The organism is Streptomyces sp. NRRL F-6492 (assembly GCF_001280125.1).
Classification (GTDB): Bacteria; Actinomycetota; Actinomycetes; order Streptomycetales; family Streptomycetaceae; genus Streptomyces.
Genome location: NZ_LGEG01000149.1, coordinates 1 through 57671, shown reverse-complemented (window position 1 = coordinate 57671; position 57671 = coordinate 1). Strand labels below are relative to the sequence as shown.

Here is a 57671-nt window from a genome sequence, read left to right as displayed (position 1 = left end):
CCGGCCAGGAGGGCCTGCGAGAGGACGGGGTAGCGGGCGCGCACGACCGGATGGGCCGCGACGTCGCTGTTGCGCGCGGTCGCGCCGATGTGCAGACCGCCCGCCGGGGTCTCCTCGACGGCGTCGAGCGGCAGGCCGTTGATGTCGATGAGCAGCGGCGGTCCGGCGACCCCCAGCTTCATCAGGTCCACGAGGTTGGTCCCGCCCGCGAGGAACCGGGCGCCGGGCTGGGCGGCGAACCGGTCGATCGCCTCCTCGGTGCGCTCCGGCCTGACGTATGCGAAGGGCTTCACCGCGCGGCCTCCGCGATCGCGTCGACGATGTTCGGATAGGCGCCGCAGCGGCAGATGTTCCCGCTCATGCGTTCGCGGATCTCCTCCGGGGTGAGGGACACCGGGCCGTCCGGCGGCGTCACGTACGAGGGCCGCCCGTCGGCCGCCTCGTCGAGGAGGGCGACGGCCGAGCAGATCTGGCCGGGGGTGCAGTAGCCGCACTGCAGGGCGTCCCGGGCGACGAACGCCTCCTGGACGGGATGGAGCCGGTCGCCGTCGGCGAGGCCCTCGACCGTGGTGACGGACGCGCCCGCGCAGGCGACGGCGAACAGCAGGCAGCCGTTCACGCGCCGCCCGTCGAGGAGGACGGTGCAGGCCCCGCACTGCCCGTGGTCGCAGCCCTTCTTCGAACCGGTGAGGTCGAGGTGGTCGCGCAGCGCGTCCAGAAGGGTGGTGCGGTTGTCGACGGTGAGCTCGTGGGCCGTGCCGTTGACCCGCAGGGTGAGGGTGGAAGCGGCCTCGGGGGTGACGTCCGGGGCCTTGCCCGGCGGTGTGGTCCGGTCCACGGGTTCCACGGGTTCTCCTCCTCGTCTTCGCCTTCGTCGACGGTATGCGAGGGGCGTCTGCCCCGCCTGTCGTGGGGCATGCGGCTGATCTCCCCGGCGGCCTCCGGATGCGGCTTTCGGATCCGGCCTCCGGCTCCGGCGGGTGGCTCCGGCGGGTGGCTCCGGCACACGAAGGTGACACATCCGGGGGCGGCCGACGCGGGCCGCCGCCCTGATTTCCCCCGGACTTTCACCCGGACTCTCCCCCGGAACCGCCGGTGCGCCGCATGTCTCGCGCCGGGAAGGGAAGTTCGGGGAGGGAAGCCACGGAGGCCTGAATGTTTCCGTGAGCCCGAGTCACGGCGATACAGTCCGGCCAGAGTCGGACGGGCGACCAGGGGGAGGGGCCGGCGTGCTGGAGGTCGTGGCGCTCAGTGCGCTCACCACGTTCCTGTTGGGAGTGGGAAACGGGGCGGCGGGGGAGGTCGGCAAGAACCTGGCCCTGTCGGCGGGCGCTCTGGTGAGGAGGACGCTGGGACGGGAGACCCCGCTCCCGGCCGGTGCCGAGGACCGCCGGGAACTGGCGGGGCGGCTGTACGCGAGGCTGGCCCACGACCCCCGGCAGGCCGACGAGTGGGCGCTGCTCGTGGAAAGCGGACAGGAAGGGGTCCACGCCCCGTCCGGCAGCGGCATGCCCCCTGCTCCCTGGGCGTTCACCAACCGCCAGAAAGTGCTGAAGCAGCTCCTCGGGGAGGCGACCCGCCCCTGGGAGGGACGGCCCAGGGTCGCGCTCCTCTCCGGCCCTCCCGGCAGCGGCACGACGTCCGTGGCCCTCCGTCTCGGCGCCGAGAACCGCGACCGTTTTCCCGACGGGCAGTTCTACGTCGACCTGCGCGGATCGGCCGGGGAGGGCGGACCGGAACCGGCCGCCGTGCTGCTGCGGCTGCTGCGCGAGATGGGCGTGGATCCCGACCGGACGCCGACCGCCGAAGCGGAGCGGGAGCGGCTCTACCGGCAGCTCACCGTGGACCGCAGAGCGCTGGTGGTGATCGACCACGCCACCTCCCCGGCCCAGGTCCGCGGCCTCGTACCGGCCACCCCCGACGTCCTCCTGCTCGTCGTCGTGTCCGGACCGCCCCTCCTCCTGGAGGCCGAGCGCGTCGCCGTACCGCCGCTGAGCGACCGGTACGCGAAGCGGATGGTGCGGAAGGTCGCCGGGCCGGAGAACGCCGCGCGCGTCAAGGCGGAGCTGCCCGGCCTGCTCGACCGCTGCCGGGGCAATCCGTTCGCCCTCCACGCCGAGGCGCGGCTGCTCGCCGCGGGTGCGGCCGCCCCGGACCAGAGCGCCGAGGGGTGGCGGCACCACCCGGTGCGGGCCACGGCCCGGCACGCCTCGCTCCTGCTCGATCCGCGGACGGTACGGCTCTGCCGACTCACGGCCCTGGGCGGCTGGCCGTCCGTCAGCGCCGGGATCGCGGCCGCCGCCGCGGGCCTCGACGAGGAGCGGGCTGCCCGGATGCTCGCCGAGGCGGCGGAAGCCGACCTCCTCGAACGCCTCCCCGACCTGCGCTACCGCTTCCGGCCCGAGGTCAGGCGCCAACTGGCCGACGCCGCGTCGGAGTACGGCGCCCAGGAGTGCTCGGACGCCGTGGCCCGGGTGCTCGACGCGCTCCTGGACCGCGCCCTGCACGCGGCGCACGCCGCCCTGCCGACGAGCTGGCGGACCGAGCCCGCGCCGGAGCAGGCGGCGGCGCCCGGCGGGGAGACCGACGGCATCGCGGTGCTCGCGGCCGAGGCGGCCAACGTGGTCCACGCCGTGTCCGTCGCCGAGGAGCACCGGCGGATCACCACCGCCCTGCGGCTCGCCCGCGCCCTGTGGCCGCTGCAACTGAAGGCCGGGCACTGGGACGAGGTGCTTCCGGCGCTCCGCGTCGCGGCCCGGTGCGCCGAGGAGAACGAAGCGGACGCGCGGATGGCGGGAGCGCTGCACTTCCAGCTCGCGCACTGCCTGGGCGAGCTGGGCCGATGGGAGCAGGCGAACCGCGCGGCGCGCGCCGCCGTCACGTACGAGCGGGCGGCACGGCACCTGCGGGGCGAGGCGTCGTCCGTGGAGCTCCTCGGACTGCTGTGCCTGAACCGGTGGCTGTACGAGGAGGCGTACGAGCGGTTCGTCGAGGCCGAGAACGTCTACCGGAGGATCACTTCCGGCCAGGAACGCCAGGAAGGCGCGGCGGACCTGCCCCGGGCCCTCGCCCTGGTGGAGCGCCACCAGGGGCGGGCCCTGCGCGGCATGGGCCGCCTCGACGACTCCCGCCGTCTGCTGGAGCGCGCCGTGGAGTTCTTCGCGGGGACGGCGGAGAGGCCGGCGGAGCCGTACAACCGGGCCCGCGCCCTCACGGACCTCGCGGAGACGCTGCACGACAGCGGTGACGACGGGGAGGCGCTGAAGAGGATCGCCGACGCGGAGGCCCTGCTCACCCCGGCCGCGGCCCCGCACCTGCGGTACCTGGCCGGCCTGCGGCGGCGCTGCGAGGCCGCGGCCGGCTAGCCGCCGGTCACGGAGCCCCGGCGGCGGTCCCGCCGGTCTCTCCGCTCGCCCCGGTCTCCACGAGGAAGGGGTGCGCGCCGCCCGCCGTGTGCGTCCGGAGCGTGACGCCGTCCGGGGGGACCGTCCCGCCGTGCGCCAGCCAGGCGTGCAGCGACGACGCGTACGCCGCCGGGTCCGCGTCCGCCCCGGCGCCGGCGGTCAGCCGGAACACGCCGTGGTCCCGGGTGCGCACGGTGCAGGCGTCCGGCCCGGTCACGTACACCGCCGCCGCGCAGCGCGGATGCTCCCGCAGCACTTCGGCGGTCCACAGCTCCGCGCCGCCCAGGCGCGGATCGTCCGGCCGCCCGTCGCGCGTGATCACGTCCGCCACCTCCAGGTCCCCGGGGTGGCGGGTGTCCTCGTGCACGGCGAGGTGGGCGTCGCCGACCGCGTCGTACGGGTGCTCCGTGGAGCGCTCGACCGTGATGCCGTCCCCGCGGACACGCGTCCGCACGTACAAGGGGGCGGTCGGCCTCGGGGGATCGTACGGAGGGAGGGGCAGGGGCTCCAGGGACGCGGGAGTGGCGGGCTCGGGGAGGTCCATCAGCGCGTAGAAGTGCCGGCGCAGCAGGACGGCCGACCGGCCCGGGTCGGAGGTGACGAACCCGGCGGGGGCCGGGTCCGGTCGGTGCCCGTCCAGCACCCGCTCCACCTGCGGGCGCAGGGGAGCGTACGGATCGAGGCGGGGCGCGCGCCGCACGAACTCCGCGAGCGGCGCCTCGGGATCGAGTCTCTCCCGCCCGTCCGCCGCCAGGAGCACGGCGGTGCCGAGGGCCGCGGAATAGTAGGTGACCGCCCCGAAGTCCCCGAGGACCAGGTCCGCGGCGAGGAGGGCCTGCCGCCACCCGTGGACGGGGTCGATCAGGGTCAGCCCGCCGCGCCGGGCCCGGTCCAGCCACGCCCGGATCTGGCCGGGGCCGTGACCGTGCCAGATGTTCGGGTGGAGGACGGCGGCCAACCGGTAGTCGTCGGCGGGCAGTTCGGCGGCGAGCCGGGGCAGCAGGCCGGGCAGGACGTCCTGCCCGCCGCTGCCGAAGAAGCCCTCCGGGTTCCAGGTGGAGTTCAGGACGACGAGCCGCTGCCCGCGGCGCACCCCCAGGGCGCGCCGGAACCTCTCCCGGTACGGGCGGGCCGCGAGCATGCGGTCGAAGCAGGGGTCACCGGCGAGTACGGCGGAGGGCACCGCCTCGGCACACGTGCGGGCCAGTCGCTCCAACTGCTCAGGGTGGGACAGGACGAAGCCGTCGACGAACGGCCGCCCGTCGTCCAGAAGCCACTCCGGCGACAGCCCGAACGTCGGCTCCCGGCTCCCGGCTCCCGGCTCCCGGCTCCCGGCTCCCGGCTCCCGGCTCCCGGCTCCCGGCTCCCGGCTCCCGGCTCCCGGCTCCCGCTCCCGGCTCCCGGCTCCCGGCTCCCGGCTCCCGGCTCCCGGCTCCCGGCTCCCGGCTCCCGGCTCCCGGCTCCCGGCTCCCGGCTCCCGGCTCCCGGCGTGCCCAGTCTTTTAGTATATCCGACACCATGTGAAATGATCGACAAACTGCCCTGGATGTCGGCGAGTTCACCCCCGAAACTCGCCGAGATCGCCAGATCCACCCGCGTCGCCAACGCCTGTTCCCACGGCAGCACCGGAAGTTCCAGCTCGGCGAAGATCTCCCGGATGCCGCTCTGGAACGCGGAGGAGCCCGTGGAGGTGACCAGGAGCTGGACGCGGAAGTCGTCGTGGAACAGCGGCAGGAGGTCGAGCAGGCGGCCCGCCGAGGTGGCGTTGTGGACCACCAGCAGGACCCGCCGCCGGACGGTGCGGCTTGTCCACCGAGGGGATCCCTCCCCGACCGGCACGCGTAGCGGCGGGGGTTCGGCTGGCCCCACTCATGACCTCCTGGGCGAGCGGCGGGCGTGGTGTCGTCGCGGACACACCTTAGCCGCGCCGGACGGCACCGGGGACGGCGGAGATCGTTTCCGGGCCGGCAAGGGCCTCAGCAGGGTTTCCGCCACACGTCCAGCTCCGGGTTCTTCAGCATCGACGACAGGCGCAGGGAGCGGGACCGGGGGCAGAAGCGGGACGGGGACTCCTCGTACTCCACGTGGAAGACCGCCTTGCCCGCCGCGACGAAGGGTTCGAGCAGACCGCACTCGTCGAACTGGGCGCACTCCTCGTTGACCGCGAAGTCGAAGTGGTCCACCAGGAGCGGGATCTGGTGGAGGTCGTTCTTGAGGCCCACCGCGAGGCCGCGTTCGTGGGCGATGTCCGCGATCATGCGGTTGTAGCGGAGCTGGTCGTCCGCCGTCAGGGGGAATCCGGTGTCGTTGCCGTAGCCCTCCACCAGGTCCGGTTCCACCGCGTCGAAGCCCTTGTCGCGGCACATGTCGAACCGGCGTTCCATCAGGGGGCGCACGACGTCGAGGCGGCGGATGTCCAGCCAGCGTTCGCCGTGCCAGCCGTTGGGCCCGCCCAGGACGGAGTCGGGGAAGGCGTCCCGGTCGGGGCGGTAGTCCTCCCATGCGCCGACGTTGACGTAGCAGATCACCTTGCGCCCGTCCCGGTGCAGCCGGGCCACGTCGGCGGCGCTGTTCTCGAAGCCGTCGATGTCGTACACCGGCACGTCGACGGACGGGTCCACCCTGCCGTTGAGCTGCCACTGCCAGGACACGCCGGGGCGCGGCTGCCAGCGCGCGCCGGGCACGGGCCGGCGGGTGGGCGTGCGGTCCGGTGCGGGGCGGGTGGTCGTGGGCCGGCCGGTCGTGGGCGCGGGCGTGGGGCCGGTGGTGGGCCGGGACGTCGTCGGGCCGCCCGCCGTGGGGGCGGGTGCGGCGCTCGTGGGCCGGGTGGTCCCGGGACTCGCGCCCGGCCCGCTCGTACCCGCGCCCTCGGCCGGTCCCTCCGCACTCCCCGAGCAGCCCGCCAGGACGGCCAGGGCCAGGAGCGCGGCCGCCAGGGCCGCGCCCGGTCGCCGCCTCACCGGTCGGCCTCCGCCAGCGCCGGGGTCAGCCCCGACCAGGGGTTCGGCGGCTCGCCCGTCACCGGGCCGCAGACCCCCGCGCCCCGCTCGCGCGCGGTGCGCACGGCCAGCGGGACGAGCGGGGCGGGCACACCGTACACCAGGTGGCAGAGGCGCTCGGACGGCAGCCGGGCCGTCCACGACGGGCGGCTGAACGTCGAGACGTACGTCGACCAGTGGCCCTCGAAGGTGACCGTCAGGTCCGCGAGCCGCACGTAGCCGGGGGCGGGGTGGACCCCCGGGTTGATGACCACGGGGGAGATGCCCTCCCTGCGCAGCGAACGCACCGTGCGCCGGCAGGCCGGCAGGCCGTCGCGCCCCGCCGTCGTCTGGTCCAGGAAGCAGCCGTCGACCCCGTACCACTCCCGGTGCCGGAGCGCCTCCTCGGTGATGACCTCCGTGTCGCGCATGCCGTAGTCCGTGTCCACGTAGCCGAGCAGCCGGGCCCCCGCCGACCGCAGCGCGCGGGCCGCGGCGGCGAACGCCGGGTCCGGCGCGTCCCCGGGGCCGCTCGCCGGGTTGAGCACGACGGCGTACGTGTGCGCGGCGCCGGTGATCAGCCGGTGCCAGGCGTCCGGGTCCTCGGCGGGGTGGACGTACAACGGGATCAGCAGACTCACGACGCGGCCACCCCGTCGGGCACGAAGGAGCGGGACCGGGCCTCCCACAGCGCCGTGAGCGACGCGTCCAGGGAGTGGGCCGGGGCCCAGCCCAGGGCTGCGCCGGCCGCGGTGATGTCCGAGCACTGCCAGGACACCCGCGCGGACCGCTCCGAACCGCTCCCGTCCCCGACCGCCTCCACGATCCGGCCGCGGAACCCGGCCGCGTCCGCGAGCCGCCGCACCAACTCCCGTACGGGCAGGGCCTCGCCGCCGCCGACGTTCAGGACGGACGGCAGCGGACCGGGCGCGGTCGCCGCCAGCTCCACCGCCCGCGCCACGTCCCGTACGTCCACGAAGTCGCGGTACGCGGAGAGGTCGCCGAGCCGCAGCTCCCCCTCCGGCCCGTTCCAGGACGCGGACTCGGCCTCGGCGAGCAGCCCGGCCACCCGGCCCGGCAGGCCCGTGGCCGGCGCCCCGGCGCCCACGGGATTGCCCACCCGCAGCACCACCGCGTCCAGGCCCGAGGCCGCCACCGCCACCGTGCCCGCCAGCTTGGTCGCGCCGTACGGCCCCGCCGGGGCGCACGGCTCCGACTCCGCCACCCGCAGACCGGGCGTCCCCGGCCCGTACTCGGCGGCCGACCCCAGGTGGACGAGCCGGGCCCCGGGGGCGGCCTCGCGCAGGGCCGCGCACAGGGCGGCGGGCCCGCGCGCGTTCACCTCCGCGAGGGTGACGGCGTCGCCGCCGGTCGCGCCCGCGCAGTTCACCACGGCGTCGGGCGCGGCCTTCGCCAGCGCCCCCGCCAGGAGGTACGGGGGATCGGAGGCGAGGTCGACGGCGACGTCGGCCCCCGGGGAACGGCCGCCGACGAGCACCCGCGCGCCCGGGAGGGCGCGCAGCCGCTCGGTGACGTGGCCGCCCAGGTATCCGCCGGCGCCGAGGACGAGGATCCGCATCGCTGTTCAGGCTCCCTTGAGCAGGAGGGACTTGCGGCTGGTGAACTCCGCGTTGGCCCGGTCGTAGTCGTCGGGACGTCCGATGTCCAGCCAGTAGCCCTCGAAGTCGTAGGCGTGCGGCGGGGTCTCGGCGGCGAGCAGGTCGAGCACCAGCTCGTCGAAGCCGAGGGGGAGCCCCGGCGTGTAGGCGTCGAGGGTCTTGCGCGAGACGCCGTAGACGCCCATGGACACCCGGTAGTCGATGCTGGGCTTCTCGGTGAAGGCCACCACCCGGCTGTCGTCGGTGGTCAGCACCCCGAAGTCGATGTGCACCTTGCGGGCGTACGTGGCGATGGTCAGCGGCGCGTCCGACACCTCGTGCCGGCGCAGCACGTCGGCGTAGTCGAGGTCGGTGAGCACGTCGCCGTTCATGACGAGGAAGTGCTCGGGCAGCCGGTCGCGCAGGTTGAGCAGCGGGCCCATGGTGCCGAGCGGGTTCTCCTCGGTGGCGTAGTCGATGCTGAGGCCCCACTGCGAACCGTCGCCCACGTAGGCGCGGATGATCTCGCCGAGGTGCCCTATGGCGAGGGTGCAGTGGGTGAAGCCGGCCTGGGACAGCTGGCGCAGCACGATCTCCAGGATCGCGTGCTCGTCGCCGATGGGGACGAGCGGTTTGGGCAGCGCGGTGGTGTACGGCCGCAGCCGGACGCCCTTTCCACCGGCCAGGATCACAGCGTGCATGGCATACCTCCTGCGGGACGTGCCGGACGGGTCAGATGTTGTAGATGCCGGTCTTGTAGCGGGCCAGGTTCGCGGGGTCGGTGAACCACTCGGCGGTCCGCGCGAGGCCCTCCTCCAGGGAGTGGCCCGGCTCCCAGCCGGTCGCCGCGGTCAGCCGGGAGGCGTCCGCGACCAGCCGCATCACCTCGGAGTCGGCCGGACGCAGCCGCGCCGGGTCCTCGCGGACGTCGAGCGGGGTGTCCATGACCTTGCCGATCAGCGCGACCAGGTCGCCGACGGAGATCTCCCCGCCCGTGCCCGCGTTGAAGGTGCGGCCCACGACCCGCTCCGCCGGGGCCGTGCCCACCGCGAGGAACGCCCGCGCGGTGTCCTTCACGTAGGTGAAGTCCCTGGTGGGGCGCAGGTCCCCGAGGGTCAGGGTGCGCTCCCCGGCCGCCACCTGGCCGATGACGGTGGGGATCACGGCCCGCATCGACTGCCGGGGGCCGAAGGTGTTGAACGGCCGCAGCGTCACCACGGGGGTGCCGAAGCTGGCGTGGTAGCTGTCCGCGAGCCGGTCGCCGCCCGCCTTCGAAGCGGCGTACGGCGACTGGGTGTTGATCGGGTGGTCCTCGGTGATCGGGACCGTCTGCGCCGTGCCGTACGTCTCGCTGGTCGAGGTGTGCACCAGCCGGGGCGTCCCCAGGGCGCGCACGGCTTCGAGGACGTTGAGGGTGCCGGTCACGTTGGTGTCCACGTAACTGTGCGGCGCCTGGTAGGAGTACGGGATCGCGATGAGCGCGGCGAGGTGGTAGGCGCAGTCGGCGCCGTCGAGCAGGCCGCGCACCGAGCCCGGGTCGCGGACGTCGCCGAGCACGATCTCCACCTGGTCGAGCACGTCGGGCGCGAGGGTCTCCAGCCAGCCGTACGAGGAGAACGAGTTGTACTGGGCCATGGCCCTGACCCGGTGGCCGGAGGCGACGAGCGCCTCCGTGAGGTGCGAGCCGATGAACCCTTCGGCTCCGGTGACGGCGGCGAGCGGTGCGGAGGTCAACTCTTCGGTCCTTTCGACAGGGGACGGCGGGGTGGTGAGGAGAGGGAGGAGCGGCGGGCGGACGGCCCGTCAGACGTGCGGGGACGGCCGGCCCAGGAGGGCGACCACACAGGCCGCCAGGCAGACCGCGGACGCGGCGCAGACCGACGGCAGCACGGCGGACCCTTCGGGCAGCCCGGCCCGGGTGATGACCACGGCGCCCGCGGCCGTCGCCAGGCAGACGGCCGCCGGCGGCCAGGCCACGCCGAACGCCTGGAGTAGCAGGGCGGCCCACAGCACCGCCGCGAGCGAGAGCAGCGCGACCGGTTCCGAGCCCAGGAGCAGCGCCGGGACCAGCAGGAGCAGCAGGTAGCAGAAGAGGCAGAGCGCGAGGACGCCGCAGGAGCGCAGCAGGAACGCCCGGGGCGTCGCGCTGGCGCGCAGCGCGGCGACCGACCAGCCCCGGTAGCGGTAGAGCAGCCACTCCGCCGGGCCCATGCTGAGGGTCAGGACGATGACCGCGTACGGGTCCTGCCGGCCCTCCAGCATCACGAGCACCGCCGCCGCGAGCCCGAACAGGCCGTACGGCACGGAGCCGCGCATCCGGGGGCGCGGGCCCTCGGCGGCCGGGACGGCGAGGCCGGAGGCCAGGACCCGCAGGGCGACGGCGAGCGTGGCGAGGAGCGCGAGCAGCGGGAAGGTGAGCCGCAGCAGGGTGCCGGGCTCCCACCAGGGCAGCACCGCCGCGCCGGCGATCAGCGGGCTGAGCGCGACGAGGAGCAGCCGCTCCCGGCCGAGCACGAGCAGCACGCCCGCCGCCGCCAGGTACAGCGACTGGGCCGCCGCGGCCACGGTGGCCGGGCCGCCCCCGGCGGGGATCGCGGCGAGGCCCGTGGCCACGCACGCCCCGAGCACGGAACCGGAGAGCAGCGTGCGCGAGGCCTCCCGCCGGCCCGTGGTGAGCCGCAGGTGCGCCCGGTGCCCGAGCCCCTGCCCCCACGCCCAGGAGACGACGCCCGCCGTGACCAGGACGGGGGCGTGCTCGTCGATGCGCCACAGCGGTCCGGTGAGCAGATAGGCCAGGGCCGGCAGTGCGAACAGCAGGCCGCGCAGCAGGCACCGCACGGTGTCGGGCCGCCACGGGTCCGGGGGCGCGGCCGGCTCGGGAAACGCCCGGGGCACCCGCTCGTACAGTGCCGCCGCCAGCGAGAACAGGGTGGGGTGGCCGTACCGCTCCTTGATCACGACGGCGGACAGGCCGTCCGCCTCCAGGAGCGCGGCCACCTCGTAGGGGTGGACGGCCGGGCCGATGCGGTCGGCGAGCTCGGCGGCGAGCGCGCTGACCGCCTCCTCGTCGGGACCCTTCGACGGCAGCCGGATGGCGAGGGTCGCGTCGTCCAGGAACCGGCGGGCGCGCGGCACGGCCAGGCGGATGGCGAGCGTGTCCTGCTCGGCTCCGCCGGGTTCGAGGAATATCGGGCCGCTCATCCGGCGAGGCTCCCCGTGCGGCTGACCGCCGGGACGGGCAGGACGATCCGGACCGGCTCCGACCGCCGTTCCCCGGCGGCCAGTTCGTGGTAGATGGCGCGGAAGGTGTCGACGGTCTGCCGGAGGGTGAACCGCTCGATCACCCGCAGCCGGGCCGCCTCGCCCATCGCCCGGCGCCGGGCGGGGTCGCCGAGGAGCGTGAGCGCGGCGGTCGCCATCGCGGCCGGATCGCGCGGCGGCACCACGAGACCGGTGTCGCCGACGGCCTCCCGCACGCCCCCGACGTCGGTGGAGACGGTCGCGCGCCCGCACGACATCGCCTCGATCAGGGTGAAGGGGAAGCCCTCGCTGATGCTGGAGAGCATCACGACGTTGCCGGCCGCGTAGGCGTCCTTGATGTCGTCGACGCGCCCCTCGAAGGTCACGGCGTCCGCGTGGCCGAGCTCGGCCGCCAGGGCCTCGCAGCGCTCCCGGTACGCCTCGCCGCCCCGGGGCGTACCGCCGAAGAGCCGCAGCCGGACGTCGGGCATCCGCTCCCGGACCAGGGCGAGGCAACGTATCAGCGTCTCCAGGTCCTTGATCGGGTCCACGCGCCCGGCCCAGCTGAGGGTGGGCGCGTCCGGCTCGGGCCCGGCGGGCGGGAAGGCGGCGGGGTCGACGCCGTTGTAGACGGTGCGGATCGACTCGGGGTCGGCGCCGCCCTCCTCCTCCCACAGCCGGTTGTAGCGGTTGCCCGGGGTGATCAGGGCCGCCCGGCGGTAGCTCTCCTCCGCGAGCAGCCGGAAGAAGCCCAGGACCACGGCCTTCACCGGCCAGCGGTAGGGGGCGGTGCGGTAGCCGAGGTACCGCTCGCGCAGGTACACGCCGTGCTCGGTGAGCAGCAGCGGCACCCCGTTCCGTTCGAGGGCCGCGAGGCCCGGCAGGACGGCCACCCCGCCGCTGACGGCGTGCGCGACGCCCTCCACGGGCGGCGGCGCGGACAGCGGCCGCAGCGCGTGTTCGAGCAGGGCCGTGGCCGTGATCGCGTCGTGCAGGGTCGGCCGGGCCTCCCGCACGGCGAGCCCCGGCCGCCGCCACACGGAGGTGAGCACCGCGATCGCCGCGTCGCTCCGCAGGAACGGGCTGAGCAGGCCGTCCCCGGCCGCGTGCGCGAGGGCGTACAGGGCGGGGCCGAAACCGGCCTCGGCACCCGGGTCGAGCAGCGCCGTCAGGAACTTCTCGTACGCGTCGGCGAGCCGCCTGCCCGCCCTGCCCCGGGGCGCCCGGCCGTCCGGCGCCGGACCCCACATGGGCACGGACAGGACGTGGGAGACGTGGGCCGGCAGGTCCCAGGCGAGCGGTTCGCGGCCGGAGCCGGTGACGGCGAGGACGTCGAAGTCGATGTCCGGCATGCCGGTGACGAGCTGGTCGCACCAGACGCTGACGCCCCCGTGGCTGTGCGGGTAGGTGCCTTCGGTCAGGAGGGTGACGCGCGGGGCGCCGGAGCGCCGCGCACCGCGGTGAACGTGCATAGGTGTGTGCTCCACGGCCGTGGTGGGAGTGGTCGTGCCGGTCCCGGCCGCCGGTGGGCGGCCGGGACCTCGCCGCCCGTACGGGGCCGGCGCCGGAGGTGCGGCGGTCAGCCGCCCGCGCCGGGGGAGACGGGCTCGGCCACGCCCGCGGGGACGCGGACGGCCGGGGCCGGGGCGGCGACCCGGGCCGGGGCGGTGCCGCTCGTGCCGAGGGCCGGGGCGGAGGGCAGCTCCAGGGTCAGCGCCGCGCCCGCGAGGGACGTCCAGCCGGAGCGCCCGCCCGCGTACGCCTCGCCGAAGGCGGAGCCGGAGCGCAGGGTGCCCTCGGGCACGGTCACCGGGACCGTCGTGCCGCTCGGACCCTCGACGGTCACCGTGTCGCCGATGCGGTACGCCGTGATCTGGCCGTTCTGCACGGCCGTGCGCCAGGCGGAGCGCCGCTGGAGCTCCTGCCCGATGTCCTTCATCCGCAGGTTCACCACCGGGGTGCTCGGGGCGAACAGCGCGTCGTAGCCGTTGAGGACGCCGTCCAGGACCGGGTAGGCGATGCGGTCCTCGGCCAGGTTCGACTGGTGGATGAAGTGCGGCTTGGGGTCGTTGGCGAGGACGTGGCCCAGGGCGATCTGCCGCTCCAGGGGCACGATGTGGTCCGCGTAGCCGGTGGCGGGGTCGAGCGGGGCGGCCAGGCAGGTGGTGGTGGCCGGGTTGTCCTCGCAGATCCCGCTGCCGCCCTGCGCGCGGCTGGTGTAGATCCAGTTGTACTCGTCGACCTGCTCGGCCGCCCGGCCCGCGTTGTAGAAGACGTTCATCGGGTGGCGGGGGACCGTGGTGGCCGTTCCGACCTGGCGCTGTCCGGGCTCACGGGAGTTGTCCGAGCCCAGCCAGCCGATGCCGTTGTCGCCGAGGGCCGGCCCCAGGTTCGGGTTGTCGACGTTCTGCTGGGGAAGGACGCGCAGTCCGGAGTGCTCGCCGGTGACCAGCTCGTCGTTCTCCAGCGGGAGTCCGGCGGTCTGGCCCCACACGCGGTTGAGGGCGATCTCGTCGGAGACGGCCTGCCGGGAGACCCACTTGACGGAGCCGTTGGGGTTCGTGGCGCACTGCCACGGCACCACGCTCGTGTTCTGCTCGCAGCCGAGGAAGGCGTGCGTGTAGGTGTGGTTGATCCAGCGGAAGTCGTTCCGCTTGGCGACGAACCGGTCGGCCAGCGGGTCGGCGCCGTTGTTGTCCGCGCGGAAGTCGACGGTGCCGGCGGCGTTGTAGGCCATGTCCAGGGTGAAGCCGCGCGAGGTCTGCCAGGAGGCGGCGTGGTCCACGTCGGCGGCCGTCATCCGGATCGGGTCCGGCACGGCGTTGGGATCGGTGCAGTCCACGTCGCCGGGCGTGCAGTTGAGCGTGGAGTTCCAGCGGTCGTCCGCCGCGAACACGTCGTCGACGTGGACGGCGAAGTAGTTCCGGGAGGCGCCCAGGCGCGTCCCGCCGGTCATCCAGTCCACGATGCCGCGGGCGAGCAGGCGGAACTGCTGCTGGTACTGGTTGTAGACGAAGGTGACCACCAGCTCGCGGCGCCCGTCGTGCCGGTACTCGCCGACCAGCGACCCGCGCTTGGTCGTCCCGGGCACCGTCGCCTCGACGTACGGGGTGAAGTCGGCGCCCGCCACCGGCGTCGACAGGTAGGCGTAGCTCTCGCCGACGGTGGGCGAGTTGTCCTCGAACGGCACGGCCCCTTCGAGGTAGCCGAACGGGCCCGAGAGCCCGGCCGCGGTCGTCTGGGCCTGCGCCCCGTCGAGGCTTCCCGCGTACCCGCCGTAGACGGCGTACTGGAGGCCGACCTCGGGCCGGGCGTAGGTGTACGCGTCGACCTGCGGGATGTCGTAGGCCCGCTCGTAGTTCGCGAGCGCGGTCATCTCGGCGGAGCCGGCCGGGAACGGGTTGTCGTTCGGCAGGACGACGGCCTGGAACTTGGCCCGGTTGCGGTTCCCCACGGTGTCCGCGAGGTAGGCGGCGTTGATGACGGGACGGTCGGCACGGGTGAGGTCGATCTTCGTGTACGGCGTTCCCGCCGCGTCCAGTTCGGCGGCGATGGCGTCGGTGGCCGGCCCGCCGTCGGTCACGACGAGGACCCGCAGGTCGACGCGCGGGTCCAGTTCGACCGCCTGCGCCGACGCGCCCGGCAGGACGAGGGCGGCGACGAGCGCGCCCGTGGTGAACAGGGTGGTGCCTATGAGCCGCTTCATGCGGTGGTGTCCCCTCCCGGAGCAGGGGTGAGTACGGCTCCGAGGAGCGGACGCACCCCCTCGTGCACGCCGGCATCCCCCTCGAAGGCCGGTCGTCCACGCATCCGTCGCGTCAAATGGTGAGGTATCTGTGGAGCTTTTGTGGTCCCGCCGCGAAAGGTGACGGAAAAACGCGGGCGTCCGGGACGGCGTTTCCGGTGTGACGATCGGACCGGAAACCGTTCCGAGCCCCGGCCGCCCCTCCCGCCACGGGACTGAAGCCCAGGTGGGAGGGGGAGAAGGGGCCTCGGCGGACCGTGGGGCTGCCGGGGCTTCCGCCATTGGTTTAGACCGGTAGGTCGGTCGGGGCTTGGTCTATTTCCGGACGCGCCCCGGACGGCCGTCGGTCCGTCAGGCGCAGAGGACGCGGGTCTCGGGCGTGTAGACCGGACCGCCGCTGGTGCTGGAGCTGTCGCTGAACTCGGCGTAGAAGTACGAGTAGAAGCCGATGTTGCCGTTGCAGCCGGAGTCGGCGGCGACCTGGAGCGTCAGGGTCACGGTCCTGCTCTGGCCGGGCGGCACGGTGGCCCCGTAGTTGGCGCCGAGGTTGGCGGGACCGGTGCCGGCGCAGGGGGTGCTGCCGTTGGGGCCGGCGAGCGAACAGCCGGTGAAGGAGTACTTCAGGTCCGGGCGCTGGGTGGTGAGCCAGGTGGGGTCGATCGTCTGGTAGACGAACCAGATGTCGTAGGACTTGTTGTTCGTCAGCGTCACGGACAGGTTCACCGTGCCGCCGGGGGTGGTCGTGGCGGCGTCGGTGCTGAACGTCAGCTCGGCGGGGGCGAGCGGCTCGGAGGCGCTCGCGGCCGGGGCCAGGCCGAACACGGCGAGGAAGAGGGCGAGGACGGCGGTGAGACCGAGGCGTCTCGTGAGGTGGGATCGCATGGCTCGGGAGGCTAGGGACGGGCGGGGCCCGGCGTCTGCCCCCGCGCGGGCCGTCCGGGCGGCCCGCGGCCGAAAGTGCGCTTCCGGTGAAGGGCCTGCGGAGAAAGTGTGACGTGTGCCGTCCGGGTGCATCCGCGCACGCCGCGACGGGTGCGCCCGCACGCCGCCGGCCGGACCGGAACCCGGCGCGTGCCCACAGTGTGGCGTACACCATTGGCGCGTACCCGACAGTTGGCCGGGCCCGTCGCGTCGGCCGAGCGGCGCCCGGTCCCGGCCAGGGGGCCGACTTTCGACCCCGCGGGATGAAACCTTCCCGCCGTCCGCACCGTCCTCTCTCCCGGGAGCAGGACCTGGAACAACGGGGAGCGGACAATTCCATGGGGCGGAACAAGTACACAGCGCACATAGCCGTGGTCGCCTCCGCGGTCGGACTCAGCCTGGCGGTGTGGGCGGCCGGCGCGGTCACGCGGACGGAGGCGGAGGCCGGCGCGGGGAGCGGGCGCCCGACGGCCGTGCGGTCGCCGGCCGGGGGAGCCGAGGGGCCGGCCCAGGCGCCGCCGAAGAAGATGCCCGAGAGCATCGCGCACGCCGCCGAGGCGGGCGGCACGGCGGTGAACATCACCATCGACGACGGGCCCGACCCGCGCTGGACGCCCCAGATGCTGGACATCCTGGAGCGGCACGGGGTCAAGGCCGTGTTCTGCATGGTGGGACCCGAGGCGAAGCGGCACCCGGACCTCGTCAAGAGGGTCGTCGCGGAGGGGCACCGGCTCTGCGACCACAGCATCTCCCACGACACCGCGATGGACAAGAAGTCCGTCGCGTACCAGAAGCGGCAGATCCTGGACGCGAAGAAGATGATCGAGGACGCGGCCGGGGGAGCGAAGGTCGAGTACTACCGGGCGCCGGGCGGCGCCTTCACCCCGGACAGCCGGCGGATCGCCGCGGCGGCGGGCATGCGGCCGCTCGGCTGGAACGTGGACACCAAGGACTTCGAGCTGCCCGGCACGGCCTCGATCGTGAACACGGTCAAGAACGAGCTGTCCAACGGTCCGACCATCCTCTTCCACGACGGCGGCGGCGACCGCGGCCAGACCGTCGCGGCCCTGCGTCAGGTGCTGCCGTGGCTCAAGCGGCAGGGGCACGCCTTCAGCTTCCCCGTGCGGACGGCTCCCTGAGCCCTGCCGTACGGAGGCTCTCCACGCGAGGAGGACCGCCCGGCGGGTGCCGGGCGGTCCTTCCGCTGTTCGGGCCGTCCTCCAGAGCGCGGTACGGCGGCCCGAGCGCTGAGGGTGGTGCGAGCCCTAGGAGCCGTCGCGCTTGAGGGAGTCGCGGACGCCCTCGACCTTCCCCTGGGCCTTCTCGCCCACTTCGCGGGCCTGGCCCTTCGCCTGGTCCGTCTTCCCCTCGCTCTTCAGGCGCTCGTTGCCGGTCGCCTTGCCGGCGGCCTCCTTGAGCTTGCCCTTGGCCTTGTCCATGTGGCTCTCACCCATGACTGATACGCCCCTTTTCTGGTCGACTGGGGTACTTCGGTCACGTTAGGCGGGTTCCCCGAATCCCGCGCGGCAACCCTCCCGGTCCGATCCCGGCGGCCGGACCTTCGCGACCGGGAGCGAAATCCGCATGCACGTGCGTGCGAAAGGCTGACAGCATGCCGGAATGGATCACGCCCTCGAACGTCTGGTCGTCCGGCACACCCGCCGCCTCCCCGTCCCGGCCGGCCCCGCCGGAGCGGGCGCCGGGGCGGCCCGGCAGTTCGACGCCGCCCTGATGTCGGTGGGGTTCAAGCTCTCGGCCGACCTCCTCGAAGCGCTCTCCGGCCTCGCCCCGGAGACGGTCCTCGCGACCGCCGCCCGCACCCTGGACACCGTCCGCGAACTGGCCGGCGACCACGTCCGGCACAACGCCTACTTCAAGGACTTCCCGGCCGGCGTGCCCGACACCCGGGACTTCTGGGCGCGCTGCCTCGCCGAGGCCCTCGCCGACCCCTCCGCGCGCGGGACCGTCACCGAGCAGCTGCGCGCCGGAGCGGTGAACCTGCTCGACCTGCCGTCCTACGGCACCTACCCGCACACCTACGAGGAGCTGCTCGCCGCCCACGACGAGCTGATCGCCTCCGCCGCCGACCGCCTGACCGTCCTCCACCCCGGCCGCCCGCTCGACGACGAGGCCACCGCCCTCTACCTCTCCCTGGCCGCAAGCACCACCCCGCTCGGCGACGACCACCTGCGCGACCTCGCCGTCCTCGCCGGGCACCGCGCCGACGGGCCCCAGCCCGGGGAGATCCCGGTCCGGGAGATCCGCGCCGTCGTCAACCGGGCCCGGCTCGCGGCCGGCGCCGATCCGCTCCTGGACACCGTCACCGACGTCCTGCGGCTGGCGTGCGCGCTCGCCGACGGCGACGTCGCCCTGCGCGAACCGACCCGCTTCCGCGCCCTGTCCCGGCCGGTCCGCCGCGCCCTGCTCGGCGGCCTGGACGCCGTCGTCGCCGCGAACCCCGCCAAGCTCGCCGACGTCTCCGCGCACCGCGAGGCCTGGAAGCGCCTGGGCGAGCGGCTGCACCCGCACGAGTACCCCCGGTGGCCGCACGCCGCCGAGGTCTTCGCCGTCGCCCGGGGCGAGAGGACGGTCCCGTCCTTCGACGCCCGCGTGGAGGAACTGCTCGGCCGGAACGACGTCACCGGCGCTGCCGCGCTGCTGACCTCCGCCCCCGGCCGGCTCCTGCGCGTCCTCGACCGGCTGCTGCGCACGGCGGACGGCCCGGAGGAGCTGGACGCCGTCGTCACCGCGTGCGAGCGGGCCCTCCCGGGGGTGTCCGGCCGTGTCGTCCTCTCCCTCCGCGACCACCTCCACCACCGGACGGGCGAGGGCGGGGCGCACCGGGTCTTCGTCAACCGGCTCGGCGGCGCCTGGGTCACCCCCGACACCCGGCCGCCGCTGCCGCCCGCCGTGCGCGAGCGCCTCTGCGCCGCCCTCGACGCCGAGACCCGGCGCCGGCTCCCCGCCCCCGGCCACCTGCTCGTCGACCCCGCCGTCCTGGACGTGGCGCTCCCGCTCAGCGGCAGGGCGACCGCCGACGGCCTCGGCGTCCTGCCGCGCGGCTCCGTCTCACCGGTCGAGGGCGACCTGCTGCGCTTCTTCACGTACTGGAAGCAGACGCGCCGGAGCACCGACTACGATCTGTCGGCCCTCGTCCTGGACGCCGACCACCGGACCGTCACCTGGCTCTCGTACACGGCCCTCACCGCCGTCGAGGGCGCGCACTCGGGCGACGTCACCGACGCCCCCGAGGGCGCCTCGGAGTTCATCGACCTGCGGCTCGGAGCCGTGCGCGGCACGTACGTCGTTCCGCAGGTGAACATCTACTCCGGCGAGGGCTTCGAGGAGGTCGAGGAGTCGTTCTTCGGCTTCATGCTGCGCGACGCCGAGCAGAAGGGGCGCCCGTTCGAGCCGCGCACGGTCCGCATGAAGTCGGACCTGCGCGGGCCCGGCCGGGTCGCGCTGCCGCTCGCGTTCGCACGGGACGACGACGGCCGCTGGCACGCGCGCTGGCTGCACCTGTACCTCAAGGGCAGCCCCTCGGCGAACCGCGTCGAGGAGAACCGGGTGTCGGTCGCGGTCCTGCTCCGGGGACTGCTCGCCCGCACCCCGCTGACGGTCCGCCACCTCGTGGACCTGATGGCGGACGACGCCGTGGCGACGACCCCGTGGGACGGTACGACGGTGCCGGACGGCCCCGTCACGTACATCGGTCTGGACCGCCCCGCCGGACTGCCCCCGGGCTCGCGCGTCCTCACCCCGGAAAATCTGCGCGACCTGATCCCCGCCTGACTGCTACGGTCGTCCCGGGCGAGGCCATGAAGGGGCTTCCTTCTCACCTTCCGCGACTAGTCCCTTCGCTTTCCTCGCCCCTCAGCTTTCCCCCGCCGCCGACCCCCGTTCGGACGGTGGGAACGGGGGCGGCCGTGTCCGCCGGCGGGCCGGGCGCGTTGGTGAGGACATGATCTCCACACGACGCATCTCCTCCGTCCTCGCCGTCGCCGCCGCCTTCTCCTGCCTGGGCGCGTCCGCGGCGAGCGCCGCTCCCGCCGCCGGCCCCCTCGGCCCGCCGGTCAACCCGGTCACGGAGCTCGACTCCCTCGCCGCGACCGGCCTTCCCGAGGACCAGGCCGCCCAGCTCCCCGGCCTCGCCGAGCAGCTCGGCGGGCTGAACCGGATCCACGACCTCCAGCAGCTCCACCAGCTCACCGACCTGGCCGCGCCGGTCACCGGGGTGCTCCCCGCGGTCTCCGTCTGACCCGTCCGTCCCCGGGCCGGTGACGGCCCGGGGCTCACCAGCCGAAACGGCGGTTCACCAGCGTCGCGAACTCCTCGAAGGACAGCACGCGGTCGCCGTTCATGTCGGCCTCGTCGAACAGGGCCGAGGAGTCGTCCTCGGTCCCCACGCCCCAGAAGGGGATCACGCCCCGCGCGGCGAGCGTGGGTCCCTTGGACCGCAGGGCCTCGATGACCTCGGTACGGGTCAGCGTGCCGTTCCGGTCGAGGTCGAGCGCGTCGAAGAGGGTCCGGGCCTTGTCGCTCATGGGGTGTCCTGGCTCCTGGGTCGGTGGCCGCCGGGCGGCGTCGGGTCCTGTGCGGAAGGACGCGCGCCGGGCGCGACGGGTTGCCCCGGCCCCCGGAGGACCGCCGGAAAACACGTGGACCGCGGAGACGTTTGCGCGGGAGACTCCCTTTCCTCACCTTCGGTACGACAGCACAGGGTTGGGTATGGGATCACCTGAAACGCGTGAAGGATTACCGTCCAAGGGTTCGGTACTCCTCGCACTGCGCCACTACGGACGGGAACTGCTCCGTCTGCGGTGGCTGACCGCGCCGGCCATGCTGCTCCCGGCGCTCGGCAACATCGGCATCTTCTACGTCGCGCCGCTCGTCGTCGCCAAGCTCGTCGGACGGGTCGCCGGGGACGGCGACGGCGCGGGCGACCTCGGCGCCCACCTCCCGTACGTCCTCGGGTTCGCCGGCGTGCTGCTGCTCGGCGAGGCGCTCTGGCGCGTCGGACTGCACTGTCTGAACCGCCTCGACGCCCGGGGCATCGAGCACCTCTACGTCGTCGGCATGGACGAGCTGTTCGCCAAGGACGCCTCGTTCTTCCACGACAACTTCGCCGGATCGCTGACCAAGCGGGTCCTCAGCTTCGCCTCCCGCTTCGAGGTGTTCGTCGACACGCTGACCTTCTCGGTCATGGGCAACTTCGTGCCGCTGCTCTTCGCCTCGGTGGTGCTCTGGCAGTACGACCCGCTGCTCGTGGTCGGCCTCCTGACGCTGATCGCCTTCACGGGCCTGTGCGTCACCCCGCTGATCCGCCGCCGCCAGGCGCTCGTCGCCCGGCGCGAGCAGGCCATCGCCCGGGTCTCGGGACACGTCGCCGACAGCCTCATGAACATGGACACGGTCCGGTCGTTCGCCGCCGAGGGCCGGGAGGCCGCCGAGCACCGCTCCCGCGTCGCGGAATCGCGCCGGCTCACCCTGCGCTCCTGGGACTACGGCAATCTGCGCATCGACACGCTGGTCGCGCCGATGTCCGTCCTCACGAACGTCCTGGGACTCGTCCTCGCCGTCACCCTCGGCGGGGGAGGGCACGGCGTGGAGGCCGTCATCGTGGCCTTCACCTACTACGCCAACGCGACCCGGATCATGTTCGAGTTCAACCAGATCTACCGGCGCCTGGAGAGCGCGATGACGGAGGCCGGACAGTTCACCGAACTGCTCCTCGAACCGCCCACCGTCCTCGACCCCGAGGTCCCGGAGCCACTGGCGCCCCGGGACGCGGGCGTCCGCTTCGAGAAGGTCACCTTCGCCCACGCGGGCGCGAAGCCCCTCTTCGAGGGGCTCGACCTGGACGTGCCCGGCGGGGCGAAGGTCGGTTTCGTCGGCAGGTCCGGCGGGGGCAAGACCACCCTCACCCGGCTGCTGCTGCGGATGGCGGACGTCGACGGCGGCCGGATCCTCATCGGCGGGCAGGACATCAGCAGACTGCGCCAGGCCGACCTGCGGAGCATGATCGCCTACGTGCCGCAGGACCCGGCGATGTTCCACCGGAGCCTGCGGGACAACATCGCCTTCGCCCGGCCGGACGCCACCGAGGCCGAGATCCGGCGCGCGGCCGGGGCGGCGCACGTCACGGAGTTCGTGGACGCCCTCCCCGACGGCTTCGACACCATGGTGGGCGAGCGGGGCGTGAAGCTCTCCGGGGGCCAGCGCCAGCGGGTCGCCCTCGCCCGGGCGATCCTGCGCGACGCCCCGGTCCTCCTCCTCGACGAGGCCACCAGCGCCCTGGACTCCGAGAGCGAGATCCTCGTCCAGGAGGCGCTGTGGCGCCTCATGGAGGGGCGGACCGCGCTCGTGGTCGCCCACCGGCTGAGCACGGTGGCCGGGATGGACCGGCTCGTCGTCCTCGACCGGGGCCGGATCGTCGAGCAGGGCACGCACCGGGCGCTGCTCGACGCGGAGGGCGCCTACGCCAAGCTGTGGCAGCACCAGTCGGGCGGCTTCCTCGACGACACCCGGGAGGGGGCCGACCTGCCCCGATGACGGGCCGCCCGGACCGTCCACGGATCACCGCGGGCGGCCCGGGAGCGTGCCCCACCGGCTTGCCGGAGGCCGGGCCGGGAGGGTTCTCCACGGGCTGCCGGAAGCCGGGTCGGCCGGGTTTTCCACAGACTGCCGGAGGCCGGTCCGGCCGGGTTCTCCACAGGTTGCGGCGGACGGGACCGGGGTGTCGGCGCGGGCGGATACGCTTCACGAATGGTCCTCTCCGACGCTTCCCCAGAGATCTCCGAGCCCGCCCGGGTGCTCCACCGTGTCTTCGGCTACAGCTCCTTCCGCGGGGAGCAGCAGGAGATCATCGAGCAGGTCGTCGACGGCGGCGACGCGCTCGTGCTGATGCCGACCGGCGGCGGCAAGTCGCTCTGCTACCAGATCCCGGCCCTGGTCAGAGACGGCACGGGCATCGTGATCTCGCCCCTCATCGCGCTCATGCAGGACCAGGTGGACGCGCTGCGGGCGCTCGGGGTGCGGGCCGGGTTCCTGAACTCCACGCAGGACCCGTACGAGCGGCAGTCCGTCGAGCAGGCGTTCCTCGCGGACGAGCTGGACCTGCTCTACCTGGCCCCCGAGCGGCTGCGGACCGAGGGCACACAGCGGCTCCTGGACCGGGGCCGGGTGTCCCTCTTCGCCATCGACGAGGCGCACTGCGTCTCCCAGTGGGGCCACGATTTCCGGCCCGACTACCTCGCCCTGTCCATGCTGCACGAGCGGTGGCCGAAGGTGCCCCGGATCGCGCTGACGGCGACGGCCACCGAGGCCACCCACGCCGAGATCGCGAAGCGGCTGGGCCTGGAGGACGCCCGGCACTTCGTCGCCGGTTTCGACCGGCCGAACATCCAGTACCGCATCGTCCCCAAGAACAACCCGCTCAAGCAGCTCCTGGAGCTGATCAGGACCGAGCACGCCGGGGACGCCGGAGTCGTCTACTGCCTCTCGCGCTCTTCCGTCGAGAAGACCGCCGCGCTCCTGGTGGAGCAGGGCGTCGACGCCGTGCCGTACCACGCCGGCATGGACGCCCGCACGCGCGCCGCGAACCAGGCCCGCTTCCTGCGCGAGGACGGGGTCGTCGTGGTGGCGACGATCGCCTTCGGCATGGGCATCGACAAGCCGGACGTGCGGTTCGTGGCCCACCTCGACCTGCCGAAGTCCGTCGAGGGCTACTACCAGGAGACCGGCCGCGCGGGCCGGGACGGCGAGCCGGCCACGGCATGGCTGGCGTACGGCCTCCAGGACGTGGTCCAGCAGCGCAAGCTCATCGACGGCTCCGAGGGCGACGAGCAGCACCGCCGGGGCCTCGCCCGGCACCTGGACGCCATGCTGGCGCTCTGCGAGACCGTCGACTGCCGCCGGGTGCGCCTCCTGGAGTACTTCGGGCAGAAGGGCGAGCCGTGCGGCAACTGCGACACCTGCCTGACCCCGGCCGAGTCCTGGGACGGCACGGTCGCCGCGCAGAAGCTGCTGTCCACGGTGTGGCGGCTCGCCAAGGAGCGGCGCCAGAAGTTCGGCGCCGGCCAGATCGTCGACATCCTCCAGGGGAAGAGGACGGCCAAGGTCATCCAGTTCGACCACGACGCCCTCTCGGTGTTCGGCGTCGGCTCCGACCTGGGCACCGCCGAGTGGCGCGGGATCGTCCGCCAGCTCCTCGCACAGGGACTGCTCGCGGTCGAGGGCGACTACGGGACGCTCGTCCTCACCGAGCAGAGCGGCGAGGTCCTGGGCGGGCGCCGCACCGTACAGATGCGCAAGGAGAAGGCGGCCGCCCCGGCCCGGAAGGAGTCCGGAAGCCGCTCCGGCAAGAGCGCCCGCGTGCCGGTCGACCTGCCGGCGGAGGCCGTGCCGGTCTTCGAGGCGCTCCGCGCCTGGCGGGCCGCGACCGCCCGCGAGCAGGGCGTCCCGGCGTACGTCGTCTTCCACGACGCGACGCTGCGGGAGATCGCGACCCTGCTCCCCACCACGGTCGAGGAGCTGGGCACCGTCGGCGGCGTCGGCGAGGCCAAGCTGACCAAGTACGCCGAGGGCGTGCTGGAGGCGCTGGCGGAGGCCGGGACCGCCGCCCCGGCCGACGGGACGCGGGAGACGGCCGCATCCGCACCGACCGCGGCACCGGTCACGACACCCGCCCCGGCCGCCGCACCCGGCCGGGCGCCGACCGCCCCGGCCGCGGCCGCCGCTCCGTACGACGACGAACCGCCCTTCGACTTCGACGAGCTCGAACCGCCGTGGGACGAGGAGGAGTAGCCGGGCCGCTCAGTCGGGCTGCGGGGTGAGCCGCCGCAGCCCCCTGCGGTCGTAGTAGTGGGTCATGGCGAAGCCGAACAGCAGGGCCGCGACCACACCGACCGCGATCATGATCCAGCCGCGCGCGAGACCGGCGTCGGCGCGGGCGTCGAAGTAGAGGATGGCCCTGACCCCCGCGCTGAGCTGGTGCATCGGCTCGAAGACGCCCAGGAAGCGGTAGAAGCCCGGGGTGGCCTCCAGGGGGACGGTCGCCCCGGAGGAGGGCAGGGCCAGGGCGATGAAGACGAACATCGAGACGAGCTGGCCGATGCCGCCGAAAGCGGCGTTGATGGCCTGGACGCCCAGGCCGACGGCGACCGTCGCGCAGTAGGAGAACAGCCACAGCGTCGGCAGGTGGTCGGCGTCCATGCCCAGGACCGCGACCGTGGCCACCATGACGAGGGTGGTGGTGAGGAGCGAGATGCCGGCCGTCATCAGCATCTTCAGGAGCAGCGTCTGGGTGCGGCTGATGGGAACGGTCGCGTGGCGGGCGTGCCAGGGCCCGATCTCGCTGTCCGCGTAGCCGAGCGCGGTGTCCACGCCGCTGTTGATCGTGTTCCCGCCGATGAAGCCGCCCAGGACGAGCAGCAGCGTGTAGTAGAAGGCGGTGAGGCCCAGGCCGCTGTGCCGGCCGATCGGATGGCCCACGCTCGTGACGACCTCCACGGGGTCGGTGAGGAGCAGCCGCGCGGTGGGGAGGGTGGCGGAGGCGGCGAGCCGCTCCCCGACGTTCAGGGAGGCGCGGTGGGCGGCGGTCTGGGAGATCTGGGACGCCATGGACGAACCCAGGCTGCCGACACCGGGATTGGTGAGCACGTCGAGCTTCGGCCGGGCCGTCGCCCGGTTCGTGGTCAGCGCCGCGACGGACGCGGTGAAGTCCTTCGGGACGACCAGCGCGCCGTACACCTTCCCGGACTCCAGCGCGTCCTGGAGGGCCGGGCGGTCCATCCGGCGCCAGTCGACGCCGGTGTCCGAGGAGGCGGCCGAGACGATCGAGTCGGTGAGCTGCCGGCCCAGCTCCTCCCGCTGCCCGGGCAGCGGTGGTCCCTGGTCCTCGTTCACCAGGGCGATGGGCAGCCGGTGCAGGTTGTCGGACGGGTTGAGGATGCCGCCCACGTAGAGGAGCGAGAGCAGCAGGGCGACCAGGGCGCTCAGAACGGTCGGTACGAGCCACAGTCTGGGCCGCCGGACCAGCGTGGCGGCACGGGCCTGCGGGCCGGGGGCGTGCGGGGGGATCGCGGAACTCATGGGGCCATCGTCGGCGGACGCGGCCCCGGGGCCCGGGAACGCGGACGATACGGGCGGGGCGGGCGTGTCGGACATTCCGTTCGTGCCGGGTCCGGAGTCCCGCTCGCACCGGGTTCGGACCCGTGCCCGTTCCGTTTGCGGAGCGGTGGACATGGCGTTTCAGTGAGAAGGATTCCCCCCCGCTTCTCTGGAGCAGACATGTCGATGGCGTTCGGTTCTCCTTTCGGTTCCTCCGATCCGTTCAGCGAGATGCTGAACCGGTTCTTCGGCATGTCGCCGGCCTCCTCGCCCCCGGCCGTGCAGCGCGTGCCCATCGGAAGGCTGCTCACGGAGTCCTCGCACGAACTGCTCAACCTGGCCACCCGCAAGGCGGTCGAGGACGGCACGTCCGACCTCGACACGGAGCACCTGCTGTGGGCCGCCACCCAGGTCGACCCCTCCCGCAGGCTGCTCGCCCAGGGCGGTGTGGACCCCGACGCCCTCGCGGACCGGATCGCCCGGGTGCTGCCCCGGGAGTCCGCCGAGCCCTCCTCGGAGCCCGGCCTCACCCCGGCGGCCAAGCGCACCCTCGCCCTCGCCCACGCCCGCTCGCAGGCCTCCGGCGTGTCGTACATCGGGCCCGAGCACATCCTCGGCGCCCTCCTCGGCGACCCCGACTCCGGCGCCTCCCGCTTCCTGCGCGCCGAGGACCTGGACGTCTCGAAGCTGCGCGGCGCCGCCGACCAGGCCGCCTTCGGCGGCGAGGGCGCCCCGGCGGCCCCGAAGCAGCCGGCCACCACCCTCGACGAGTTCGGCCGGGACCTCACCGAGGAGGCGAAGGCCGGGAAGCTCGACCCCGTGGTCGGACGGGCCGAGGAGATCGAGCAGACCATCGAGATCCTCTCCCGCCGCTCCAAGAACAACCCGGTCCTCATCGGCGAGCCCGGCGTCGGCAAGACCGCCATCGTCGAGGGCCTCGCCCAGCGCATCGTGGCGGGTGAGGTGCCCGACACCCTCAAGGACAAGCGGGTCGTCTCCCTCGACCTCTCCGGGATGGTGGCCGGAGCCCAGTACCGCGGACAGTTCGAGGAGCGCCTGAAGAAGGTCATCGAGGACGTCCAGGAGGCGCAGGGCGACATCGTCCTCTTCATCGACGAGCTGCACACGGTCGTCGGCGCCGGCGCCACCGGCGAGGGCTCGATGGACGCCGGCAACATGCTCAAGCCGGCCCTCGCCCGCGGCGAGCTGCACGTGGTCGGCGCGACCACCATCGACGAGTACCGCAAGCACGTCGAGAAGGACGCCGCCCTCGAACGCCGCTTCCAGCCCGTCCTGATCCCCGAGCCGACCGTCGAGGAGACCGTGCAGATCCTCGAAGGACTGCGGGACGCGTACGAGGCTCACCACCGGGTCCGCTTCGCCGACGGCGCCCTCGCGGCGGCGGCGGAGCTCTCCGACCGCTACATCAGCGACCGCTTCCTCCCCGACAAGGCCATCGACCTGATGGACCAGGCCGGCGCCCGGGTGCGGCTGCGCAGCGGCGGCCGCTCCACCGAGGTGATCGGCCGCGAGGACGCGCTCGCGAAGCTGCGCCGGGAGAAGGACCAGGCCGTCGCGGGCGAGGAGTTCGAGAAGGCCTCCGACCTCAAGCAGCGGATCGCCGAGGTCGAGGGCGAGCTCGCGGGCATCGAGGAGCGCCGCGAGGGCGTCGTCTCCGTCACGGCCGGCGACATCGCGGACATCGTGTCCCGCCGTACCGGCATCCCGGTCTCCCAGCTCACCGCCAGCGAGAAGGAGAAGCTCCTCAGGCTGGAGGAGGAGATGCACGCCAGGATCGTCGGCCAGGACGAGGCGGTCACGGCGGTCTCCGAGGCCGTGCGCCGCAACCGCGCCGGCATGGGCGACCCCGACCGCCCGGTGGGCTCCTTCCTCTTCCTCGGACCCACCGGCGTCGGCAAGACCGAGCTCGCCAAGACCCTCGCCGACCTGCTGTTCGGCGACGAGGACCGGATGATCCGGTTCGACATGAGCGAGTTCCAGGAGAAGCACACGGTCGCCCGGCTCGTCGGAGCGCCCCCCGGGTACGTCGGCTACGAGGAGGCCGGCCAGCTCACCGAGAAGGTCCGCCGCCAGCCCTACAGCGTGGTGCTGTTCGACGAGATCGAGAAGGGCCACCCGGACGTCTTCAACACCCTGCTCCAGATCCTCGACGACGGCCGCCTCACCGACGGACAGGGCCGCACGGTCGACTTCCGCCACTGCGTCGTCATCATGACGTCCAACATCGGCGCCCACCGCATCCTCGACCACCGGGGCGACGCGGCCGAGCTCAAGGACCGGCTGATGGAGGACCTGCGGGGGCGCTTCCTGCCCGAGTTCCTCAACCGCATCGACGACATCATCGTCTTCCACAGCCTCACCGAGGAGGACCTGTCGGAGATCGTCGACCACCTCCTGGACCGCAGCAAGCACCGCGTCCACGCGCAGGACATGACCCTGGAGGTCACCGAGGCGGCGAAGAAGCTCCTCGTCGCCCACGGCTACCAGCCCGCGTTCGGCGCCCGGCCGCTGCGCCGCACCATCCAGACGGAGCTCGACAACCGGGTCGCCTCCCTGCTGCTCGGCGGCGACGCCGAACCCGGCGACACGATCGTCGCCGACGTGGTGGACGACTCGATCCACTGCACGGTCCGCAAGGGCGACTCCGGGAGCGGCTCGCACCGCGAGGACGCGGAGGGCCCCGCCGAGGCGGCGTAGTACCCGGCCCCGCTCTCACCGCCGTACGGGGTCTCCCGGGAGGCGGTCCGGAGCGGCGGCGACGTCGGCGCGGCCCGCGACGGCCCCCGACGCGGTCGGCACCGCGCCGGTCCGCGTCCGCCCGCCGAGCCCGGTGCGCAGGGCGCCGACCTCGCTCGTGAGGGCGTCGCGGTCGGCGCCGCCGGGACCGCCTCAGGCCACCGGCACGGTCTCCAGGCGCTCGTCGCCGCAGTACACGTTCATCGACGTGCCGCGCAGGAACCCGACCAGGGTCAGTCCGCTCTCCGCCGCCAGGTCCACGGCGAGCGAGGAGGGCGCGGAGACCGCCGCGAGCATCGGGATCCCCGCCATCACCGCCTTCTGCACCAGCTCGAAGGAGGCCCGGCCGCTCACCATCAGGACCGTCCCGCGCAGCGGCAGCAGCCCCGACCGCAGGGCGTGGCCGACGACCTTGTCCACCGCGTTGTGCCGGCCGACGTCCTCCCGCAGGCAGAGCAGCTCGCCCTCGGCCGAGAAGAGCCCGGCCGCGTGCAGACCGCCCGTGCTGTCGAAGACCCGCTGGGCCGCCCGCAGCCGGTCGGGGAGGACCGTGAGCACCTCCGTGCCGATCCGCAGCGGGTCCTCCGCGACGGACCAGGCGGCCGTCGTGCGCACCGCGTCCAGACTGGCCTTGCCGCACAGGCCGCACGAGGACGTCGTGTAGAAGTTGCGCTCCAGGGAGGCGTCGGGGGCGGCCGTGCCCGGGGCCAGGACGACGTCGACCACGTTGTACGTGTTGCCGCCGTCGGAGGTGGCCCCCGCGCAGTACCGGATCCCGGCCACGTCCCCGGCCGCGTGCACCACGCCCTCGCTCACCAGGAACCCGGCCGCCAGGTCGAAGTCGTCGCCGGGGGTCCGCATCGTCACGGTCAGCGGACGCCCGCCGACCCGGATCTCCATCGGCTCCTCGGCGGCCAGCGTGTCCGGACGGTAGGAGGCCCCTCCCTCCCGCACGCGCAGGACGCGCCGCCGCGCGGTCACTCGCCCCATGGTTCTTCCTTCCTCGGGCCCGGGGATCCGTACGCCGGACCCCCGGGTCCACGGTGTCACGCCGGTCGTACGGGGGCATCCGCGGGTTCCGGCCGGATCACGACGCCCTCGGAGGTCGGGCAGATGGAGGCCGCCGGGCACGGCCACCCGGGCGTCGAGGTCCTCGAAGCCCGGCACCACCCGCGCGATCCGGTCGCGGACGGCGCCGTAGTCGCGCTCGAACGGCTCCCACGGGGCCGCCGGCCCGTCGTCGCCCCGGGTCGCGCGTCGGCCGGGGGACGATCGCGACCTCGCCGAGCAGCTGCGGAGAGGCGGGCGGCAGCTTGCCCCGGGAGGCGTGGACGTCGCCGATCGAGTCCTCGACGGTCACGAACCGCTCGACGCCCGTCCTGCTCGTCCCCGCCCTGCGGATGGTCCTCGGCACCGGCCTCGCGGGCGGCGCGGCCCTCCTCCTCGGCCTGGGGCACGGCTATTGGGCGGCGATCTCGGCCGCCGCCGTCCTGCAAACTCGGTCAACGTGCGCACGGCGGCCCGGCGGGCCGTGCAGCGCATCCTTCCTGGGCACGGTCGCCGGGCTGCTGCTCAGCGACCTGGCCGGACCCCGAGCCCGCCGGGGCCCTGATCCAGGACCGGGCCCTCGGCAGCCTCCTCGGGGTCGCCGTCGCGCTCGGCTGCGCGCTCCTCGACCGGGCCGCCGTACGGGCGGCGCGTCCGCCCGCGCCGCACCCCGGCCTAGGGGGCGGGGACGATGGTGACCCTGACGTGCTTCATGATCGGCTGGTCGCTCTGGGTGCTGTGGTCGTCCAGCGCGCACAGGACGTTCATCTCGGGCATGTAGCCGGCCGCGCACCCCCGGGGGATGTCGTACGGGACGGCGAGGTAGCCGGCGAGGCGCGCGAGGGGTGCCCCGCCGGGCTGCGCGGGGGATCGTGCCCGCCTACGCTGGCGCTGTCTCTCCAGGCGGTGTCCGGAAAGTCCCGCACGCCTTTTGCCCGACTTCCCGTTCTCGTTCTCGTTCCGTTCTGCGGGGCCCCATCTCCGGCGGGAGCGCCATGGCCGTACCCCAGCCCGTCCTCGTGCCGCCCTCCCGGACGGCCCCGTCCCTGGTCGTGACCGTCGACCCCCCGGAGGCCTGAGCCGTGCGCGCCCGGCTGCTCGGCGCCGTCCCCCGGCTCGTCGGCGCGGCGTTCGTCGGCGCGGCGGTCGGCCTCCTCGTCGCGGTGTCGACCCACGCGCCGCTCGGCGTCCTCGCCGGCATCGCCGGGGCGGAGACCGCCTTCGTCGTCGCCGGCTGGGTCGTCCTGTGGCCCATGGACGCCGCCACCACCCACCGCAACGTCGGCCGGGAGGAGTTCCGGCCCGTCGTCGAGGAACTCGCCGTCGTCGCGACCTCCCTGGCCGGCCTGGTCGGCATCGTCGTGCTGCTCCTGGTCGGCCGCACCGACCTGAGCCACGCGGCGGCCGCGACGGCCCTCTGCGGCGTCTTCATGGCCTGGGCGGCACTGCACCTGATGTACGCCACCCGCTACGCGTACCACTACTACGCCCTGGAGCCGGGCGGCGGGATCGACTTCAACACCGAGGAGCGGCCCCGCTACAGCGACTTCCTCTACTTCAGCTTCAACCTCGGCATGACCTACCAGGTCTCGGACACCGACGTCTCCACCGCCGGGCTCCGCGCGATCGTCCTGCGCCACTGCCTGCTGTCGTACGTCTTCGGGGCCGGCATCCTGGCCACCACCATCAACCTGGTCACCGGCATCGTCACGGGCTGAACTCCCCCGATGCCCCCCGGGGGGTTCGGCCGCGCCACCACGGTTCGCGCACGTACCGGCTCTCCTCGCTCGTGCAGCCGAGGCCGTTGGAGATCTCCTCCGCGTCCAGGTTCCACCCCACGACGCCGTCGCCCCTGCGGCTCAGCTCGATCAGCCGGTCGTCCGCCGTCCCGGCGGCGCTCACGACCCGGCACGTCACGATCGACGTCCACGCCTGTCCGTCGAGCGCCGAGACGAAGAACAGGACCGGCAGCACGGCCACGGTCAGGACCGGCGCCACCCACTGCTCGGCCCCGGCGGCCCGGCGCAGCCGGCCCGGTGGCCGGTGGCCGGTGCCGTGGTGCCCCTCCCGTCGGCGAGGGCGAGCGCCACCAGGACGGTGTGGCCGGGCCCGCCCCTGCGGTCGGTCTTCCCGAGCCCCTCCCGCCCCCGCCCGGCGCCGTCAGCCGACCGAGACCACGGTCGCGGTCGTCCGGCCGCCGGGCGTCTCGTACGTCACGGTGTCGCCGGCGCCGTGGCCGAGCAGCGCCTTGCCGAGGGGGCTGTCGCCGGTCACCAGGGCGGGGTCGAGCGCGTCGGGCAGCTCGGCGATCCGCACGGTGGTCTCGGTGCCGTCGTCGAACCGCACGGTCACGCTGCTGCCGACGCCGACCGAGCCGGCGGGCGGGGGCGCGGCGACGGAGGCCTCCTCCAGACGGTCCTCGATCTCCCCGATGCGCCCGTTCAGCCGGTCGGCCTCGTCGGCGCGCATCAACTCGTCGGCCTCGTCGGCCCGGTCGCCCGTCTGGTCGCCGCCGCCGTCCCGCAAGGTGGCGGCGACCGTGTCGCGCTCGGCGCGCAGCTGGGCCAGCTCCTTCTCCAGCGCCTCGCGGGCGACGGCGTTGATGGGCTCGGGTCCACCGGTCATTCCTGCTCCCGTTCAGACGAAGACGCGGACGAATGCCGCATATGCCCCAAACAAATAATGCGTGACGTTATCAGGCGTGGTGCGCGTGGGACGCGAGGACCGACCGCACGACCTCGTACGGTGACCGGGGGGAAGCCCGACCGAGAGGAAGAAGCGCACGATGGCCGTCGTCCACCGCACCACGATGCAGCCCGGCAAGACGGAGCTGCTCACCGCGTGGCTGCCCACCCGCCCCTGGTACGCGGGCGGAGCCGGCGGCCCGCGACCGGTCCGGGCGGGCGGGTTCCGGCTCGACGACCCCGAGGGCGAGGTGGGCATCGAGTTCATGGTGGTGACCGACGGCACCGGCACGGACGCGGTCGCCTACCAGGTCCCCCTCACCTACCGCCCGGCCCCGCTGGCGGGCGCCGAGCACGCCCTCGTCGGCACCGCCGAGCACGGGGTGCTGGGCAGGCGCTGGATCTACGACGGCGTCCACGACCCCGTCCTCGTCGAGCGGTTGCACGCCCTGCTCGACGGCCGCGCCGAGCCCCAGGACCAGAACGCGACCGACACCCCCGACCCCACCGTCACCGTCTCGCCCCTCGCCCCGGGCGGCACGGGGGCCGGAGCGCAGCCCGTACGGGTCGAGGAGGGCCCCGACCACACCGACGTGGTGGTGCGGCGGCCCGGCGCGCCCACGCCGCTCACCCTGCGGGTGCGGCGCGTCCTGCGGGCCGGCGGCGGACCGGCCGACGGCGACCGGGGCCGGGTGACGGGCGAGTGGCGGCGGCCCGACGGCACCACCGCCCGGGGCACCTACGCCACGGCGCTCACGGTCTGAGCGCCGTCGCCAACTGCGCCCGGGAGCGGACGTCGAGCTTCTGGTAGATGCGGGTGAGCCGCGCCTCGACCGTCTTCACGCTCAGGTACAGCTTCGCCGCCGCCTCCTGGTTGCTGGCGCCCTGGCCCACGAGCCGGGCCAGGCGCAACTCCGCCTCCGTGAGCGAGGAGAGCGCGGACACCGTCTCCTCGCCCCCGGCGCCCGCCGCGGAGCCCTCGCCCGCCGGGGTCTCGCCCGCCAGCGCCAGCCACGGCGCGGCCCCGGCCCGCTCGAACACCGACGCCGCCTCGTGCAGCGCGCCCTGCGCCGCCGACCGGCGCCTCCTGCGGCGCTCCACCCGGGCCAGCGCGATCAGCGCCCGGCCCCGCTCCAGCGGCAGCCCCGCCCGCCCGAAGTCCCCGGCCGTGCGGGTCAGCAGCTCCGCCGCCTCGTCCGTACGCCCCTCGGCGGCCAGGCACAGGGCGTACGCCCGGTCGCAGCCGAGCAGGACCGTGGACCGCCCGAGCCGCTCCGCCACCGGCCGCACCTCCGCGAGGAGCGCCAGGGCCTCGCCGACGGCGTCGTGCGCGAGGAGCGCCTCGGCCAGCTCCTCGTGCCAGCGGAGCATCGACGGGTCCACGGTCGACTGGGCGCGCTCGTCGGCCTGGACCCGGCGCAGGGTCTCCAGGGCGGCCGCCACGTCCCCGTTGACCAGCTGGACCCGGCCGAGCGCGTACCGGCTGCGCGAGAGGAAGACCCGGTCGCCCTCCTCCTCCGAGGCCTGCACGCTGCGGCGCGCGTAGCTCGCGGCCCGCGCGAAGCTGCCGCCCGCCGTCTCCGCGAGCGCGAGCGCGTACCAGGCGGGCCCGGGGGAGAGCCCCGCCTCCAGGGTGAGGGCGAGGGACTGCCCGGCGTGGGCGAGGGCCGCCGCGCACGGACCGATGCGGGACTCGATCTCGGCCAGCGTGCGGAAGAGCTCGATGGCGTCCTCGACGGAGCCGCGCCGCTGCACCAGCGGCAGGAGCGCGCCCAGTTCGTCACGGGCCTCCACCAGCCGGTCGTCGAACAGGGCGTGACGGACCGTCAGGATCTGGGCGGCGTTGCGGATGCCGAGGGGACGCTCGGCCAGCTCCAGGGCCCGCGCCCGGGCGAGCACGGCCTCCGCGTCCGACGAGCCGAGCGCCCGCTCCATCCGCGCCTGCACGGTCAGCGCCTGCGCGGCCGTGCGCGGATCGCCCATCGAGGCGGCCAGCGCGGCCGATTCGACCGCCGCCGTCCGCGAGCGGTGCGGATCGCCGTCCGCGAGCACGTACTTGACGGCGAGCCGGAGCTGCACGGCGGCCCGCAGGGCGGTGTCGCCCTCGGAGTCCTCCATGGCGTGCACGTACATCTCGTCGAGGCCGGTCAGGCCCTGGCCCGCCGTGTCGAGGACGGCGAGGCGCGCCCGCACCCGGTCGGCGGGCACGGCGTCCCGGGCGAGCAGATCGGTCGCGGCCCGCATCGCGAGGTCGGCGCGGGCCGCCCGCGCGGCCTCCTCGGCCGCGTCCACGAGCCGCGCGATCCGCCGCGTGCCGTGCCGGCCCGGCGTCGACTCGGCGGCGAGCAGCGCCAGTTCGGCAGCGAGCGCGCTGTTCCCGCGCCGCCGGGCCAGATCGGCGGCGTCCGCGACCTCGGCCGCCAGCTCCTCGTCCGGGCTTTCGGTGGCGAGGGCCCGGTGGCGCACCGCCTCCACGGGGTCGTCCACGACCTCCGCGAGGGCCGCGTGCCCGGCGCTCCGCTCGGCCCAACAGGCGTCGTGCACCAGGGTGGAGGGCAGCAGACCGGCGGTGAAGGTGACCGAACCGTCCTCGGCGAGCGACACCAGGTCGGCCCGCTCGGCCGCCGCCAGGTCCGCCTCCGCGTTGGGCCGCCCGGCCCGCCGCACCAGCGTCGCGGACGGGCGCAGCGCGAGGGCGGCGAGCAGCAGCGTCTCCCGTACGGCGGGGGGCGCGGCGCCCAGGAGCTGGCGGGCGAGGTCGCGGGCGCGCCCGGAGAGCGTCAGCGCCTCGGCGTGGTGCACGGGGGTCCGCGCGTCGGCCAGCGAGCGGCCCACCGCGAGCGCGAGCCGCGGATTGCCGCCGCTCGCCCGGTGGATGCGGCCGGCCATCCGGGAGGGCAGCCGGTGGTGGATGAGCAGCTCGGCGATCTCGTCGGCGTGCAGCGGCGGCACGCGCAGCACGTCCGCCTCCGACGGCACCCAGAGGTGACTGGCGTGCGGGTCCTCGGAGCGGTGGGGCTCGCCGTACGGACCGCGGGCCTCCCCGTACGGCTCGGGGGTCTCCACGGCCACCACCCGCAGCGCGGGCGGCGCCAGGTGGAGGGCGAACCGCAGCAGGTCCGCGCTGTCCGCGTCCACGTGCTGCACCCCGTCGACGACGAGCAGGACGGGCCCCCGGCAGGTCAGGGTGCGCAGGATCTGCGCGATGCCGAGGCGCAGCGCGATCGGGTCCCAGCCGTCCGCGTCGATCGGCGCCTCGCGGCAGAGCATGGCGACGGCGGTGCGCTGGGGCCCGGGCAGCTCGTCGAAGACCCCGGAGGCGAACACGCCGGTGGTGTACGGCCCGGGGACGGACGGGGGCCCGGGGAAGGACGGGTCGGTGGCGTGCGGACCGGCGCCGGGGGCCGGAAGGGCCGGGGCGGGCGTCCCGGGCCCGGGCGCGTCGGACGGTTCGGGGCGGGCGGCGCCGGATCCGGGCCAGGCCACCGTCGCGGCCACGGAGGCGACGAGCGCGGCGGCCGAGGCGCCGGGTATCTCGCGGTCGGACGGCAGGGACGCGAGCCACAGCACGGTCTCGCCGCGCGCCTCGGCGCGGGCCGCCCCGGCCAGCGCGACCTCGGTCTTGCCGACGCCTGCGGGTCCGGTGAGCAGGGCGCGGCCCCGTGTGTGCAGGGCGCGCTCCAGCCGGGAGAGGAGCTCTTCGCGGCCCACCGGCGCGGGATTCGTCCCCGCGCCCGCGGGGCGCAGGGCGACGTGCGGAGCTGTCGTCACTGTCCACCACCTCCGGCCGCTCGGGCCCCCGGCCCATGAGCCCCGTGGGCAGAGAATACGGAGCCCACCGGCGGAGTCCAGGCCCCTTGTCCGGCATACGGACAGCGCACTCCGGTCGCACGCGCTCCCACAACGCCAGGACGCGCCCGTGGTGTAGACCACGAGCGCGTCGCTGACCAGCAATGATGCTGATGTGGGGGGTGGGTCGAAGGTGGTGCGGTGGTGCTTTAGAAGGTGAGGCTCCACCCGTTGATGTAGCCGGTGTCACCCGTGGCCACATCGCGGACCTGGAGCTTCCAGACGCCGTTGGCGACCTCGCTCGACGCGTCGACCGTGTAGGTCGTCACGACGTTGTCGGCGCTGTCCGAGGACGACGAGGTCTTCAGGTTGCGCACCGTGCCGTCGGGGGCGACCAGGTCGACGACCAGGTCCCCGCGCCAGGTGTGCTTGATGTCCACGCCGACCTTGAGGGCGGCGGGGGCGTTGCCGGTGCGGCCGGCGACGGTGATCGGGGACGACACGGTGGTGTTGTCCGGGATCGACACGCGCGTCGAGCTGCTGAAGACGTTGCCGGTCGGCGGCGTCGTGGTGGTGACGGCGTCGACCGTCTTCGCCGCGTCGGCGATGCCCGCGCCGCAGCCGCCGGCGCAGGTGCCCGGCAGCGGACGCGCGTTGGCCTTGATGGCGGACTCGATGTCGGCCGGGGTGAGGGTGCTCTTGGCCGACTTCAGCAGGGCGGCGAGGCCGGCGATGTGCGGCGCCGCCATCGAGGTGCCCTGGTAGGGCTTGTAGTTCTCGGCCGACTGGACCGTCGTGCCCGAGTTCAGCGTGGAGAGGATGCCGTTCTCGGGGGTGGTGACGGTACCGGGCGTGTCGGTGGCGCGGCGGGTCTCGCCGCCGGGCGCGGCCACGTCCACGATGGTGCCGTAGTTGGAGTAGAACGACCGGTTGCCCTCACGGCTGGTCGACGCCACGGTGATGACGTTCGAGCAGTTGGCGGGGGTGAAGCCGGAGGTGTTGGCGTTGCTGTTGCCCGCGGCCACGACGACGGTGGTGCCGCGCGAGACGGCGCCGTTGATGGCGGTCTGGTAGACGCTCGGGCAGGTCGAGCTCGCGCCGCCCAGGCTCAGGTTGACGACCTTCGCCGGGGTCGGGTTGGCCGGGACGCCCGGCACGGTGCCGCCGGAGGCCCAGGTGATGGCGTCGGCGATGTCGGCGGACGAGCCGCCGCACTTGCCGAGCACCCGCACGGGCTGGATCTTCGCGTTGTACGCGATGCCCGCGACGCCCTTGGCGTTGTTCGTGACGCCGGCGACGGTGCCGGCCACGTGGGTGCCGTGCCAGGAGGAGGTGGAGGCCTTGGAGCCCGCGCCGCACTCGTTGTCGGAGGCGTTCCAGTCGCCCTCGTCCTTGGCGTCCGCGTCGCGGCCGTTGCCGTCGCGGGCGTCGGCGGAGGTCGAGATGAAGTCGTAACCGGAGACGACGTTGGCGGCCAGGTCCGAGTGGGCGGCGTAGCCGGTGTCGATGACGGCGACGGTGACGCCGGAACCGGTCGTCTTGTCCCAGGCCGTCGGGACGTTCATGCCGCCGGTGGGCTCGAAGAGGTCCCACTGCTTGGCGTAGTCGGTGTCGTTCGGCGTGACCGCCATCGCGTAGGCGCGGATGTCGGGCTCGACGGAGGCGACGGCCGGGTCGGCGCGGAACGCGTCCATCACCTTCGTCACGTCCTGCTTGGTGGCGCTGTCGCCCAGGTCGACCAGGGCGCCGCCGGCGGCGAGACGACGCTCGAAGGAGAGCTGCTCGCCCGTCTTCGCTGCCTTCTCGGCCGTGTCGCTCTTCGCGGCGGCGTTGGAACCGGCCTCGGCGGCCCGGTTCTTGTAGGTGACGATGAGCTTTTCGACCGGGGCGCTGGGAAGCGCCTGGACGGCCTGCGAAACCGGCGCGGGCTTCGGGGTGGGAGCGGCCGGGGCGGCGGCGAACGCCCCGGAGGTGGTGGCAGCGGCACCGAGGATCGCGGCACCCGCGACCACGGATATGACTCTCCGCCTGGAACCGTTCAAGGTGTGGCCCTTTCGATGACGACGTAACTGCGAAGCAGTGGCGGCGGCGCGGGACACACGGTGCGAAGTGGGGTCGCGATCCGGCGTTCCCTGGGCTTGGGGGGCCCGTGCGCCGCCACCGGCGCGACGGCCCGGGTCAAGGCCGTCACCGGCGGATGCCACCCTTCTCATGCACCTGTCATGGTGCGACTCGGAGGATGATATCTGCCGGTGCGGAGGACAGTAGGGAACGGGGGGGTGAACCCGATACGGGGAAAACCCTTGTCACCCCTCGGGGGGTGGAGGGGGGTCGGTGAGGGGGAGGGGGTACGGGGCGGGGGCGCCGGCCGGCTCAGCCCAGTTCGAGCGTGGTGACCCCGAAGACGCGCTCGCGGGCCACCGGGCGGACGGGGCCGGTGTACATCCGGGCCGTCTCGAACGTCGGCTCCAGACCCCGCTCCACCGCCAGGCGCGCCGCCGCCGGGTTGACCTCCGGCATGTCGACCGCGATCCGGTCCGCGCCGAAGTCCCTTGCCTCGGCCGCGAGTCCGTCGAGCAGGGCCGCCGCGTCCGCCGGGGTGTCCGCGAACAGCGGCCCGACCCGGGCCTCGTCCTCGGCGGGACGAACCACCCCGTACCCGGTCAGACGCCCGTCGACGACCCGGGCCAGGGCGCGGTGCCCGGGGGTCGTCAGCCAGGCGGAGAGGAACCGCGGCCGGTCGGCGTGGTGACAGGCGCCGTCGTACGCCGCGAGGGCGGCCGGACCGACCCGCCCGGCGGCCACCAGACCGGCCGGCGGGCCGTCCGGGGCCGGGACCTCGCCCACGTACCGCGCCGTGCGGTACGCCGTCGCGAAGCCGGAGCGCCGGTAGTTGTCCTGCTGCGCGGGCACGCCGTCGAGCCCGACGGCCCGGTCGCCCGCGTGACCGAGCGCGGCCCGCCAGGTGGCCAGGCCGTACCCGAGGCCCCGGAGACCGGGCCGTACGAGGTAGAAGCCCAGGAACGCGTAGGCCTCGTCGTAGTCGACCACCGAGACGGCGGAGACGGGCTCCCCGTCGATCCGGCCGAGGAAGAACCCGCCGGGGTCCTGCGCGAAGAAGGCCGTGACGTCGGAGACCCCCGGGTTCCACCCCTCCTCGGCGGCCCAGGAGCGCACCAGCGCCCAGTCCTGCGGAGTGGCGGGGGAGACGGTCGGCGAGCCGGGGGCCATGGGGTGTCCTTCGACGGCCGGGAGGGGACGGGGGGACGCCCGGCGGGCCGGACGGCCCGGCGGACGCCCGGACGAGCGGATGTCCAGGTGGGCGGATGTTCAGGCGGGCGGATGTTCAGGCGGGCGGATATCCGGGCAAAGCGCGCCGAGCATAACGCCGCACGGGCCCCCGCCCGCCCCGGACCGATCGAATCCGGCCGTGTCGGGGACGGGAGGGGGCGGGCCGGGAGCCGGTGCCGGGGTGCGGGCGCGTGCCCGTGAACGATGCTTCGCCAGGCCGCCCGGCGGGCCGTCCGAGCGGCCCCGCCGCCTCCGCGCGCGCCCGGTCCGAGCCGGAACCGTTCCCGTCCCCTTCCGAAGGGCGACGCTTCCGGGCGGAACGCCGGCTCAGTGCACCAGGCGCAGGCGGGAGCCCGCGATCGTCAGGCGGACCGTCTGGCCCCAGGTCAGTTCGAGCGCGTCCGACTCGACGCCGTCGCCGAAGGCGACCAGGCGGTCCGACTCGACGGTGAGGCGCAGGCCCCGGCCGGGGCCGAGGAGGCCTTCGACGCGGGTGGTGCCGGTCGTCGGCGACGGCCAGGCCTCGCGCACGAACCAGGCGAGGCGGGGGTCCGACGGCGCGGGCAGCGCGAGGGCGCTGGAGCGCTGCTCCCACAGGGAGCGCAGCCAGCCCGTGGCCCCCGTGCCGGTGCCGACGAGCACGCCCGACGACGCCTGGGCCTCGGCCGGGGCGTCCGTGCCGTCGAGGCCGAGCGTGTAGCGGGCGGTCTGGTGGCCCGGCGGCCCGACGTAGATCTCGTTGAGCGCGAGGAGCCGCTGCGCGTCGTCGGTGACGGCCTCGACCATCGTCAGCTCGTCGGCCGCCGCGCCCTCCTCCGCCGCGTACGGCAGCAGCCGCCGCGCCTGCGCCGCCCGGTGCCGGACCAGGACGCCCGGGTTGCGCCCCGGATCGGCGTCGATGCCGACGACGGGCTGCCCGGTCAGGTACTTCGCCGCGTTGGCGACCAGGCCGTCCTGCCCGACCACCACGACGACGTCCTCGGGCCCGAACAGGAACCGGTCCAGATCGGCGCGTTCCACCCGGGTCTGCCGCCATGCCAGCGGCACCGCGCCCGCCACCTCGGCGAGCGCCCGGTGGGCCCGCTCGTGCCGTTCCCGCACGGCCTCGACCGAGCGGCCGCGCGCGGAGAGGAAGAACGCGGCCTGCCCGTGCGTGCCGTGCCGGGCGAGCAGTTCCTCGTACTCCGTCGTCCGGTGCACGAGCACCGCGCGCGGCGCGAGGCTCATGGCCGGACCCCGCCGGTCCCGCCTCCGCCGCCCTCGCCGCCGAGCCTGGCGAGCAGCCCGGTGAGCACGTCCGGGGAGAGCGTCAGGTGCTCGATCCGGGGCAGGTTCTCGGCGGCCCGCTGCACGGCGAGGGCGTGCAGGACGGCCGGAGGGGTCTCCGCGTGCGCCCGCAGCCACGCGGACTGCGCCCCGGCGCGCGCCTCGCCCACCTCGCGCGCCGCCTCCGCCTCGGCCCGGGCGAGTCGGACCTTCCGCACGGCCTCGGCCTCGGCCCGCACCGCGTCGGCGGCGGCGTTCTCCTCGGCCTCGCGGCGCGCGTTGGTACCGCGCTGCTCGACGAGCCGCTCCTCCTGCCGGGCCAGCTCGATCTTGCTGGCGAGCTCGTTCTCCGCGATGGCGCGTTCCCGTTCGACGGCGACCGCCCGGCGCTCGTAGGTGGCCCGGTCGGCCTCCTGCTGGATCTGCTCGCGGGCGGGGGTGCGCAGGGCGCGCTCGACCTCGGGCTCGGGGCGGATCGCCACGACCCGGACGGCGACGACCTCGATGCCGGTGTCCGGCAGGCGCGGCTCGGCGGCGAGGCCGGTCGCGACGCGGTCCCGGACCGCCGCCACGCCGTCGACGAGCGCGGCGGCGAGGGTGGTGCGGGCGAGGACGTCGAGGGCGTGCTGCTGGGCGGTCTCGGTGAGGAGGGTGGCGATCTGCTCCAGCGGGGTGCCGCGCCAGGCGCCCGTGTCGGGGTCGACGGAGAAGTCGAGCCGGGTGGCCGCCGCGCCGGGGTCGCCGATCCGGTACGTGACGGTGGACTGCACGCTCACGTCCTGGAAGTCGGCCGTGCGGGCGTGGAAGGCCATCGCCAGCTCCCGGTCGTTCACCGGCACCTCGGAGAGGGCGGCGGTGCGCGGCCGGAACCAGAAGCTGAGCCCCTCGCCGTCGTGGACGAGCTTTCCGCGTCGCTGGTGGCGGATGTGCGCGGTGGGCGCGGAGCGCAGATGGCGCCAGCCGGCCCGCCGGGTGATGTCGGCCATGGAAACCCCCTTGTCGTCACGTTGACGATAGGGGGTGGGTCCGGTTGTCGTCAAGGTGACGAATTGAGGGGCCGTCCGCGTTCACCCCGCGAGCGGGACGCCCACCGGTTCGGCCTCCGGTGCCGTGAGACCGGCGATCCGGGTCGCCGGAAGGCCCCCGGCGACGACCCCGCCCCCCGTCGCACCGCCGGCCTCCGCGCGGAGACCGGCGTCGGCCCCGGCCTCTCCCGCCCCGCCGCCGCCCTTCGTCAGGAGCACCACGCCCCGCGCCGCGACCAGCGACGCTCCGGCGGCGGCCACCCAGCCCCAGGCGCCGGCCCGGAAGGTCTCGCCGAGGAGGGCCACGCCGATCACCGCCGCGGCCGCCGGGTTGGAGAGGTTGACGACGGCCAGCGGCGCCGCGAGCCCGCCCCGGTAGGCGGCCTGCGAGAGCAGCAGCCCGCCCGTGGCGAAGCCGGATATGAGCACCGCGAGCAGCGCGGTCTGCCACCGGGTCGGCTCGGTGCCCGGAAGGTCGAGCGCGAGCGCGGCCGTCAGGGTCTGGGTGAGCGCCGAGGCGACGCCGGAGGCGATGCCGGACGCCGTGGCGTGCCCGAGTCCGCGCCCGGCCCGTCCGCCGTTCCCCTGGAGGCGGCCCGAGGCGAGGGCGGCGATCAGGAGCGCCGTCGCCGCGGCGACGACCAGCGACTCGCGCAGGCTGAGCGCCTCGCCGGGGGCCGCGGGTCCGGTGACGGCGACCAGGCCGACGAGACCGGCCAGGGTCCACAGGGCTCCGCGCCATTCGGTACGGGTCACCCGCCGGCGCGCGCGGTACGCGCCGAGCGGCAGCGCCGCCACGAGGGTCAGCGCGCCGAGCGGCTGGACCAGGGTCAGCGGCCCGTAGTGCAGGGCGGCCACGTGGGCGAGGGCCCCGGCGGCGTTCAGGCCGACCGCCCACCACCACTGCCCGCGGGCGAGCAGCGCGCGCAGCGCCCCGCGCCCGTCGGGGGCGGCGGGCGACGCGGCGGCGAGCCGGGACTGGGCGACGGCGGCGAGCGCGTACCCGGCGGCGGAGACGAGGGAGAGGAGCACCGCGAGCGCGGTGCCGGCGGCGGGGTTCATCGCAGGGCTCCGACCGGGAGGGGGGCCGTCTTCGGGCGGCGGCGTACGGGTGGGGGCGCCGTCCGGTGCCCGGGGGCGCGGACGGCGAGCAGCGCGAGGCCGAGGAGCGCGGCGGCGGCGAGCGCGTCGAACCAGTAGTGGTTGGCGGTGCCGACGACGACGAGCAGGGTGAGCAGCGGGTGCAGCAGCCAGAGCGCCCGCCACCGGGAGCGGGTGGCGGCGATCAGGCCGACCGCGACCATCAGGGCCCAGCCGAAGTGCAGCGACGGCATGGCGGCGAACTGGTTCGCCATCGAGTCCGTCTCCGGCACCGCCCCGTAGACGGAGGGGCCGTAGACGCGCGCGGTGTCGACGAGTCCGGCGGCGCCGAGCATCCGGGGCGGCGCGAGCGGCATCAGCAGGTGCAGCGCGAGCGCGGCGGCGGTGAGGAGCGCGAGCACGCGCCGCGACCACAGGTAGTGGGCCGGGCGGCGCAGGTACAGCCAGACGAGGAAGGCGACCGTGGCGGGGAAGTGCACGGCCGCGTAGTACGTGTTCGCGGCCCGGACCAGCGGTTCGCCGTGCAGCAGGAGCTGCTGGACCGCTCCCTCGCCCGGCAGGTGGAGGGCGCGCTCGGCGTCCCAGACGCGGTCGGCGTTCCGGAAGGCGCGGGTCTCGTGGCCGTTGGCGAAGAGCCGGCCGCACTTGTAGACGAGGAACAGGGCGGTGACGAGCAGCAGCTCGCGCAGCAGGGGCGGTCGCGGGGCCGCTCCCGGGCCCTCCCCGTCCGCCCCCTCCCCCTCTCCTGCGTCGGGGCCGGCGGGGCCGGGGGCAGGCGTCGCCCCGGGTCCGGCAGGACGTGGTCCTCGTATCCCGCGTATCCCGGCAGCCATCGCGCGGCCCTCTAATCCGTCAAATCGGCAACAAACGGAGGCAGCCTAGATCCGTTTTCATCGAGACGCAAGCGTCTCGATACGTTTGCGTCTCGATTGTGCACCCCCTACTCTCGTATGTGCAGGGCAGACTCGTACGGGAGAGACGCAGAGGGGGCACGAAGGTGCCCGCCCGGGAGGGACCGATGTCCACACAGGCCGCGACCGCCGCAGCCCGGCGCAGCAAGATCACGCCGGAGCGCGAGACCGAGCTCTACGACGCGGTGCTCCGCCTCCTCCGCGAAGGCGGCTACGACGCGGTGACCATGGAGGGCGTCGCCGCCCTCACCAAGTGCGGCAAGGCCACGCTCTACCGGCAGTGGGGAACGAAGCCGCAGCTCGTCACCGCCGCCCTCGCCCGCAGGCGCTGCGTCGTCTTCGGCGGCATCGACACCGGCACCCTCGCCGGCGACCTGCGCGAGGCCGCCCGCATCGCCGCCTCCCGCCACGAGCGCGACGCCGGACTGATGGAGGCCGTCGCCCAGGCGTACATCCAGCACCCCGACCTGCGCGCCGCGTTCCGCGAGACGGTCATCACCCCCGAGATCGAGGCCATCGACGCGATCGTGGCGCGCGCGGTCGAGCGGGGCGAGGTCGACGCCGACAACCCCGCCGTCGACTTCGTGGCCCCCACCTTCCTCGGCATGCTCCGCATCGAGCGGATCTGCGAGGAGCGGTTCACGGACACCTCGACCATGCGGGCCTTCGTCGACGCCGTCCTCCTCCCGGCGCTGCGCGTCGCCGGGTGAGCCGGGGTGCCGTCCGGCACCCGGGCCCACGGCCGCCACCACCCCCGCCGTCCGCGTCCGCCGCGTCCACGAGACCCCGTCGCCCGACGACGGGGCGCGGGTCCTCGTCGACCGCCTCTGGCCGCGCGGCCTCGCCACGGCGGGCGCCCGCATCGACGAGTGGCCCAAGGCCCCCACCCCCTCCACGGAACTCCGCCACCGGCACCACGGCCCCGAGGGCGAGTACGAGGAGTTCCGCCGCCGCTACGAGGCCGAACTCGCCGCCCCGGCCGCCGCCGAGGCCCTCGCCCGGCTCAAGGAACTCGCGGCCCGGGAGACGGTCACGCTCCTCACGGCGACCAAGGACCCGTCGGCCGGTCACACGTCCGTACCGCGGCGGGAGATCGAGGGGACGGGGGAGCAGCGGACCCGGCGGGCGGGGACGGGGTCAGCAGGCGTCCCGGCGCAGCCGCGGCGCCTCGACGGCGGCGTCGACCACGACGCCGCCCCCTCCCGCACGGCCGGCCAACTCCCGCGCCCAGGAGACGAGCCCGCCGACGTCGATCCCGTACGGCCCCGGCCCGGGCGAAGACGTACTCGGCTCCGAAGCTGACGTCCCCGGCGTCCCGGTCTCCGACGAGGACGCGCCGGGCTCCGAAGCTGACGTCCCCGGCGTCCCGGTCTCCGACGAGGACGCGCCGGGCTCCGGTGAAGACGCGTCCGGCGTCCCGGACTCCGCCGAAGCCGCCCCCGGCGCCCCGGCCTCCGCCGCCCCCGGCCCGTTCGCCAGGCGGTCCGCGCCGCGCCGCAGCAGGCGCGCCCCGCCCGCCGCGTTGCCGCGGGCCGCGTGCGTCAGGCCCACGGCGAGCTGGGCGAGCCCCTGCCACAGGTCCCGCTCCGCCTCCGGACCGGACTTCCAGGCGTCCTCGAAGACCTCGTGCGCGTGGAACGGCATCCCGGCGTCCAGCAGCCGCTGCGCCTCGCGCAGGGTCGCCCCGGGATCCCGTACGACCCCCTCGGGCTGCCGGGGCACCCCCTCCGCCCCGTACGGCAGCGGCCGGCCGAGCCCGTCGCGGGGCCGGGCGCTGCGGGCCCGCCCCTCCTCGTCGCGGTCCCTGCCTCGGTCACTCGTGGTCCGGTTCACCCCTCCATTGTCGCCCCCGGAACGATCAGGAACGCTAGGCTCGTCCGACAAGCGCTTCGTGCCGGTCCGCGTGGGTCTCGCCGGCCGCGGCGCGCAAGGAGCTCGGGTAGGGGAGTGAGTCACCGGTGCCGTCGGATCCCGAACAGCCGTCGCCCGCCACGCCGTTCGTTCCCGAGGTCCCCGACGGGTCCCGCGGCGGGCTGCTCGAACGGGACCCGGAGCTCGCCGCGGCCGCCCATGCCGTCGGCGAACTCGTCGCCGGAGCCGCCGCCGGCGGTCCGGTGCGCGGCGGCATCCTCGTCTACCGGGGAGAGGCGGGCATCGGCAAGACCACCCTCCTCGGCGAGATCCGCCGCACCGCCGGGGACCGGTGCACCGTCCTGACGGCCCGGGGCGGCGAGACCCTCACCTCGGTCCCGTTCCACGTCACCCGCCAGCTGCTCCAGCCCGCGCTCGACCGCTTCGACGAGGAGGACGTCCGCCTCCTCTTCGGCGACCACTTCGACCTGCTCGCCCCCGCGCTCGGCCTCGCCCCGCCGCCTCCGCCGTCGGCGGCGCCGGCCGACCCGCAGGGCGTGCGGGACGGCCTGGCCAAGCTCCTGGGACGGCTCGCGGACCGGCTGCGGGACCGGCCTCCGGTGCTGCTCGTGGACGACGCGCACTGGGCCGACGCCGAATCCCTGGCCTGGCTCGACGCCTTCACCCGGATCCGCCGGGACCGCCGGCTGCCCGCCCTCGTCGTCCTCGCCCACCGTCCCCTGGCGGAGGGGCCGCACCGCACCGGTGTGCCGGCCGTCCTCGCCGCGCTCGCCGACCGCGCCGTCGTGACCCTGGGCCTGCACGCCCTCACCCTCGGCGCCACCGCCGCGCTCGCCCGGGAGACGCTGGGCGGCCACGCGGACGAACCGTTCTGCCGCGAACTGTGGACGGTGACCTCCGGCAACCCGTACGAGACGGTCGAACTCCTCGCCAAGGCCCGCGACCGGATGCTCGAACCCGTCGCGGGCTCCGCCTCCCTCCTGCGCGGCCTCGGCGCCGAAGCGCGCGGCGGCGGGCTCGTCGCCCGCCTCGAAGAGCTCGGCGTCGGCCCGACCCGCCTGGCCTGGACGATCGCCGTCCTCGGCGCGGACAGCACGCCGGGCCTCCTGGCGTCGCTCACCGGCACGGGCCAGCCGGAGGTCGCCGAGCACACCGAACTCCTGCGCCAGGCGAGGATCGTGACCACGAGGGCGGACCGGGAGGCACGGACCGGACCCGCCGCGAAACCCGGACAGGACTCCGCGACGACCGGACCCGGCGCCGGAGGCGACCCGGCCGCGACGACCCCGGAGGGCTCCGCCCACCTGGAGTTCGCCCATCCCCTCATCGCGTCCGCCGTCTACGGCTCGATGTCACCGGCCGCGCGGACCGCCCTGCACGGACGGGCCGCCTGGGCGCTCACCGCGGCGGGCCACGGACCGGCCGCCATCTCCCGGCACCTCCTCGAAGTGCACCCCGACGAGGACGAGGAGGTCGTCCGCCAGCTGCGGGCCGCCGCCGTCGAACACCTCGCCGTGGGCGCCCCGGACGCGGCCCGGCGCTGTCTGGAACGGGCCCTGGCCGAACCGCCGGCCCCCGACTCGTACGCCAGGGTGCTCTACGAACTCGGCTGCGCCTCCCTGCTGACCGCGCCCGCCGCCACCGTCCGTCACCTGAGCTCCGCGCTCGACCTGCCGGGCCTCGACGACGACCTGCGGATCGACGCGACCTACCGGCTCGCCCAGGCCCTCGCCCACAACAACCAGCTCCGGGAGGCCGCGCGGGTCCTCGCCGCCGAGGCCGTCCGCACCCCGCCCGGCACCGACCGCCGCCGCCTGCAGGCGGCGAACTTCATGTACGAGGGGTTCCAGGCCGTCGAGGAGGACGGCCCCGGCCGCTCCCGCCGCCTCGCCGACCTCACCGCGAACTTCACCGGCGCGGACAACTCCGAGCGGGCCCTCCTCACGGTGCGCGGATTCGACGCCATGATGCGCGGCGAACCCGCCGACGAGGTCGTGCGCCTCTGCGACCTCGCCCTCGTCGACGGCATACCGGCCCGGGGACTCGGCTGGACCGACGCCACCTGGGGATTCGAGATCCCCGCCCTCACCGGCATCGCGTACGCGTTCTCCGACCGTCCCGACCGGGCCGGGATCCTCTTCACGGAGGCGGTCCGCGCCTTCGAGATCTCGGGCTGGAGCGGCGCCCACCTCGCCTTCGCCCACACCCTCCTGGGCCTGGTCCACCGGCGCCGCGGCAACCTGCCGAGGGCGCAGCACTACCTGGAGGAGGGCCTGCGCCTGGCCGACCGGGTCGGCGACGGCCTCCCCGTGCACTGGGACACCGCCTGCCTCCTCGTCGACACGCTCGTCGCCCGGGGACGCACGGCCGAGGCGCGGAGCGTGGCCGACCGCTACTCCTTCGGGCCGCCGTGGCCGGGCGCGATCGTCCTGCCCGACGGCCCCAGCGTCCTCGGCCGGCTCCTGCTCGCGGAGGGACGCGTCGAGGAGGCGGTGGCCACCCTGGAGGCCGCGGCCGAAGCCCTGGTCGGCCGGGGCCGCCACCACGTCGTATGGGCTCCCTGGCCCCTGGACCTCGCGCGGGCGCTCGCTCCCACGGACCCGGACCGCGCGGCCGGGATCGCCGCCGGCGCCCGTGCCCACGCCGAACGCATCGGCACTCCCACGGCCCTCGGCGAAGCCCTCCGCTGCGAGGCCTTCCTCGCCGACCCGCCCGAGTCCCGCCGCCTCCTCACCGAGGCGGTCGCCCACCTGGCCGCGTCCCCGTCCCGCTACGAGGAGGCCCGCGCCCGCCTCGACCTGGCCCGCCTCACGGGTTCCCCGGCCGCCCTCGCCGAGGCGACCGCCCTGGCCACCGCCTGCGGCGCGTCCCTCCTCGCCGCCGACGCGGTGACAGCCCGTGCGTCGTCCCACCCTCCGGAGTGAGGTAATGTCTTCCCTGCACGCCGACGCGGGAACAACCCGCCGAAGACGCGCATCGGGACGTGGCGCAGCTTGGTAGCGCACTTGACTGGGGGTCAAGGGGTCGCAGGTTCAAATCCTGTCGTCCCGACTCGTGAGAGTCGTCACCCGAGGGGCCGCTCCGGAGGAATCCGGAGCGGCCCCTCGGGCGTTTCCGGGCGGCTACTCGGCGTGGTCGAGGAAGGCGAAGAGCTCCTCGTCGGTCGCGTCGTCGAGGTCGGTGTCGCGGTCGGGCCGGGGAGCCTCCTCCCGCGTCATGGCGTCGAGGAGACCCCTCAGGCGCGTGGTCAGGACGGTACGGGCCGGGTCGCCGTCGTCGAGGGCGTCGACGAGGGCCTTCGTCCGGTCGAGCGCCGCGAGGGCGGTGTCCAGGGAGGGTGCGCCGGAGCCGTCCCCGGACGGGGCGACGAGCCCCGCCAGGTGCCGGGCGAGGACCTCCGGGGCGGGATGGTCGAAGACGAGGGTCGTGGGCAGGCGGAGACCCGTGGCGGCGTTGAGCTTGTTGCGGAGCTCGACCGTCGTGAGCGAGTCGAAACCGATCTCCTGGAAGGTCCTCCCGGGGTTGACCGGGGTGCCCGGGGCATGGCCGAGGATGTCGTTGACCTGGGCGTGGACGACGTCGAGGAGGGCCTGTTCGCGGGCGGTGGCGTCGAGCGCGGCGAGCCGCCGGGGCAGGTCGTCGGCGGGCCGCGCGGTGGCCGCCGCCCTCCGGGGGCGGGAGGCGGGGGCGAGGTCCTGGAGCAGCGGGTGGACGCGGTCGGGGTCGCGGCGCAGCAGCGCGGTGTTGACGCCGGTGGCGGCGTGGAGCGGATGCGCGGTGGCGGTGGCCCGGTCGAACAGGGCCATGGCGTGCTCGGTGGCGAGGGGCGCGAGGCCGAGGCGGGAGAGCCGGCGCAGGTCGTTCTCGGCGAGCGCGCCGCTGAGGTCGCTCGACTCCTCCCACAGGCCCCAGGCGAGGGAGGTTCCGGGCAGGCCGTGGGCCCTGCGGTGGGCGGCGAGGGCGTCCAGGAAGGTGTTGCCCGCCGCGTAGTTGGCCTGACCCGCGTTCCCGATCAGACCGGCGACCGACGAGTACAGGACGAAGGCGCCGAGATCGGCGGTGCGGGTGAGTTCGTGGAGGTTCCACGCGGCACCGATCTTGGGGTGGACGACGGCGTCGAGGCGTTCGGGGGTGAGCTCGGCGACGACGGTGTCGTCGAGGACGCCCGCGGTGTGGACGACGGCGCGCAGCGGGGTGGTGAGACCGGCGAGGACGCCGGCCAGCTGCCGGCGGTCGGCCGCGTCGCAGGCCGCGAACGCGACGGTGGCGCCGAGCCCTTCCAGTTCGGCGCGGAGCTCGGCGGCTCCCGGGGCCCGCTCGCCGCGGCGGCTGAGCAGGAGCAGGGTGCGCGCGCCGTGCTGGGTGACGAGGTGCCGGGCCAGGACGCGGCCGAGCGCGCCGGTGGCTCCCGTGATCAGTACGGTGCCCTCGTCCCACCGCCCGGCCGTCGCCGGGGCGGCGTCGGGCGCGGGGGCGGGGGCCAGCCGGGGCCGGAGGACCCGCCCGCCGCGCAGCGCCACCTGCGCCTCCCCGCTGTGGACGGCGCGGGCGAGCCACGCCGTGTGGTCGGGGGCGTCCGGGCCGAGGTCGGTGTCGACCAGCACGATCCGGCCGGGGTTCTCCGTCTGCGCCGTGCGCAGCAGACCCCAGACCCCGGAGTGGACCAGGTCGGGCACGCCGTCGGCGTCCGAGGCCGCGACGGCGCCACGGGTGACGACGACGAGCCGGGAGGAGGCGAGGCGGTCGTCGGCCAGGAACCGCTGGACGCGCTCCAGGGCACGGCACAGTTCGACCCTCGCCAGGGCGGCGATGCCCTCGCCGTGCACCGGCCCGTCGTCGGACACCAGCGACCACACGACCGTGCGCGCCCCGGCACGCGCCGCCTCGTCGAGGTCGGCGCAGACGGGCACGGACACGGAGCCGGCCGGCAGGGCCCCCCACGCGACCCACTCCGACGGGTCGGCCGCCGTCTCCGGCGCCCGGACCTCCGACCAGGACACCCGGAACAGCCCGTCCCGGCCGGCGTCGGCGTCCCGCAGCGCCGCACGCGACAGCGGCCGCAGGGTCAGGGACCCCACGGACAGGACCGGCGCACCGGCGGGGTCGGCGACGGCCAGCGACACCACGTGCGGGTCCGCCGCGTCACGGGTGACGCGGACGCGCAGCCGCCCGGCGCCCACGGCGTGCAGGCGCACGTCCGACCAGGAGAACGGGAGCACCGCGGTGTCCCCGTCACCGGCCACGCCGGGCAGCAGCGGGTGCAGCGCCGCGTCCAGCAGCGCCGGATGCAGCAGGAACCGGCCGGCGTCGTCGACCGCCGGATCGGGCAGCGCCACCTCGGCGAACACCTCTCCCTCCCCGCGCCAGAGCCGGCGCAGCCCCTGGAACACCGGGCCGTACGCGTAGTCCCCTTCGGCCAGGCGGTCGTAGAGGCCGTCGAGGCCGACCTCGACGGCACCGGCGGGCGGCCAGGGCCCCGTCGGGGCGCCGTCGCCCGCGCCGCCCGGCGCGGAGTCCGTATCCGGGGCCAGGAAGCCCTGGGCGTTGAGCCGCCAGTCGCCCCCGGAGGTACGGGAGTGGACCTCCAGGGAGCGCCGGCCGTCGGCGTCGGGCCGCCCGGCACCGACCTGGAGCTGGACGGTCTCGGCCGGGGGAAGCACCAGCGGGGCCGTCAGGGTCAGCTCCTCCACCCGTGTCGCGCCGGTCTGTTCGCCCGCCCGGGCGGCCAGTTCGAGGAGCGCGGTCGCGGGCAGCACCACGGTTCCGGCGACGGCGTGGTCCGCGAGCCACGGGTGCGTGGACAGGGCGAGCCGCCCGGTGAGGACGGTCTCGTCCCGGCCCGCCACGGTGAGCGCGGCGTTCAGGAGGGGGTGCTCGACGGTGCTCAGCCCCAGGCCGTCGGCGTTCGCGGCGGCCGGCGGCGTGCTGAGCCAGTAGTCGCGGTGCTGGAAGGCGTAGGTGGGCAGCGGTACGGGCCGCGCCGAGGGCAGGAGCGCCCCCCACTCCGGCCGGACGCCGGACAGGTGCAGCTCGGCGAGCGCGCGGTGCAGGGTCTCGGACTCGTCCCGGCCCCTGCGCAGCGCGGGTGTCACCAGAGCCGCGCGGTCGGCGTGGTCCGCCGCGAGGGCGTCGCGGACCAGGGCGGTCAGGGTGCCGTCCGGCCCGAGTTCGACGAACCGGGTGACGCCCTGCGCGGCGAGGTACCGCACGCCGTCGTGGAACCGGACGGCTCCGCGGACGTGGCGGACCCAGTAGTCGGGCGAGGTGAGTTCCTCGTCGGTGGCCAGGGTGCCGGTCACGTTGGAGACCACGGGGATGCGCGGCGGGCGGAACGTCAGCCCGGCGGCGATCTCGCGGAACTCCTCCAGGACCTCGTCCATGTGGGCGCTGTGGAAGGCGTGGCTGACGGTCAGCCGCTTGGTCCGCACGCCCCTGGCCCTCCAGTGGGCCAGCTGCTCCTCGACCGCCGCCGCGTCCCCGGAGACGACGACGGCCCGCGGCCCGTTGACGGCGGCGATGTCGACGGTGCCGCTCCCGTGCGGACGGGCGAGCAGCAGGGCGCGCACGTCGTCCTCGCCGGCCTCGACCGCCGCCATCGCGCCGCCCTCCGGCGCGGACTGCATCAGCCGTCCGCGCTCGGCGACCAGGACGGCCGCGTCGGGCAGGTCCAGCACGCCGGCGACGTGCGCGGCCGCCACCTCTCCGATCGAGTGGCCCAACAGGTGGTCGGGGCGCAGGCCGTGGTGCTCGAACCAGCGGAAGAGGGCCACCTCCACGGCGAACAGGGCCGCCTGGGTGAAGGCGGTCTGGTCGACGAGCACGGCGTCGGCCGTGTTCTCCCGGGCGAAGAGCACGTCCTTGACCGGGCGTACGAGTTCGCCGTCGAGATGGCGGGCCACCTCGTCGAGCGCGGCGGCGAACACCGGCGAGGACGCGTACAACTCCCGCCCCATGCCCAGGCGCTGGCTTCCCTGGCCCGAGAAGAGGAACGCGGTCCCGCCCTCACCGGTCGCCCGGCCGTGCACGAGACGGGCGGAGGAGTCGCCCCGCGCGAGGGCGTCGAGCCCTTCGAGGAGCTCCTCGCGTCCGGCACCGACGACCGCGGCGCCGTGCTCCAGCGCCGCGCGGTCGGTGACGAGCGAGAACGCGACGTCGGCGGGCGCCAGTTCGGGACGCTCACCGAGGTGGGCGTGCAGACGGCGGGCCTGGTCCCGCAGGGCGTCCTCGCTCCGGGCCGTCACGATCAAGGGAACGACGGCGGCGCGGCCCGTGGCGCCCGGTGCGGCACCGTCCGCACGGTCCTCGCCCTCCGCGCCGTCCACCGGCCGGGGCGCGGCGGGCGCCTCCTCCAGGATGACGTGGGCGTTGGTGCCGCTGATGCCGAAGGACGAGACGCCGGCCCGGCGCGGCCGGCCCTGCTCAGGCCACGGACGGGCCTCGGTGAGCAGCTCCACCGCACCCGACTCCCAGTCGATGTGCGACGAGGGCTCGTCGACGTGCAGCGTACGGGGGAGGACCCCGTGCCGCATCGCCTCGATCATCTTGATGATCCCGCCGACACCGGCCGCCGCCTGCGCGTGCCCGATGTTGGACTTCAGCGAGCCGAGCCACAGGGGCCGGTCCTCGCCCGCGCGTTCCTGCCCGTAGGTGTTGAGCAGGGCCTGGGCCTCGATGGGGTCGCCCAGGGTGGTGCCCGTGCCGTGCGCCTCGACCGCGTCCACGTCGGCCGGGGCGAGCAGTGCGTTGGCCAGCGCCTGGCGGATCACCCGTTCCTGCGAAGGGCCGTTGGGCGCGGTCAGGCCGTTGCTCGCCCCGTCCTGGTTGACGGCGGTGCCCCGCACCACGGCCAGCACCCGGTGGCCGCGGCGGCGTGCGTCGGACAGCCGCTCCACGAGCAGCACGCCGACGCCCTCGGACCAGCCGGTGCCGTCGGCCGACGCGGCGAACGCCTTGCAGCGACCGTCCGCCGACAGGCCCCGCTGCCGCGAGAACTCCACGAACGTCGTCGGCTGCGCCATCACCGTCACGCCGCCGGCCAGCGCGAGGTCGCACTCACCGGCACGCAGCGCGTTCGCGGCCAGGTGCAGCGCGACCAGCGACGACGAGCAGGCGGTGTCGACCGTGACGGCGGGACCCTCCAGGCCGTAGGTGTACGCGACCCGGCCGGACAGCACGCTGGAGAGGTTGCCCGCGAGCAGGAAGCCCTCGAACTCGCCCGGCGCGGCGTTCGCACGGACCGGGTAGTCGTCGTACATCGCCCCCGTGAACACGCCCGTGGAGCTCCCGCGGACGCTGCCCGGATCGATGCCCGCGCTCTCGAAGGCCTCCCACGTCGTCTCGAGGAGCAGCCGCTGCTGCGGGTCGGTCGCGGTGGCCTCGCGCGGCGACATCCCGAAGAAGTCGGCGTCGAAGAGGCCCGCGTCGTGGAGGAACCCGCCGTGACGGGTGTAGCTCGTGCCGGGCCGTTCCGGGTCGGGGTCGTACAACCCCTCCACGTCCCAGCCCCGGCCGGTCGGGAACTCGCTCACCGCGTCGACCCCCTCGGACACCAGACGCCACAGGTCCTGCGGCGAGGACACCCCGCCGGGATAGCGGCACGCCATGCCCACGATCGCGATCGGCTCGTCCGCCCGGCCCGCGGGCCGGGCGGCCACGGCGGCGGGCGCCCGGTCGGCCGTGACCCGGCCGAGCAGGTACGCGGCGAGCGCGCGGGGCGTGGGGTGGTCGAAGACGACGGTGGACGGCAGCCGCAGGCCGGTCGCGGTGCCCAGCCGGTTGCGCAGCTCGACCGAGGCCATCGAGTCGAACCCGATGTCGTTGAAGGCGCGGTCGGGGGCGACGGCTCCCGCACCCGCGTGGCCCAGGACGGCGGCGATCCTCTCGCGCACCAGGTCGAGGGCGGCCTCCTTCCGCTCGTCCTCGCCCAGGGCCAGGATCTGGCGGCTCCAGGCCGACGCGCCGCCCGTCTCCTTCCCGGACCCCGCGCGGGGACGTGCGACCGCCCCGCGGGCGCGCGGAGCGACCTGGCCCCGCAGGACCGGCGGGGTCGCCTCCCCGTCCGTGAGGAGGGCGGGCCGCAGTACGAGGGGGGCGAACAGCGGGCCGCCGCGCGCCAGCGCCTCGTCGAACAGGGCAAGCCCCTGCGCGGGGGTGAGCGGCGGCAGACCCGCCCGCTCCCAGCGGGCGGTCTCGGCGTCCGTGAGGGTCGCCCCCATGCCGCGCGTGGCGTCCCACAGACCCCAGGCCAGCGACGTCGCCGGCAGCCCCCGGGCGTGACGGTGGTGCGCGAGGCCGTCCAGGAAGGCGTTGGCCGCCGCGTAGTTGGCCTGCCCGGCGGTGCCGATGAGGCCCGAGACGGAGGAGAACAGGACGAACGCCCGCAGGTCGAGCCCGCGCGTCAGCTCGTGCAGATGCCGTCCGGCGTCCGCCTTCGGCCGCAGGACGCCCGCCAGCCCCTCGGGGGTCAGGGACAGGACCGTCGCGTCGTCGAGGACGCCCGCCGTGTGCACGACGGCGGTCAGCGGGTGGGCGGGGTCGATCCCGTCGAGGAGCCCCGCCACGGCGTCCCGGTCCGAGACGTCGGCGGCCACGACGCGGACGGTGGCCCCGGCCTCGGAGAGCTCGGCGACCAGCTCGGCCGCGCCCGGAGCCGCACTTCCCCGACGGCTCGTCAGGAGCAGCTCGCGCACGCCGTGTTCGGCCACCAGGTGCCGGGCGAGCAGCGCGCCCAGGCCCCCCGTACCGCCGGTGACGAGGACCGTCCCGCCGGGATCGAGGACGACGGGCGCACCGCCCGCGTCCCGGCCGGCCGGGGAGAGGCGGGGCACCCGCAGCGCGCCCGCGCGCACGGCGACCTGCGGCTCGTCGGCGGCCAGCGCGGCGGACAGGAGCCCGTCGGCTCCGGGGCCGCCGTCCGTGTCCACGAGGACGATGCGGCCGGGGTGCTCGGACTGCGCCGACCGGACCAGACCCCAGACCGGGGCGGACGCGAGGTCGGTGACGTCGTCGCCGGGCAGCGCGGCCACCGCTCCCGAGGTGACCACGGCCAGACGCGCGTCGACGAACCGCTCGTCGGCCAGGAACTCCCGTACGAGCCGCAGGGCGCGCGTGGTCGCCGTGTCCCCGGGCGCCGTACCCCGTGCGTCCTCGGGCGCGGGCGCCGGGAACCGTACGAGGACCAGCTCGGCCGGCTCCACGCCGGCGAGGCTCTCGCCGGTGACCTCGACCCACGGGACGTCGTCCCGCCGCTCGGGCGCGGGGAGCACCGGCCAGCGCAGCTCGTACAGGGCGGCGCCCCCGCCCCGGGCCGTGTCGGCGAGCCTGCCCTTGTCGACGGGGCGCAGGGTGACCGACTCCACGACGGCCACGGGCGCGCCGGAGCCGTCCGCGAGGGTCATCCCGTAGGAGCCGGAGCCGGAGCCGGAGGCCGGCGTGCGCGGCCGGATCCGTACCCGGAGCTCGGCGGCTCCGGTGGCGTGCACGGTGACGCCCGACAAGGAGAACGGCAGCCGGACGGAGCCGCTGTCGGCCCCCTCGCTCCCGTCCGCGGCGTCCAGGACCAGCGGGTGCAGGGCGGCGTCGAGCAGCGCCGGGTGCAGGGCGAACCCCGCCGCGTCCTCCGGACCCGCGGGCAGCGACACCTCCGCGTACAGGTCCCCGTCCGCGCGCCACATCCCGGTCAGGCCCTGGAAGGCCGGCCCGTAGGAGTAGCCGAGCGAGGCCAGGCGTTCGTACGCGTCCTCGACGGGCACCGGTGTCGCACCGGGCGGCGGCCACGCGCCCGACAGCTCCGCGTCGACCGCGCCGGGCCCCTCCGGGGCCAGCACGCCGACGGCGTGGCGGGTCCACCGGCGCGGGTGCCCGCCGTCGCCGTCGGGGGACGCGTGGATCGTGAACGGCCGCACGCCCTCGCCCTCGGGCGCGCCCACGGCCACCTGGACGCGGACCGCCTCGCCCGGGGGAAGGGCGAGCGGTGCCTCCAGCGTGAGGTCCTCCACCTGCGGCAGCCCGAGGTGTCCACCGGCGGCGACGGCCAGCTCCAGGAACGCCGTCGCGGGCAGGAGGACGGAGTCGCCTATGGCGTGGTCCGCCAGCCACGGCTGCCCGCCGAGCCCCAGACGGCCCGCGAACACGGTGTCGTCCCGGTCGGCGAGGTCGACGGCGGTGGAGAGCAGCGGATGGTCGGCGGTGTCGAGACCGGGACTGTGCGCACCGGAGGCCGGCTGCGGCGCGAGCCAGAAGTGGTCACGGCCGAACGCGTACGTCGGCAGGTCCACCAGCTCCCCCTCGGGGAAGAACGCCACGGGCTCCAGGGCGGCTCCCGCCGCGTGGGCGCGCGCCAACCCCTCGACCACCGTGTCCGCTTCGGGCTTGTCTGTTCGCAGGAGTGCGATGGCCTGTGTGTCGAGGGTGGTGTGGGTGAGAGGGGTGAGGACGGCGTTGGGGCCGATTTCGAGGTAGGTGGTGGCGTTCAGGGCGTCCAGAGTCTTCAGGGCGTGGGTGAAGCGGACGGTTCCTCGGAGTTGGTCGGCCCAGTAGTCGGGTGTGGTCAGTTCGTGGTCGGCGAGTTGTCCGGTGAGGGTGGAGACGAGGGGGATGGTCGGTGGGTGGTAGGTGACGCCGGCGGCTGCGGTGCGGAAGTCTTCGGCGGCTTGGTTCATGTGGGGGGAGTGGAAGGCGTGGCTGACGGTGAGGCGGGTGGTTTTGCGGCCCTGCTGTTTCCAGGTGTCGGCGATTTCTTCGACGGTGTGGGTGTCGCCGGAGATGACGATGGAGTGGGGTGAGTTGAGGGCGGCGATGCTGACCTGGTGCTCGTGTCCGTCGAGGTGGGGGAGGAGTTCTTCTTCGGTGGCTTGGATGGCGATCATGGTGCCGCCGGGTGTGGCGTTTTGCATGAGTCGGGCGCGGGTGGTGACGAGGTGGGCTGCGTCGT

37 protein-coding genes, 1 tRNA gene and 3 pseudogenes (1 of these 41 running past the window's edge) are annotated in these 57671 nt (G+C 74.9%); 13 read left to right on the top strand and 28 right to left on the bottom strand.

Translation table 11 applies throughout. From position 1 onward, the window contains the following. Nucleotides 1–293: the 5' portion of an FAD binding domain-containing protein gene (locus tag ADL08_RS13125; RefSeq protein WP_053642380.1), read on the bottom strand. 703 nt of this gene lie to the left of the window's left edge; only the first 293 of its 996 coding nucleotides appear in the window; it begins with the start codon at nucleotides 291–293; the stop codon falls past the left edge of the window. Beyond that, nucleotides 290–838: a (2Fe-2S)-binding protein gene (locus tag ADL08_RS13120; protein ID WP_053642544.1), complete on the bottom strand. Its 549-nt coding sequence runs from the start codon at nucleotides 836–838 to the stop codon at nucleotides 290–292. Before ADL08_RS13120 ends, ADL08_RS13125 begins: the two co-directional genes overlap by 4 nt. A gap of 391 nt (nucleotides 839–1229) precedes the next feature. On the opposite strand from ADL08_RS13120, the gene ADL08_RS38730 reads away from it, so the two are divergent. Beyond that, a complete protein-coding gene (locus ADL08_RS38730) occupies nucleotides 1230–3365 on the top strand; it encodes an ATP-binding protein (RefSeq protein ID WP_053642378.1) in 2136 nt (711 codons plus the stop codon). Between the two features lie 7 nt (nucleotides 3366–3372). Here the strand turns inward: ADL08_RS38730 and ADL08_RS13110 are convergent, their stop codons facing one another. The 10 genes from ADL08_RS13110 to ADL08_RS13065 form a co-directional block, all read right to left on the bottom strand. Further along, complete coding sequence (locus ADL08_RS13110; RefSeq protein WP_078968134.1) at nucleotides 3373–4620, bottom strand: hypothetical protein; 1248 nt, start codon at nucleotides 4618–4620, stop codon at nucleotides 3373–3375. Between the two features lie 760 nt (nucleotides 4621–5380). Next, a complete protein-coding gene (locus tag ADL08_RS13105) occupies nucleotides 5381–6364 on the bottom strand; it encodes an endo alpha-1,4 polygalactosaminidase (protein ID WP_053642374.1) in 984 nt (327 codons plus the stop codon). After that, nucleotides 6361–7023, bottom strand: a complete 663-nt coding sequence (locus ADL08_RS13100) for a spherulation-specific family 4 protein (RefSeq protein WP_053642372.1) — start codon at nucleotides 7021–7023, stop codon at nucleotides 6361–6363. The genes ADL08_RS13105 and ADL08_RS13100 overlap by 4 nt, the downstream gene beginning before the upstream one ends. Continuing rightward, nucleotides 7020–7961 (bottom strand): NAD-dependent epimerase/dehydratase family protein, encoded by a 942-nt coding sequence (locus tag ADL08_RS13095; protein ID WP_053642371.1) that lies wholly within the window; start codon nucleotides 7959–7961, stop codon nucleotides 7020–7022. Before ADL08_RS13095 ends, ADL08_RS13100 begins: the two co-directional genes overlap by 4 nt. Nucleotides 7962–7967: 6 nt before the next feature. Further along, a complete protein-coding gene (locus ADL08_RS13090) occupies nucleotides 7968–8681 on the bottom strand; it encodes a nucleotidyltransferase family protein (RefSeq protein WP_053642369.1) in 714 nt (237 codons plus the stop codon). 31 nt (nucleotides 8682–8712) lie between these two features. After that, nucleotides 8713–9714: a GDP-mannose 4,6-dehydratase gene (locus ADL08_RS13085; protein WP_053642367.1), complete on the bottom strand. Its 1002-nt coding sequence runs from the start codon at nucleotides 9712–9714 to the stop codon at nucleotides 8713–8715. 69 nt (nucleotides 9715–9783) lie between these two features. Further along, nucleotides 9784–11181: a hypothetical protein gene (locus ADL08_RS13080; RefSeq protein ID WP_053642365.1), complete on the bottom strand. Its 1398-nt coding sequence runs from the start codon at nucleotides 11179–11181 to the stop codon at nucleotides 9784–9786. Then, complete coding sequence (gene pelF / locus ADL08_RS13075) at nucleotides 11178–12692, bottom strand: GT4 family glycosyltransferase PelF (protein ID WP_053642363.1); 1515 nt, start codon at nucleotides 12690–12692, stop codon at nucleotides 11178–11180. Before pelF ends, ADL08_RS13080 begins: the two co-directional genes overlap by 4 nt. Before the next feature lie 107 nt (nucleotides 12693–12799). Further along, nucleotides 12800–14926 carry a hypothetical protein gene (locus ADL08_RS13070; RefSeq protein ID WP_053642361.1) on the bottom strand — a complete coding sequence of 709 codons (2127 nt, stop codon included), beginning with the start codon at nucleotides 14924–14926 and terminating at the stop codon, nucleotides 12800–12802. 390 nt (nucleotides 14927–15316) lie between these two features. Then, a complete protein-coding gene (locus ADL08_RS13065; protein ID WP_053642359.1) occupies nucleotides 15317–15847 on the bottom strand; it encodes a hypothetical protein in 531 nt (176 codons plus the stop codon). 377 nt (nucleotides 15848–16224) lie between these two features. On the opposite strand from ADL08_RS13065, the gene ADL08_RS13060 reads away from it, so the two are divergent. Further along, nucleotides 16225–17025, top strand: coding sequence for a polysaccharide deacetylase family protein (locus tag ADL08_RS13060; RefSeq protein WP_053642357.1), 801 nt, complete (start codon nucleotides 16225–16227; stop codon nucleotides 17023–17025). A 126-nt stretch (nucleotides 17026–17151) separates the two neighbouring features. Here ADL08_RS13060 and ADL08_RS13055 read toward each other — a convergent pair whose 3' ends face one another. Next, nucleotides 17152–17340: a CsbD family protein gene (locus ADL08_RS13055; RefSeq protein ID WP_053642355.1), complete on the bottom strand. Its 189-nt coding sequence runs from the start codon at nucleotides 17338–17340 to the stop codon at nucleotides 17152–17154. Nucleotides 17341–17506: 166 nt separating this feature from the next. On the opposite strand from ADL08_RS13055, the gene ADL08_RS13050 reads away from it, so the two are divergent. Continuing rightward, nucleotides 17507–19678 carry a TerD family protein gene (locus ADL08_RS13050; protein ID WP_053642353.1) on the top strand — a complete coding sequence of 724 codons (2172 nt, stop codon included), beginning with the start codon at nucleotides 17507–17509 and terminating at the stop codon, nucleotides 19676–19678. A 169-nt stretch (nucleotides 19679–19847) separates the two neighbouring features. After that, nucleotides 19848–20144 carry a hypothetical protein gene (locus tag ADL08_RS13045; RefSeq protein WP_053642351.1) on the top strand — a complete coding sequence of 99 codons (297 nt, stop codon included), beginning with the start codon at nucleotides 19848–19850 and terminating at the stop codon, nucleotides 20142–20144. A 34-nt stretch (nucleotides 20145–20178) separates the two neighbouring features. Here ADL08_RS13045 and ADL08_RS13040 read toward each other — a convergent pair whose 3' ends face one another. Then, a complete protein-coding gene (locus tag ADL08_RS13040) occupies nucleotides 20179–20430 on the bottom strand; it encodes an EF-hand domain-containing protein (protein WP_053642349.1) in 252 nt (83 codons plus the stop codon). A gap of 184 nt (nucleotides 20431–20614) precedes the next feature. Here ADL08_RS13040 and ADL08_RS13035 point away from each other — a divergent pair, with 184 nt between their 5' ends. Further along, nucleotides 20615–22438 carry an ABC transporter ATP-binding protein gene (locus ADL08_RS13035; RefSeq protein ID WP_078968132.1) on the top strand — a complete coding sequence of 608 codons (1824 nt, stop codon included), beginning with the start codon at nucleotides 20615–20617 and terminating at the stop codon, nucleotides 22436–22438. A 213-nt stretch (nucleotides 22439–22651) separates the two neighbouring features. After that, a complete protein-coding gene (recQ, locus tag ADL08_RS13030) occupies nucleotides 22652–24691 on the top strand; it encodes a DNA helicase RecQ (RefSeq protein WP_053642345.1) in 2040 nt (679 codons plus the stop codon). Between the two features lie 9 nt (nucleotides 24692–24700). On the opposite strand, the gene ADL08_RS13025 is transcribed toward recQ, so the two are convergent. Continuing rightward, complete coding sequence (locus tag ADL08_RS13025; protein WP_053642343.1) at nucleotides 24701–25978, bottom strand: YhgE/Pip domain-containing protein; 1278 nt, start codon at nucleotides 25976–25978, stop codon at nucleotides 24701–24703. A gap of 198 nt (nucleotides 25979–26176) precedes the next feature. Here ADL08_RS13025 and ADL08_RS13020 point away from each other — a divergent pair, with 198 nt between their 5' ends. Next, entirely contained in the window at nucleotides 26177–28714 is a 2538-nt protein-coding gene (locus ADL08_RS13020; protein ID WP_053642340.1) for an ATP-dependent Clp protease ATP-binding subunit, read from the top strand. Between the two features lie 192 nt (nucleotides 28715–28906). Here ADL08_RS13020 and fdhD read toward each other — a convergent pair whose 3' ends face one another. Together fdhD and ADL08_RS38105 are read right to left on the bottom strand one after the other, a co-directional pair. After that, complete coding sequence (gene fdhD / locus ADL08_RS13015; RefSeq protein ID WP_053642338.1) at nucleotides 28907–29743, bottom strand: formate dehydrogenase accessory sulfurtransferase FdhD; 837 nt, start codon at nucleotides 29741–29743, stop codon at nucleotides 28907–28909. A 117-nt stretch (nucleotides 29744–29860) separates the two neighbouring features. After that, nucleotides 29861–30119, bottom strand: a pseudogene (locus tag ADL08_RS38105) (hypothetical protein); the annotation flags it as partial. A gap of 763 nt (nucleotides 30120–30882) precedes the next feature. Between ADL08_RS38105 and ADL08_RS13010 the strand changes: the two are divergent. Continuing rightward, complete coding sequence (locus ADL08_RS13010; protein WP_199836999.1) at nucleotides 30883–31518, top strand: DUF1345 domain-containing protein; 636 nt, start codon at nucleotides 30883–30885, stop codon at nucleotides 31516–31518. Here ADL08_RS13010 and ADL08_RS13005 read toward each other — a convergent pair. Both ADL08_RS13005 and ADL08_RS13000 read right to left on the bottom strand, forming a co-directional pair. Beyond that, the gene (locus ADL08_RS13005) at nucleotides 31508–31798 is read right to left on the bottom strand and encodes a hypothetical protein (RefSeq protein WP_420709595.1); all 291 of its coding nucleotides are present in this window, start codon (nucleotides 31796–31798) and stop codon (nucleotides 31508–31510) included. The genes ADL08_RS13010 and ADL08_RS13005 overlap by 11 nt on opposite strands. A 162-nt stretch (nucleotides 31799–31960) precedes the next feature. Then, on the bottom strand, nucleotides 31961–32425 hold the full coding sequence (locus ADL08_RS13000) for a GreA/GreB family elongation factor (protein ID WP_053642336.1): 465 nt from the start codon (nucleotides 32423–32425) through the stop codon (nucleotides 31961–31963). A gap of 160 nt (nucleotides 32426–32585) precedes the next feature. Here ADL08_RS13000 and ADL08_RS12995 point away from each other — a divergent pair, with 160 nt between their 5' ends. Beyond that, on the top strand, nucleotides 32586–33248 hold the full coding sequence (locus ADL08_RS12995; RefSeq protein ID WP_053642334.1) for a maltokinase N-terminal cap-like domain-containing protein: 663 nt from the start codon (nucleotides 32586–32588) through the stop codon (nucleotides 33246–33248). Here the strand turns inward: ADL08_RS12995 and ADL08_RS12990 are convergent. From ADL08_RS12990 to ADL08_RS12960, 7 genes are all read right to left on the bottom strand, one after another. Beyond that, entirely contained in the window at nucleotides 33238–36255 is a 3018-nt protein-coding gene (locus ADL08_RS12990; protein WP_053642332.1) for a helix-turn-helix domain-containing protein, read from the bottom strand. The two genes, ADL08_RS12995 and ADL08_RS12990, sit on opposite strands and share 11 nt — an antisense overlap. A gap of 227 nt (nucleotides 36256–36482) precedes the next feature. Beyond that, nucleotides 36483–38285 carry a S8 family peptidase gene (locus ADL08_RS12985; protein ID WP_078968131.1) on the bottom strand — a complete coding sequence of 601 codons (1803 nt, stop codon included), beginning with the start codon at nucleotides 38283–38285 and terminating at the stop codon, nucleotides 36483–36485. A gap of 361 nt (nucleotides 38286–38646) precedes the next feature. After that, nucleotides 38647–39504 (bottom strand): GNAT family N-acetyltransferase, encoded by an 858-nt coding sequence (locus tag ADL08_RS12980; protein WP_053642330.1) that lies wholly within the window; start codon nucleotides 39502–39504, stop codon nucleotides 38647–38649. Nucleotides 39505–39891: 387 nt separating this feature from the next. Continuing rightward, on the bottom strand, nucleotides 39892–40791 hold the full coding sequence (locus ADL08_RS12975; protein WP_053642328.1) for an NAD(+)/NADH kinase: 900 nt from the start codon (nucleotides 40789–40791) through the stop codon (nucleotides 39892–39894). Next, nucleotides 40788–41816 carry an SPFH domain-containing protein gene (locus tag ADL08_RS12970; RefSeq protein ID WP_053642326.1) on the bottom strand — a complete coding sequence of 343 codons (1029 nt, stop codon included), beginning with the start codon at nucleotides 41814–41816 and terminating at the stop codon, nucleotides 40788–40790. The genes ADL08_RS12975 and ADL08_RS12970 overlap by 4 nt, the downstream gene beginning before the upstream one ends. Nucleotides 41817–41897: 81 nt before the next feature. Then, nucleotides 41898–42917, bottom strand: coding sequence for a DMT family transporter (locus ADL08_RS12965; RefSeq protein WP_234352116.1), 1020 nt, complete (start codon nucleotides 42915–42917; stop codon nucleotides 41898–41900). Continuing rightward, the gene (locus ADL08_RS12960; RefSeq protein WP_078967958.1) at nucleotides 42914–43789 is read right to left on the bottom strand and encodes a phosphatase PAP2 family protein; all 876 of its coding nucleotides are present in this window, start codon (nucleotides 43787–43789) and stop codon (nucleotides 42914–42916) included. Before ADL08_RS12960 ends, ADL08_RS12965 begins: the two co-directional genes overlap by 4 nt. Before the next feature lie 185 nt (nucleotides 43790–43974). On the opposite strand from ADL08_RS12960, the gene ADL08_RS12955 reads away from it, so the two are divergent. Both ADL08_RS12955 and ADL08_RS35460 read left to right on the top strand, forming a co-directional pair. Then, a complete protein-coding gene (locus tag ADL08_RS12955; protein ID WP_053642325.1) occupies nucleotides 43975–44577 on the top strand; it encodes a TetR/AcrR family transcriptional regulator in 603 nt (200 codons plus the stop codon). 46 nt (nucleotides 44578–44623) lie between these two features. Continuing rightward, a pseudogene (locus tag ADL08_RS35460) lies at nucleotides 44624–44974 on the top strand (DUF488 domain-containing protein); the annotation flags it as partial. Between the two features lie 378 nt (nucleotides 44975–45352). On the opposite strand, the pseudogene ADL08_RS36580 reads toward ADL08_RS35460, so the two are convergent. Next, nucleotides 45353–45700, bottom strand: a pseudogene (locus ADL08_RS36580) (DUF309 domain-containing protein); the annotation flags it as partial. Between the two features lie 200 nt (nucleotides 45701–45900). Between ADL08_RS36580 and ADL08_RS12945 the strand changes: the two are divergent. Both ADL08_RS12945 and ADL08_RS12940 read left to right on the top strand, forming a co-directional pair. Next, nucleotides 45901–48663 carry an AAA family ATPase gene (locus ADL08_RS12945; RefSeq protein WP_053642536.1) on the top strand — a complete coding sequence of 921 codons (2763 nt, stop codon included), beginning with the start codon at nucleotides 45901–45903 and terminating at the stop codon, nucleotides 48661–48663. A gap of 53 nt (nucleotides 48664–48716) precedes the next feature. Next, nucleotides 48717–48790: transfer RNA gene (locus tag ADL08_RS12940), tRNA-Pro, on the top strand. Nucleotides 48791–48861: 71 nt separating this feature from the next. On the opposite strand, the gene ADL08_RS12935 is transcribed toward ADL08_RS12940, so the two are convergent. Beyond that, on the bottom strand, nucleotides 48862–57671 hold an 8810-nt coding region (locus ADL08_RS12935), incomplete at its 5' end, for a type I polyketide synthase (RefSeq protein WP_053642321.1).

Bases quoted from the DNA above. Each gene is read 5' to 3' on its own strand.
- ADL08_RS13095 (WP_053642371.1), bottom strand. From the start codon at position 7,961: ATGCGGATCCTCGTCCTCGGCGCCGGCGGATACCTGGGCGGCCACGTC.
- ADL08_RS13090 (WP_053642369.1), bottom strand. From the start codon at position 8,681: ATGCACGCTGTGATCCTGGCCGGTGGAAAGGGCGTCCGGCTGCGGCCG.
- ADL08_RS13080 (WP_053642365.1), bottom strand. From the start codon at position 11,181: ATGAGCGGCCCGATATTCCTCGAACCCGGCGGAGCCGAGCAGGACACG.
- pelF (WP_053642363.1), bottom strand. From the start codon at position 12,692: ATGCACGTTCACCGCGGTGCGCGGCGCTCCGGCGCCCCGCGCGTCACC.
- ADL08_RS13070 (WP_053642361.1), bottom strand. From the start codon at position 14,926: ATGAAGCGGCTCATAGGCACCACCCTGTTCACCACGGGCGCGCTCGTC.
- ADL08_RS13065 (WP_053642359.1), bottom strand. From the start codon at position 15,847: ATGCGATCCCACCTCACGAGACGCCTCGGTCTCACCGCCGTCCTCGCC.
- ADL08_RS13060 (WP_053642357.1), top strand. From the start codon at position 16,225: ATGGGGCGGAACAAGTACACAGCGCACATAGCCGTGGTCGCCTCCGCG.
- ADL08_RS13055 (WP_053642355.1), bottom strand. From the start codon at position 17,340: ATGGGTGAGAGCCACATGGACAAGGCCAAGGGCAAGCTCAAGGAGGCC.
- ADL08_RS13050 (WP_053642353.1), top strand. From the start codon at position 17,507: ATGGATCACGCCCTCGAACGTCTGGTCGTCCGGCACACCCGCCGCCTC.
- ADL08_RS13045 (WP_053642351.1), top strand. From the start codon at position 19,848: ATGATCTCCACACGACGCATCTCCTCCGTCCTCGCCGTCGCCGCCGCC.
- ADL08_RS13040 (WP_053642349.1), bottom strand. From the start codon at position 20,430: ATGAGCGACAAGGCCCGGACCCTCTTCGACGCGCTCGACCTCGACCGG.
- ADL08_RS13035 (WP_078968132.1), top strand. From the start codon at position 20,615: ATGGGATCACCTGAAACGCGTGAAGGATTACCGTCCAAGGGTTCGGTA.
- recQ (WP_053642345.1), top strand. From the start codon at position 22,652: ATGGTCCTCTCCGACGCTTCCCCAGAGATCTCCGAGCCCGCCCGGGTG.
- ADL08_RS13025 (WP_053642343.1), bottom strand. From the start codon at position 25,978: ATGAGTTCCGCGATCCCCCCGCACGCCCCCGGCCCGCAGGCCCGTGCC.
- ADL08_RS13020 (WP_053642340.1), top strand. From the start codon at position 26,177: ATGTCGATGGCGTTCGGTTCTCCTTTCGGTTCCTCCGATCCGTTCAGC.
- fdhD (WP_053642338.1), bottom strand. From the start codon at position 29,743: ATGGGGCGAGTGACCGCGCGGCGGCGCGTCCTGCGCGTGCGGGAGGGA.
- ADL08_RS13000 (WP_053642336.1), bottom strand. From the start codon at position 32,425: ATGACCGGTGGACCCGAGCCCATCAACGCCGTCGCCCGCGAGGCGCTG.
- ADL08_RS12995 (WP_053642334.1), top strand. From the start codon at position 32,586: ATGGCCGTCGTCCACCGCACCACGATGCAGCCCGGCAAGACGGAGCTG.
- ADL08_RS12980 (WP_053642330.1), bottom strand. From the start codon at position 39,504: ATGGCCCCCGGCTCGCCGACCGTCTCCCCCGCCACTCCGCAGGACTGG.
- ADL08_RS12975 (WP_053642328.1), bottom strand. From the start codon at position 40,791: ATGAGCCTCGCGCCGCGCGCGGTGCTCGTGCACCGGACGACGGAGTAC.
- ADL08_RS12970 (WP_053642326.1), bottom strand. From the start codon at position 41,816: ATGGCCGACATCACCCGGCGGGCCGGCTGGCGCCATCTGCGCTCCGCG.
- ADL08_RS12965 (WP_234352116.1), bottom strand. From the start codon at position 42,917: ATGAACCCCGCCGCCGGCACCGCGCTCGCGGTGCTCCTCTCCCTCGTC.
- ADL08_RS12960 (WP_078967958.1), bottom strand. From the start codon at position 43,789: ATGGCTGCCGGGATACGCGGGATACGAGGACCACGTCCTGCCGGACCC.
- ADL08_RS12955 (WP_053642325.1), top strand. From the start codon at position 43,975: ATGTCCACACAGGCCGCGACCGCCGCAGCCCGGCGCAGCAAGATCACG.